Origin of the sequence: Carnimonas nigrificans ATCC BAA-78 (genome assembly GCF_000526695.1) — a bacterium.
Taxonomy (GTDB): Bacteria; Pseudomonadota; Gammaproteobacteria; order Pseudomonadales; family Halomonadaceae; genus Carnimonas; species Carnimonas nigrificans.
The window spans coordinates 460594-518264 of sequence record NZ_JAGO01000010.1; the positions used below are offsets into that span (position 1 = coordinate 460594).

A 57671-nucleotide genomic window follows, 5' to 3' on the forward strand; every position below is an offset into this window, starting at 1 on the left:
GAGGGAAGGAAGCTGTTCCCTTATATTAGGCGTTGATGAACGCCTGATCTCTTCATCCTCGGGGCTTCCCCGCTGCTCTCGGCTCGCCTTCTGCACCATCATGCAGTCGCCAGTGCTTTTATATACCTGAAGAAGCGCCCTTCATCGTTCCATCCGCAGATACTGGTGAAGCCTTGCAGTCAGGCGCCACAGCTCACTCTTTGCGGAATCTCACTTGTCCGGCTACCTTGAAAGTATGCGGTGTCGAAAACCGTCATTACCGGCTAGTGCCATTGAAATTTCTCGCCAGTGACCAAACTGGATAATCAGACGCGGTAAAGCAGCTTCCTTGCTTGTTCACTGGCGCGCAAAGGTCAAACGGCCGTTCACTCTTGGCACTTCATTCTCAGCAGTTCACTCTCAAAGGAGCAGGCTCATGGGCGATAACATCTACAAATCCATAGAACTTACCGGTTCATCCACTATTTCGATGGAGGATGCCATCAGTCAGGCAATTGCCAAGGCAAGCGAAACCGTCCACGACCTACAGTGGTTCGAAGTGACCAGCACCCGCGGTCATATCGAAAACGGCAAGGTGGCGCACTGGCAGGTCTCTCTCAAGGTTGGTTTCAAGCTGGCCTGATAACGTTATAATTTGCCCGGACAAGCGAGCGGGATGCCACCCTTGATAGAGCGTGGCATCCCGCTTCCTTTGTGGGCGCACTACCGTAATCCCCAGCTTCACGCCCTTGTATATGCACTCCAGCCATGAATGCACGGCGCACTGCTTGTGGTAAAACAACGACGCGCACATAGTGCGCCTGTGCCGTATTGGTAGCCTCATGGCAACGGCTACTCACGATAATGCAACCGGCGATAACGACCTTGGCAACGCGAACGATGGTGAGCACATAACATGAAGATTCTGATTCTCGGTGCAGGACAAGTCGGCGGCACTCTGGCAGAGCATCTGGCCAGTGAAGAGAACGACATTACCGTGATCGACACCGATCTACCGCGACTGCGTGAGCTGCACAATCGCTGCGAGATCAGCATCATGAATGGTCATGCGTCTCACCCCGCTGTGCTGGCCGAAGCCGGCTGTGATAGCGCTGACATGCTGGTCGCCGTCACCAGCAATGACGAGCTTAATATGGTGGCCTGTCAGGTGGCCCACTCACTGTTCAACACGCCCACCAAGATCGCCAGGGTGCGTTCCAGCGCCTACCTGACACGCCGCGAGCTGTTCAATCCCAGCGCCATTCCGGTTGATGTGCTGATTAGCCCCGAGCAGGTCGTTACCACCCAGATCAGGCGCCTGATTGAATATCCCGGCGCGCTTCAGGTGCTCGACTTCGCCGAGGGGCGCGTGCAACTGGTGGCGATGAAGGTGTACGACGACAGCCCGCTGGTAAATCGCAAGCTCAAGTCGCTGCATGAAACGCCTGCGCGCCCTGATAGCTGGATTTGCGCAATATATCGCGGCAACAGGCCATTTATTCCCGATGGCAACACCATTATTCACCCCGAAGATGAAATCTTCTTTTTCGCTGCACGGGGCGATATTCGCAACGTGATGACCAGAATGAGGCGCGGCGGGCGCACCGTGCGTCAGGTGGTAATCGCGGGTGGCGGGCGCATTGGTGAGAAGCTGGCGCAGGCGCTCGAACCCAATCATCGCGTCAAGCTGATCGAACAGGACAACGACCGCTGCCAGGCGCTGGCCGAAATGTTCGACGACACCGTGATTCTGAATGGTTCGGCAACCTCCAAACGCCTGCTGATCGACGAAAATATCGACGAGTGCGACATTTACTGTGCGCTCACCAACGATGATGAAGTCAACGTGATGTCATCCATGCTGGCCAAGCGGCTGGGGGCGCGCAAGGTGCTGGCGCTGATTAACAACACCGCCTACGTCGATCTGGTGCAAGGAGCTGAAATAGATATCGCGATTTCACCGGAACAGGCGACCATCAGCAGTCTGCTGGCCTATCTTCGCCACGGTGAAGTGGTCAATGTGCAGGCGTTAAGACGCGGCGCGGCAGAGGCCATCGAGCTGGTCATCCATGGCAATTCACGCCATTCCGCCGTGGTAGGGCGTTCGATTCGGGAGCTGAATCTGCCTGAGAGCGCCACCATCGGCACCGTGATTCGCGGTGACGAAGTGCTGTTCGGCAAGGGGTCGCTACGCATCGAGGAAGGCGACCATTTGATTCTACTGGTCACGGACAAACGCCAGTTGCGAGAAGTAGAGCGGCGTCTCCAGACCGATGGCCGGTTGCGCTGACCGTTGGATTTCAATTTAGATATGTTATAAAATAACAAAATTACCAACGATCAACGCCCTTCTTTCCTGCTTTGGTTAAAGAGGCTGCCACGATTCTGTACTGCCAAGGAGTCCAATATGCGCGCCAATATTCATCCCGACTATCGTCAAGTCGTGTTCCACGATACCAATGCGGACACCTACTTCGTGGTCGGCTCGACTATCGAGACCAAAGAAACCATCGAATGGCAGGACGGCAACACCTATCCCCTGGTAAAACTGGATGTCTCCTCCGCCTCACACCCCTTCTACACCGGCCAGCAGCGCGCGGTCAGCAGCGAAGGGCGCGCGGCCCAGTTCAAGCGCCGCTTCGGCTCGCTGGGCAGTCGTAAAGGTTAACGCGCTTTGCTAAACGCTTTTTTAAGCGCCAGAAAACGTGAAAAGGCGCTATCGGTGGAAGTCGATAGCGCCTTTTTGTAACCAAAGCAGCAGCGGAATAGCACTCAGCGTGGCTACCGCCATGCTCCTCGGCAGCTACGGTTAATCTACCGTTTCAAGCTGCTTGATGGAGAGTTCGCCCTTGCCTTCCAGAGCACTCACCAGCGCCTTGAAATGCGGCGTATTGACGTGGGCGTCAAGCGCTTCGGGCGACGCCCACTGCTCGATCATGTAGAAGATTGTCGCACTGTCAGGGTCGCGATTGAGCTGATAGTGCTCGCAACCTTCATCCTGGCGCGAAGGTGCCATCACTTCTTTAAGCGCACTCAGCACCTCATCCACATGGTCGGGCTGAACATCAATGGTAGCAATCAGGGTGATGGACATGGGTCATGCTCCTTCAATAGGAGAGTTACAGCGTGCCAGTTGGCGACGCATGGCAGCAGTATGCGACTCAAGCCGTTCATGACGGCGACTGGCCGCATAACTTTCGTTGAAAATATCGAAATAGTCATCTAGCACCTCGGCGGCGTGAAAATCGCCCCCCATACGCAGCAGCTCAGCGGCAACTTCGGCGGTACACAGATGCTGCGCCGAGGCGGGGGTACGCAACCGATAGCGCGTGACGCGATCAGTGCGCAGCGACACTATCGGCAGCCGCTCAAGGTAGGGACTGTGCCGAAACATCTTGCGAGCCTGCCGCCAGGTCCCATCGAGAATGATAAAAACGGGAATTTTCTGCTCGCCGGGGTCCTGATAGCTTACTACGCGCGTGGCGTAATCTTCCTGGTCATCAGGGAAGATCAGGAAAGGAGCAAAGCGCGGATCTGCCAGATGCTCCAGCAGACGCGGATCAGGCTCGGTGCGCGCCCAGCCGAAAATCTCGGTATGCGGCAGGCAATCCTTGATTAAACGGCCGGTATTGGTCGGCTTGTAGTGCTCCAGCCGGTGCGTAATCAGCCAGAACCTCACCCGTGAATCGGTTTCGACACGATAGGGGCACAGGCAGTTGAGCTGCGGCAATTGGCACGCCTCGCAGCGCACCACAAAGCTTCCACGCGCAGTAAAAGGCTTGCGCGCCGGCACTGACGCAGCTTGTTGGGCTGCGGATGGTTCAGCAGAAGATAAAACAGAGGTCATGGGGCATTCTTGTCAGCGGAATCAGGCGCTCGCTGGATAGGATGGCGCTTCCACCATGCCGCCAGCAGCGAGCCGGAGATATTATGCCATACCGAGAAGAGCGCCCCCGGCAGTGCCGACATCGGTGAGAAGAAATTCTGCGCCAGCGTAACGGCCAGCGCGGAGTTCTGCATGCCCACTTCGAAGGCCAGCGTGCGGCTTTTGCTGGCATCGAGGCCACACAAACGACCGCCCCAATAGCCGCCTGCCAGACCCACACCGTTATGCAGGATAACAGCCAGTGCGACCAGCGGCCCCAGCCGGGCAAGGTGCGACTGGTTGGCTGCGACCACCACGCCAATAATCACCAGAATCGCCAGTACCGCCAGGCTTGCCAGACAAGGTTCCCAGCGTTTGATGCGCGCCCCCAGAAACTGGTGCACAACAACGCCAAGCACTACCGGTAACAGCACCAGCTTGGCAATACTCACCAGCATGGCCGAGATCGGCACGCTCACACTCTGCCCTACCAGCCCCCACACGATCAGCGGCGTCAGCACCACCGATAGCAGCGTCGAGACGATTGCCAGACTCACCGCCAGCGCTACATTACCGCCGGAAATCCAGCACATCACGTTGGAAGCCGTACCACTCGATACGGCGCCCACCAGCAGCATGCCGATCGTCAGTTCAGGGGAGAGTCCCAGTAACAGCGAAATCCCCCAGGCGGCCAGAGGCATTAGCGTGTAATGCAGCACCAGTCCAAGCACCAGCGCGCGCGGCTCGCGGAAAACCGCCGCAAAGTCGGCACGCGATAGCGTCACGCCCATCAGGAACATGATCAGCATCAGAAGTGGCGATACCCACCCCGACAGCGCCAGCAAGGGCGCAGGAAGCAGCACGGCAGCCACTGCCACCAGCAGTGCCCACACAGGAAAAAGACGATTAAAGGCGTCAAACATGAAACAGATCAGACCCGAGGCAGAGGAGAAATAATCAGGCGTCCAGGTCACAGGGCAGTGATTGCATGGGAAGCGACAGCTACCCGACATGACGCCAGTGCTTAACCCGACAGGGCGCGCCACGGGTAGCAGCGGCAGCAATCGGCCTTGCCCCGCAAGGGGCAACAGAGTGCGCGTTGGGATCGGCCAGCACGCGAGGAAGATCGAGAACGGTAGGCTCGATTAACCCAGCCACCGGCATCACTTCAGGCAACATTCCGACAACCAGCCACAGAGGGTACGCTGGTAGCCAGAACGACGGCTTGTTCAAGGAGCTTTACCGGTTCGGCAAACCATACAACATGTGGGCGCAGTTGGCTGCCCCCGGCGTGCGAATCACCAGGATTTATATCGCCTTCCGCATTAAGCGAAGCACAGCGCTGGAAAGCGATCGCATCACCGGCATCAAGACGCGACCGTGCAAAATCGTGAGGCTGGATGACGCCAGCGTGGCCGAAACGGTATGCTACGCAGCCTAATGGCGGAGCATCGTTTTCCTCACTGGTTTTCCCCACCGAATACGCTGCTTCGCCGCCCCTGCTTCCACCACCGCTGCCATCAAGAGCCTCTGCATGAATAGCCCCTCTGCGTTTTCACCCGATTTCGACGTTACTCCGCAGGAGAACGCGACACTGCGTTTTGGCGGCATTCAGCGCTTGCTGGGGCGCAACGCGCTCACGGCGCTGCAACAGGCGCATATTGCGGTGATTGGTGTGGGCGGTGTCGGGAGCTGGAGCGTGGAAGCACTGGCACGCTCCGGTGTAGGCGAGCTGACCCTGATTGATCTGGATGACGTGTGCGTCTCCAACGTAAACCGTCAGCTGCATGCCCTCGATGGTCAGATTGGTCGCCCCAAGGTGGAGGTGCTGGCGGAGCGCATGCGGCTGATCAATCCCGATCTTAAGGTGCACGCGGTGAGCGCTTTCATCACTCCGCACAACCTTGACCAGCTATTGGGTGCCGAGATTGATCACGTCGTGGACGCCATAGATTCGCTGGCGGCAAAAACCGCGCTGGTGGCGCACTGCAAAGCGCGCGGCCTTGGCCTGACGGTAACGGGCGCAGCCGGCGGCTTGATTGATCCGATCCGCATCGCTCAGCGTGATCTGGCACGCACTGAATACGATCCGCTGCTGTCCAAACTGCGCCGCAATCTACGCAAGCAGCACGGCTTCCCTCGCGACCCCAAACGTCGCTTTGGCGTCACCTGCATCTGCTCCGACGAGCAGCGCCGCTATCCTTCCAGCGATGGTGAAGTGTGCCATGCCAAACCCACCCCCGGCGACTCAACGCGACTCGACTGTGCTTCCGGATTTGGCGCCGCTACCTTTGTGACCGGCAGCTTCGGGTTTGCGGCAGCGGCACACGCCATATCATGCTTCGCCGCTGAATAGAGCGCGATAGCAGCAACGCTACCGGCCTCACTTCCCCCTTATTTTCAGGAGCCAGCATGACGACTCACGCCCCCGTTCGCGGCATTTACCGGCACTACAAGGGCGCTCTCTATGAAGTGCTCGACTGCGCACGTCACAGCGAGAGCGAGGAGCATCTGGTGGTCTACCGCGCGCTTTATGGCGATTACGGCGTGTGGTGCCGGCCGCTTGCGATGTTTATCGAAGAGGTCGAGCGCGATGGTGAGCGCGTGCCACGCTTTGCGCTGGAAAAAGCCTTCGCCGAGTAGTGCTGGAGCGGCGCTGTAGAGTCAAGCACGCAGCAGCAACCAGGCTGCGCCAGAATAGCGCCGCCTGGTCTGTATCTTCCTTGTTTCAAAGCCAACCCGCCGCGTGCTCCACGTAACGGGTGGCTGCTGAGCAGCGCTAGCCGTTTTTACGCAGCAGATAAAACGCGACCAGATAACAGACAATAATCGGCAGCAGCACCGACCACAGCGGTGAAAATCCCAGCAGCACCGAAGCGGGTGCAAGCAGATCCTGTAGATACTTCACGCACAGTCCGACCACAATGCCGATGAAGATGCGTGTGCCTGCTGTTTTGGTGCGCAGCGGGCCAAACACGAAGGATACAGCCACCAGCATCAGTCCAATGAAGGTAAAGGGCTGCAACAGCTTCTGCCAGAAGAACAGCCACGCATCGTTACTGCTGATGCCCTGACTGTCCTGATAGTGGGCAAACTCCCACAGGCTGGTCAGCGGCTGGGTATTAAGATCCATGATTACCAGCGACAAAAAGCGTGGGTCGAAACGGGTCTCCCACTGGGCGGAATCGCTATGTTGCGAGGTGGTGCCGTTTTCTTCAAAACGAGTGGTATTGATATCTTCCAACCGCCAGTGCTGCGACTGCTCATCCCACAGCGCGCGCTGGGCGTAGCTGGCTTCCACGACGCGGTTATCCTGATAGCGATAGCGCGATACACCAATCAGGGTGTTGTTCGAGGTGATGGCACCGAACTTGTAGAAGGTGTTGCCTTCAATCTGCCAACTGCCCCTTCCTACCGTCTCTCCGCTGCTTTGCAAACGCTCGGCGCGATAGCTTTCAGCCGCCTGCTCACTATGCGGCACCAGCCACTGCCCTACCGCCATCATTATCACAATCACCAGCACCAGCGGCTTCAATACGGCGATGCTCAAGCGAGTGATGGAACTGCCGGCCGCGCGCATCGCGGTAAGCTCATTCGCCCCGGCCATGGAGCCTAACCCCAACAAGCCCCCCAGCAGCACCGCCAGCGGGGCGTACTCATAGATACGCCACGGCAAGCGCATTAATTGATAAATCACCAGCTGCACAAAGCCGTAGTTGGCGGAGATATCATCGAGCGCGCCCAGCAGCCCAATCGAGAAATCCAGCGCCAGCAGCGTAAATTCAACAATCAGCATGGCTGCCAGCACGGTGCGCGCGACATAGCGATCAAACAGCGAAAACATTAGCGTGCCCCCCGCTGGCCAAAGGTGCGTTCCAAAAGCCAAAGGCCAATCAGCAGGAACAGCGCATGCACCGGCCACACGCCTATCCAGGCAGGCATCTGCCCCTCCTTGACCGCGTTGGAGACCGCAATCAGCGTACTCAGATAAATAACGTGCAGCACAATCGCTGGAAGCAGTTTGGCAAAGCGCCCATGGCGCGGGTTCACCTTGGAAAGCGACATCGCCAACAGCGCCAGTACCGGAATCATCAGCGGCAAACTCAACCGAAATTGCAGCTCACCAAGCGCCTCGTCGCCGCCCTCTCGCCATAGCTGGCCCGACGACTGCATGGTGACCGAATCAAAATCGGCACGGGTATCGGCAGTACGCAGCAGGAAGGCGTAGCTCGCGAACTTCATCTCATCCGCCACCTTATTGCCCGGCGCAATCGACTGACGGAAGCCGTCACGCAGCATCAGGTAACGATCGCCGGTATTTGGATCGGTGTACTGCACGCCCAGGTTGGCGCGGGTCAATACTGTCGGCCTGCCCGCCCGCTCTTCACTGATAAACACATGGTGCATTTCAGTGTGCTCACGATTGATCGAGCCGATATAGGCGGTACGCCCGGAGCCGATGGGCTGAAAGCGCCCCGGCGTCAGAATACTGAAGTCGAGCTGGGATTTTTGCTGATCGAGCATCTGAGCGGTGGCCTTGCTCGCCGCCGGATTCAGCCACAAGGCGCATAGTCCTACAGCAATGGCCGTGAGAACGCCCGGCCATAGCGCAATGCGCAGCAGACGCGCCGGGCTAAAACCGCACGCCTGTAGCACCGTCATTTCGCTATTCAGGTAAAGCTGACTATAGGCCAGCAGGAAGCCAAGAAAGAACGCCAGCGGCAAAATCAGCTGAATGAAGCCGGGGAAGTGAAACAGCATCAGATTGCCCACCAGCCCCACCGGCAGCTCCCCTGCGGCGGCACTGGCGATATAGCGAATAAAGCGACTGCCGGTAATCACCAGCAACAGCACCGCCGCCACCGCGATCATGGTGATCATGATCTCACGCATCAAATAGCGGAAAATAACCAACGTGGTTCTCCCAAAAACACTCGGCGTTGCCTATGCCAACAAACCGCTTTTATCACTTCGACATCGAGAACCGGGCCTGCCCAGCCCCCTCGCCCTGACTACCTGCTGCGTCCTGACTTCCTGCTGACCGTTAGTGCAAGGCCCCGCGCCGTTGCGCCACGCAATGCCTGGGGTACACTGTGTAGCCATCACGCTGACGCCTGGCATATGGCGAGCCGCGCTTACCGCACAGGCCGCCTGTTATCACCCATCGCCGCGTCACCTCGCCCGCGCAACAGGGAGCCATCATGCACTTTTCTGCCAGCAACGCTGCTGCTACTGATATTTCAACGCAATGCCTCGTTCTACCGGTGTTCAAGATTCACCCGCAAGCGCCACGTCAGACGCCTGCGTTCAAGCAGGTGGATCAGGCGCTGGGCGGGCTGTTACAACGTTTGCTCGATAACGGTGACTTCCCCGCTGACACTGGCTCCACGCTGCTGCTGCCTGAACCACAGGGCATTCAGGCCCAACGGCTGCTGCTGATCGGCCTGGGCGACCCCGAGAACTTCTCCGAGCCAGCGCTGCGCTCGGCGATATTAGCGGCCTTTAGCGCAGCTTCCAAGCTTGCGATCACAGAGGCAGCCGCTGCCTTCACCGATCCGCTGCTGGATGACCGTGAACCTGAGTGGCAGGCACGTCTGTGCGCCGAGAATGCCGTGAAGGCCAGCTATCGCTATACCCACGGCAAAAGTACCGCGAAAGAGAGCGTTACCCTGGCAAGCCTTACCGTGCTGGCGGCAGAAGGTGTGGCGACCGACCGCATCGACGAGAGCCTCGCGCTGGGCGCAGGTGTTGGCGCAGGCATCAACTTCGCTCGTGAACTCGGCAACCTGCCGGGCAACGTACTCACGCCTCGCTATCTCGCCGAGCAAGCAGTCGAATTGGGCAACAATGGTGCGCTCAAGGTGACCGTGCTGGGCGACGACGAGCTGGAAGAACTCGGCGCAGGCGCCATTCTCGCCGTCGGCAAGGGCAGCAGCGAGCCTTCCCGCCTGATCGTGCTGGAATACCAGGGTGCCCCTGATGACCAGCCGCCTCATGTGCTGGTAGGCAAGGGCATCACCTTCGATACTGGCGGCATTTCGATCAAGCCCAGCGCCAATATGGATGAAATGCGTTACGACATGGGCGGTGCCGCAAGCGTTATGGGCACCTTCAAGACCCTGCTGGAAGTCAAGCCAGCGATTAACGTGGTGGGCATTATCGCCTCGGCTGAAAACATGCCCGATGGCAATGCCCTCAAACCCGGCGACGTGATTACAACCCTCAAGGGGCTGACCGTCGAAGTGCTCAACACGGACGCCGAAGGGCGGCTGGTGCTGTGCGATGCGCTCACCTACGCCGAGCGCTTCAAACCTGCCAGTGTGGTCGATATGGCAACCCTGACCGGTGCCATGGTGATCGCGCTGGGCGGTGAGGCAAGCGGTGTTTTCTCCAACGACGACGGCCTTGCCGAAGAGCTTCTGGAAGCCGCCGACGAATCCTGGGATCGCGCCTGGCAGCTACCGATCTGGGACGAATATCAAAAGCTGCTGGAATCCAACTTCGCGGATCTCGCCAACATCGGCGGACGCGGCGCAGGCGCGATTACCGCCGCCTGCTTCCTGTCACGTTTTGCCAGCGACTACCGCTGGGCCCACCTTGATATTGCCGGCACCGCCTGGGATGGCAAGAAGGGCGCAACCGGCCGTCCTGTTGGCTTGCTCACGCAGTATCTGTTCGACCGGGAAGCAGAAGGTCTCGACGCCGATCAACTTGGCCCTCTGGAGGAAGTGTAATGACAGCCTCTCAGCACTCTCAGCAACAGCCGGTGATGCTGATCACCGGTGGCTCACGCGGCATTGGTGCCGCCACCGCACGTTTGGCCGCACAGCGTGGCTACCGCGTCGTCATCAACTATCTCAGCCGGCGCGACGCCGCAGAACAACTGGTCAGCGAGATTGAACAGGAAGGCGGCAGCGCTGTGGCGATTCAAGCTGATGCCAGCGCAGAGGATGGCATTCAGGCGCTGTTCGAGGCCGTTGACCAGCATTTCGGGCGCCTCGATGTGCTCGTCAACAACGCTGGCATCGTCGATCAGGTCAGCCGTGTTGAAGAGCTCAGCTATGAACGTGTCGAGCGCATGATGCGCATCAACGTCGTCGGCCCCTTCATCTGCGCCCGCGAAGCGGTCAAACGCATGTCCACGCGCTTTGGCGGCCACGGCGGTGCCATCGTGAATGTCTCGTCAGCCGCGGCCCATCGTGGCGGCGCTAACCAGTACGTGGATTATGCCGCCTCCAAGGGGGCAATCGACACCTTCAGCGAAGGGCTGGCGAAAGAGGTGGCCGCCGATGGCATTCGTGTCAATACGGTCAGACCCGGCGTTATTCGTACCGACATTCACGCCAGCGGCGGGTTACCCGACAAGCCGGAGAGTTCAGCCGCCAGCATTCCGCTGGGCCGTGCCGGGGAAGCAGAGGAGATCGCTAATGCGATTGTCTGGCTCGCTTCCAGCGAAGCCAGTTTCGCCACTGGCGCGGTACTTGATGTTGACGGTGGCGTGTAGCTCAGCATGACGCAAATCGATTTTTATGTGCTGCCCGATACCACCCTGGAGGCGCGCATCACCTTTGCCTGCCGCCTGGCGGAGACCATCAACCACAAGGGCTACCGGCTGCATCTGCATGCCAACGATGAAGCCGCTGCCAGCGAGATTGATGCTGCACTTTGGACCTTCAGGCCCGATAGCTTCGTTCCTCATGCGCTGTTGGGCAGCGCCGAGGAGGAGCACGCGCCCATCACCATTGGCTACAGCGAACCGCCCTGCCCTGGTGCCGAGGTATTGCTGAATCTGGCCGACGAGGTGCCAGGCTGGTTTTCACGCTTTGAGCGTATCGCGGAGATTATCAACCAGCATCAACAGGTGCTGGTCGCTAAACGCAAAAGCTGGAAGATGTACAAGGAGCGAGGCTATCCGGTGAAGGCGCACCACCTTAAAGGGCAAGCCTGATCCATCGCCGTTAGTGCTGCGCTAGTCTTTACACTGCGCGCAGCACGCGGCTCCTTCTGGGTTATGCCACGCCCTTCCCCACCGATATGCCGTTGCAGGCGTCAAATCAGCGCTTTGTCGCGCAGCTCCATTTTCAGATAGGCGTAATAGATAGGAGCTGCGATCAGGCCGCCCAGTCCAAACAGGGTTTCAAAGACCAGCATCGCCAGCAGCAGCTCCCACGCGCGTGCGCGAATCGAGCCGCCCACAATGCGCGCATTGAAGAAGTATTCGAGCTTGTGCACCACCACCAGATACACCAGCACCGAAATAGCCACCCACAGCGATACGGAAAGCCCGATCACGCAGATAATCGCGTTGGAGATCAGATTACCGACGATGGGCAGCAGCCCGACCACGAAGGTAATCAGCACCAGCGTTTTAGCCAGCGGCAAATGCACGCCCGCCAGCGGCAGCACGATCAGCAGGAAAATGCCGGTCAGCACCGTATTCAGCAGCGAGATACGAATCTGGGCAAATACAATCTGATGAAACGCCTTGGCAAGACGCCGCACACGCCGATAAAGCGCGGCTGCCAGCGGCTTCATCTGCTGTTCGGAAGGTGAAGGCACCAGCGCAATCACCGCCCCCAGCACCATGCCCAGCAGCACCTTCACAAACAGATGTACCGCCCCGGTGCCCCAGGTTTTCAGCTCACTGGTGTGATCGTGCAGCAACTGCTTCAGCAGGCTATAGAAGTCATCTGCCGAGCTGGGCAAGTAGCGCGTTACCACGTCGGGCAACTGACGACGCGCCTGTTCGACCACATCGAGCAGCATATTGGTCAGGCGCGCGGGGTTATTGACTTCATGCAGCACCAGCGAGAAGGCACCCACCACCAGAATTGATAATCCGCCCAGAATAAGAATGGTCAGCAGCGCAACCGTAATAAGGCGGGCAAAGCGGTACGAAATCAGCCGCTCTACCGTGGGCGTAATGGTGTTGATAAGTTCAAAGACCAGCAGCCCTGCCAGCATGGGGGCGAGCAGCTTGAACGGCAGCAGCAGAATCAACGCCACCGCCGCAATGATCAGACTGGCTAACTCAGTGCGCGAAATCGCTATGTTGTTCATAATCACCCGCGTTTAACGACCGCCGCACGGCCGACAGCAATAAAGCTCAGCAAAGCTGGGCAGTGTAGCCCCTCGCCACGATAAATCGAACCGCTTTTTGCTGTCGCGCCAGGCTCCCGCCCTTGCGACCATTTGCCCATCACAGCGCCCCGTTTAGCGCCGCGCGGCCTCAAGGTGGCGAAGACTGTGACGGCAGCCCTGTGAAATGCGTATAATCAGAGCCATTTTCCACTGCTGCCCGCACCATTGCGGTGCCTCGCGCAGTCATCCCATTTGTCACTCATCACATTCGAGCCGCTACATGGAACCGATGGATAAAACCTACTCCCCCAATGAGCTGGAAGAGCGCTGGTATCAGCGTTGGGAACAGCAGGGCCTGTTCGCTCCCGCTGGTCATGGCACCCCTTTTTCACTGATGATTCCGCCTCCCAACGTCACCGGCAGCCTGCACATGGGCCACGGTTTCGGCATGACGCTGATGGACACGCTGGTACGCTTCAAGCGCATGCAGGGGCATAACACCCTATGGCAGCCGGGCACCGACCACGCGGGTATCGCTACCCAAATGCTGGTCGAACGCAAGGTGCAGGCAGAAGAAGGCAAGAGCCGCCACGACCTGGGGCGCGATGCCTTTATCGACAAGGTGTGGGAGTGGAAGGAAGAGTCCGGCGGCAACATCAGTCGCCAGCTTCGCCGTCTGGGTGGTAGCCCCGACTGGTCGCGCGAGCGCTTCACCATGGACGACGGCCTGCAAAATGCGGTGAAGGAAGCCTTCGTGCGTCTTCACGAAGATGGCCTGATCTATCGCGGCAAGCGCCTGGTTAACTGGGACCCGGTGCTGAATACTGCCATTTCCGATCTCGAAGTCGAGAACAAGGAAGTGGCAGGCCACATGTGGCACTTCAAATATCCACTGGCGGGCGGCGAAACCTACGAATACATTGAGCGCGATGCCGACGGCAACGTTACCAAGCGCGAAACCCGTGACTATATCTCGATTGCGACCACCCGCCCCGAAACCATGCTGGGTGATGGCGCCATTGCGGTACACCCCTCCGATCAGCGCTATGCGCCGCTGGTAGGCAAGCTGTGCGAAATTCCAGTCGGACCGAAAGCGTTGCGCCGCCAGATTCCGATTATCACCGACGAGCACCCTGACCCGACCTTCGGTTCTGGTGCGGTGAAAATCACTGGCGCCCACGACTTCAATGACCACGAAGTTGCCAAACGCCACCAGCTGCCCATGTATGAGCTAATGGATCTCAACGGCCATATGCGCAGCGACGGCCTCTCCTACGAAGAGAGCGCGCATATCGCCACGGCCATCGCTCAAGGCAGCGACACACGCAGCGATGTCAGCACCGTCAATCTGGTACCCGATGAGTTTCGCGGCCTTGAGCGTTTCGAGGCGCGCCAGCGGGTAGTGGAAGCCGTAACCAGCGAAGGGCTGGCCGTACTCGACGATGAAGGCAACCCGCTGGTCGAAAACAAGACCATCATGCAGCCGTTCGGTGACCGCTCCGGCACCGTGATCGAGCCGCTGCTGACGGCGCAATGGTTTGTCTCGATCAAGCCGCTTGCCGAGCCTGCCCTCAAGGCGGTGGAAGATGGCGACATTCAGTTTGTGCCGAAAAGCTACGAAAACATGTACTTCGCCTGGATGCGCGACATTCAGGACTGGTGCATCTCGCGTCAGCTCTGGTGGGGCCACCGCATTCCCGCATGGTATGACCAGCAGGGCAACTGCTATGTGGGACGCAGCGAGGAAGAAGTACGCCGCAGCGCAGGGCTGGGCGATGATGTCGAACTGCGTCAGGACGAAGACGTTCTGGATACCTGGTTCAGCTCGGGGCTGTGGACTTTCGCCACGCTGGGCTGGCCCGAGCAAACCGACGCCTTGAAAACCTTCCATCCTACCGATGTGCTGGTCACCGGCTTCGATATCATCTTCTTCTGGGTGGCACGCATGATTATGCTGACCCTGAAATTTACCGGCCAGGTGCCGTTCAAGACCGTCTACATGACCGGTCTGGTGCGCGATGGTCAGGGCCAGAAGATGTCGAAGTCGAAAGGCAACGTGCTCGATCCGATTGATCTGATCGACGGTATCGACCTTGAGCAGCTTGTCGAGAAGCGCACCGGCAATATGATGCAGCCGCAAAAGGCCGAGAAGATTGCCAAGGCGACGCGCAAGGAGTATCCGCAGGGCATCGAGGCTCACGGCACCGACGCACTGCGCTATACCTACCTGTCGCTGGCTTCCACTGGCCGTGATATCAAGTTCGATATCAATCGCCTCGATGGCTACCGCAACTTCTGCAACAAGCTGTGGAATGCTGCGCGCTATGTGCTCTCCAATGCGGAAGGCGAAGATTGCGGCCAGCACGGTGAAGCAGTCGAACTGAGCCGCGCCGATCGCTACATCATTTCGCGCTTGCAGCTCATTGAAGCGCAGTTGACCAAACACCTTGAGGAGTACCGCTTCGACCTGGCCTCGCAGGCGCTCTATGAGTTTGTCTGGAACGACTACTGCGACTGGTATCTGGAGCTATCCAAGCCGGTGCTGTGGGACGACAGCGCCAGCGCTGAACTGAAGCGCGGCACCCGCCGCACGCTGGTTCGAGTGCTGGAAGTCATTCTGCGCCTTGCGCACCCGATGATGCCGTTCATCAGCGAGGAGATCTGGCAGCGCGTCGCGCCGCTGGCCGGTATCGAGGTAACAGCGGACAGCTCGATCATGGTTCAGCCATGGCCCTGTGCCGATCAATCGCGCGTTGATCAAACCGCTATTGATGATATCGAGTGGGTCAAGCAGGTGATTGTAGCCGTGCGCAATATTCGCGCGGAAATGAACATCTCTCCGGGCAAGGCGCTTCCGCTGATTCTGTGCGGTGGCGATGAGAGCGATCATCGCCGTCTGGAAGAGAACCGTCGCGTGCTGAGCAAGCTGGCCAAGCTCGAAAGCGTTGAGTTTACCGAAGCAGATCAGGCACCGCTGTCCGCGCTGGGTCATGTGGGCGCTCTCGAAGTGCGCGTACCGATGGCTGGCTTTATCGACAAGAATGCGGAGCTTGCGCGCATCGACAAGCAGCTTGAGCAAAGCCGCAAGGCGATTGATGGCATCGAGCGCAAGCTCTCCAACCAGGGCTTTGTCGCCAAGGCACCCGCCGAGGTGGTCGAGAAAGAGCGCAGCCGCCTGGAAGAGCAGCGTCAATCAATCACTCTGCTGGAAGCGCAGCGCGATAAGATCGCCGCGCTGTAATAGCTGACAGGCAGCGACAACGCCTGACACGTAAAGGGCCATGGGGGAAATCCTCATGGCCCTTTACGTGTGCGCCAACCCCTCGAAAGTTTTGACTCAGAAAGTTTTCTCGATTCTTGCACGAAAATATCACGCTCACTTTACATTCATCGTGTTTGCAGCAATTCAACCTCGGTAAACTAAGATCACTTATACAACATAGATCTACCAAGGGATAACAATGAACATTGCAGCACTGTCGCGCTGCTACATGGCAGCATTCCTGCTGCTCGGCAGCTGGTTTATACTCCACTCACAATGGGACGCACTGGATACTGGGCTGTTTTTCTATTTCAATCAGTACCTTACTCCGGAGCATCCGCTGTTTGTCAAAGCCCTGGCGCTGACCAATGCCCGATTCTTCGACTCGATCATCTTCTGCACCATGCTGGCCATTCTCGTCATCAATCTGGTGAAGAAGCTCACTGTGCGGGCATTTTGCTACTGGTTCAGTGTGGCGCTGGTCATGTCGGCGTGCTCTGGCGTTGCCACCCATATCATTCACGAGATGCTGGAGTACACGCGCCCTAGTCCTGCCTATTTGCACGATCATGTGCATCTTATTACGGCGCTAACCGACTATAATGTGAAGGATGCGGTCAGCAATAGCTTCCCTGGCGATCACGGCGTACACGCCATGATCTTTGCTGCCTTTATGCTGCGCTTCGCTAGCCGGCCATGGGCAGCGATCGCGATTGTGCTGGCACTGCTGGTGACCTGCCCGCGCATCATGGTCGGTGCTCACGCCTTCAGCGATGTTTATGTCGGCTCACTTACACTCGTGCTGCTGCTGACACCGTGGTTTCTGTTTACCCCGCTCCAGCGCTGGGTAGAAACACGACTCATGGGCCTCTTTCGCCCTCGACCCAACGCCTGACGTTCTCGCTTTTGACGTTCGGCCTCATTATTGACTACACGTAGATCCCGTACATGCCTTTGAAACGAATTCTGACCCTCAACATTCTGGGCCTGCTCATTCTGGCAAGCTGGTGGCAAACCGCACTGCCCATCTGGCCAACCCTGAACGAATGGGTATTCTTCTCGTTCAATCACACCATCACCGAGCAGCATCCCCTGTGGGTCACCGTGCTGGGAGCGCTCAATACGCGCATTTACGATGTCACCACCTTCCTGCTGATGCTGTTGGTACTGGTGTTTGCCATGCGTGAGGACCCACGGCCGGCGCGCACCTGGCACTGGTTCTCGATTGGTTTCGTGATGCTGGCAAGCGCGGGCATTATTGCGCTAATCAATAACGACCTGCCCTACGCCCATGAAAGCCCCTCGCTCTATTTCCACGATATGGGCGAGCACGTCAATTACGTATCGCAACTGGTGTCGTTCAAGGCGAAGGATAGCGCGGGCGACAGCTTCCCCGGTGATCACGGCATGATGCTGCTCGTTTTCACTGCCTTTGTGATGCGCTACGCACCGCGCAAATGGACGCCGGTAGCCGTGATAATGGCATTCTGCTTTAGCATGCCGCGCATCATGGCCGGCGCCCACTGGTTCGAAGATGTCTATATGGCGTCACTGGCGATCGGTCTGATCTACTTGCCCTGGATACTCATGACGCCGCTCAGCGACCTTGCCATCAAAGGAGTTGAGCGCCTGCTACGCATCACGCGCTTGCCCGGCACTCAGCGCCTCTGACAGATCAGCCCCACTCGCGACACTGCCAGTGGGGTTGATTGTTTCTGGGCGGGAAGAACCTCGCGCCACGCCACCTCTCTCGCCCTGCTCCTGCTACTTCCTTCCCTCTTTCCCATAACGCAGTGCGCCTCAGCGCGGCCTATCCACGGCACACTTATGCCACGGCTCCTGATAGCGTCCAGTGAGAGATGCTTCATTGAGAAGCGCGTGAAGCCATCGGCAAAAGCAACACCTGGGCACTGGCTGCCCACCGCGACCACGCCCGCCCTATTTCCTCTTAACGACAAACACCCCCATGAGAGGCAATTCCCATGGGGGTGTAAGACGATGCAGAAACGAGCAACGTTAGCGTTAGCCGTAACGCCCGGTGATGTAGTCTTCGGTCTGCTTGTTACGTGGCTGAGTGAATATCTTCGAGGTGCGGTCGTATTCGATCAGTTCGCCCAGATACATAAAGGCCGTCATGTCGGATACGCGCGCGGCCTGCTGCATATTGTGAGTCACGATAACGATGGTGTAATCCTGCTTGAGTTCATTGACCAGATCTTCAATGTAGCCAGTCGAAATCGGGTCAAGCGCTGACGTCGGTTCGTCGAGCAGAATCACCTCCGGCCTCACCGCGATACTACGTGCGATACAGAGGCGCTGCTGCTGACCGCCGGAGAGTGCCTGACCACTCTGGCGCAGCTTGTCCTTCACTTCATCCCACAGCGCCGCCTTGCGCAGCGCCCACTCCACACGCTCCTCCATTTCACGGCGTGGCAAGCGTTCATACAGCTTCACGCCAAAGGCGATGTTATCGAACACAGACATCGGGAACGGTGTCGGGCGCTGAAACACCATGCCAACACGAGCGCGCAGCAGGTTGATATCAATGCTGCGGTCGTTGATGTCATAGCCGTCCAACATCAGACGACCTTTGGTGTGCATGTTGGGGTAAAGGTCATGAATGCGATTGAAGCAGCGCAGCAGCGTTGATTTACCGCAACCGGAAGGGCCAATGAAGGCCGTGACTTCGTTGGCGGGAATTTCCATGCTGATATTCTTGAGCGCATGAAACTTGCCATAGTAGAAGTTCAAGTCCTCTACCAGCAGCTTGGTGCTGTTCGGCGTGTTCTTGGCTCCCCGCTCGGCAAGGGTGACGCCCGGCGTCACTTGCGGTTTCGTTTCCGGCGTGGAAGCGGAATAAGCGTTAGTCGAGGGCATGATTACCTCTTGTTGGTGTCTCGCGACATGAAGCGCGCGATGATATTGAGCACCAGAATGGTTAACGTGAGAATCAAGGCTCCACCCCATGCCAGTTCGACCTGACGGGGGATAAAGGAGTTGATCGTCATGTTTTGATAGATCGTCATTGGCAGGTTGGGCATTTCGCTGCCAAGATCGAAGAAGTTCCACTGGTTGGAGTTGAGCGAGGTGAAGATCAGCGGTGCAGTCTCACCACTGATACGCGCACAGGCCAGCAGGATACCGGTGATGATACCGGCACGCGCACCGCTGTAGCAGACCCGCACCACCACCCACCAGCGGTGTGCGCCCATGGCCGAGGCGGCTTCGCGCAGGGAGTCGGGCACTAGCTTCAGCATGTCTTCGGTAGCGCGAATGACCACCGGAATCACAATGACCGCCAGCGCCAGAATGCCCGCCCAGCCGGAGAAGTGCCCCATCGGCAGCACCACCAGCGCATAGATGAAGAGACCGATAATCACCGAGGGTGCCGACAGCAGCACGTCGTTGATAAAGCGAATAACGCTGCCGAGCACCGCATTACGGCCATATTCCGCCAGCCAGGTACCCGCCCCCACACCGATAATGGTGCCGATGATGGTGCCGCCCAGGGTCAGCATGATGGAGCCGAGAATAGCGTTACCCAGGCCACCACCTGACATTCGGGTACGCTCGGTAAACGTTGACCATTCGATCGCGGTAACGCCCTGCCACAGCAGCGTAGCCAAAATGGCTAACAGCCAGAAGATGCCGAACAGCGCCGCCGCCGAACACAGCACCATTACCGTACGGTTGAGCAGCTTGCGCTTTCGATAAAGCGAATTGGAGTGTTGCATCTGCACAGGCTCCGGCTACGGCATGCGACGCTGCATACGCTTGAGCATCAAGCGCGCGCAGGCCAGCACAGCGAAGGTAATCAGGAAAAGAATCAGGCCCAGTGCCAGCAGCGCCGAGCGCTGCACACCGGTGGACTCGTTAAACTGGGTAGCGATCAGCGCAGCGATCGAGGTGCCCTGCCCCGTCAGGGTGGCCGAGAAGAACAGGTTGTTACCGATCACAAAGGTAACCGCCATGGTCTCGCCCAGAGCACGCCCCAACCCCAGAATAACGCCCCCCACCATGCCGACCCGAATCGACGGCAGCACGACCGAGCGCACGACTTCCCAGGTGGTGCAGCCCACTCCGTAGGCGGATTCCCGCAATACGGCAGGCACGGTATTCATGACATCGCGCACGGTAGCGGTAATGAAGGGAATAATCATGACAGCCAGGATAATGCCCGCCGTCAGCAGCCCTGTGCCGGTCGGAAAGATGGTGGGCGACAGCCATTGCAGCAGCGGTGCCAGTACCAGCACACCCCACATGCCATAGATGATCGACGGGATACCCGCCAACAGCTCCACCGTCACCCCCAGCGGACGCCGCAGCACCGCAGGACACAGTTCGGTCAGAAAGATCGCGATGCCAAACGATACCGGTACGGCAATCACGACCGCGATCAGCGATGTGATCAGGGTGCCGTAGATAGCGGGCAGCGCACCGAAGACCTGCTGATTGGGCGCCCAGCGATTTTCAGTGAAAAACTGACCACCATAGGTGACCAGCGCAGGCCAGGAGGAAATCAATAGCGACAGCATAATGCCGCCGAGCAGTACCAGCACCAGTATCGCCAGCGCTCCGGTGCCGTTTTTGAATAACCGATCCATCAAGCCGTGGCGCGCCAGCGCGCGACCTTCCTGCTGGCTCATGCTCAGCAACGGTGATGATGTTTCGCTACGACCACTGTCACTCATGACATCGACCTCAGCACTGTTTGACATGTACGCAGCACAATAAACCTTCGTTCGATGGAGGAATCCACACCCTGTCTGACCTCATCCGAGAGCGCCGTTGCCCCTGTTCGGGCGTATGCAGGCAGCGCAAGCGTCAGTACGAACTCGCTGACATGCTGCACGGTAACCTGCTGGCTCACTCAGTTAATCTTCAGACAGCGGAATGTATTGTCACGGATGAATGTGACACGAATGCTACAACACCGGGAAAATCCCGGTGTTGATAACACTTGCTTGAACCGCTGTCAGGAGCGCCGGGCACTAAAGGTGCGCAGCACTCCTGCACCGCGTTTTACTGCTCGGTCCACACTGGCTTGCCATCAGCCTTGATGCGCGACCAGACGTTTTCCTTCACGATTTCAACCACGTCTTTCGGAATCGCAACATAGTCGAGCTTGGTAGCTGCATCGCTGCCATTGGTGTACGCCCAGTTGAAGAAGTCGAGGGCCTGTTTGGAGGCATTGCCATCTTTGGCATCGGCGTGCATCAGAATGTAGGAGACCGCAGTGATCGGCCAGCTATCTGCGCCCGGCTGGTTGGTCAGGATCACGTCAAAGCCAGGTGTACCCTTCCAGTCAGCGTGAGAAGCTGCGGCCGCGAAGGTTTCACCAGAAGGTGCCACAAAGCTGCCGTCCTGGTTTTTGAGTTCCAGTGCTGGCAGATGATTCTGCTTGGCGTAGGCATATTCAACATAGCCGATTGCGCCCGGCACCTTGCTGACCTGTGACGCCACACCGCCATTGGCCTGAGCGCCAACACCTGCCGGCCACGACACTGACTTGCCTTCACCGACCTGCTGTTTGAAGTCGTCGCTGACCTGTGCCAGATAGTGAGTGAAGTTGAAGTTGGTGCCCGAACCATCGGAGCGATACACCGGCGTAATACGCTGCGACGGCAGATCCACGCCTTCATTCAATGCAGCAATGCGCTTGTCATCCCACGAGGTGATCTTGCCCTGATAGATGGCAGCCAGTGTGGGGCCATCAAGGCGCAGCGTTTTACCTTCCGGCAACTTGAGGTTGGCTACCGGCACCACACCGCCCATGATCATCGGGAACTGCACCAGATCATGCTCTTTCTGTTCATCCGCTGACAGCGGCGCATCAGAAGCTCCGAAAGTCACCGTACCCGCTTGAATCTGCTGAATACCACCGCCGGAACCGATCGCCTGATAGTTCAGACCAGCACCGGTTTTATCCTGATACTCATCTGACCATTCGGAATACACCGGATAAGGGAAGGTAGCGCCAGCGCCAGTAATGGTAGCGGCAGCATGAGCAGGTGCCTGAACACCAAGACCCACAACCAGTGAAGCGGCAAGAAGGAGCGAACTGCGCTTGAGCATGCGTGCTCTCCATAAATCAGGTGCGATAGTAAAAAGTTGGTTCTGCGCTCGTATCGAGGCATGCGAAGAACTGACACTACGCTAGCAACCTAGCATGTCAGTTTTATTGCAAAGCGTCATATTTCACTCGCCACCAGCGCCATGGCATAGCCCATATATTCAATAACCGAATATACAAACCTGAAAACTGTATTTAACGGTAATTAAGGAACCACCTACTCTGGAACACTCGTACCGCCGCCCGCTTCGCAACCGCAGGGTGTCAGGGATGGCCGCAGCTGTTCGATCACTCATGTTGTGAGGGGCCGAAACCTGCCTTTTTTTACCGCCTGATTTATTGTCAAAGGAATCCTCATGGCCAGCGCACGTCGTCATCCGCTAGAGCACCTTTTTAATCTTGCCGCGCCCTGGCTGTTGCCTATCGTGCTGTTGATCATTTGGGAGCTGGCCGCCGATTACGGCTGGATATCGGCGCGTATTCTGCCCTCACCGTCAGCGGTCGTTGAAGCTGGGTGGCGCACCGTACAGGATGGCTCGCTGTTCGAGGCTCTGTGGTCGAGCACTCGCCGCGCTCTGATCGGCTTTGTGATTGGCGGTACCGCGGGGCTGGCGCTGGGCTTTATGACCGGACTCTCGTCGCTGGCATCACGCCTGCTCGACAGCAGCCTGCAAATGATCCGCAACGTGCCGCATCTGGCGCTGATTCCGCTGGTTATCCTGTGGTTCGGAATCGGCGAAACCGCCAAGATTTTTCTGGTGGCGCTGGGCACGCTGTTTCCCATCTATCTCAATACCTATCACGGCATTCGCAATGTTGATCCTCACCTGATCGAAATGGCGAAAAGCTACGGGCTGCACGGTACCAGGCTGTTCTGGAACGTGATCTTGCCCGGTGCGCTGCCTTCCATTCTGGTGGGCGTGCGCTTCGCGCTGGGTCTGATGTGGCTGACGCTGATTGTGGCCGAAACCATCAGCTCCACCGATGGCCTTGGCTATATGGCGATGAACGCGCGGGAATTTCTGCAAACCGACATCGTTCTTCTCACGATTGTGCTCTATGCGCTGCTGGGCAAGATCGCCGACCTGATGGCCAAGGGCCTCGAATACTGGTGGCTGCGCTGGCACCCCGCGTTTCAGCGCAGTAGGCGCTAAGCCCAACTAATTCAGGCCAGCCTTCCATCTTTCCACTTTCAACTTTCCACTTCAGCGAGCGGATCATCTTCATGTCACAGCCCTATCATGCTTCCCAGCACACCACGGCCCTCACCCTAAGAGGCGTTGCGCGCCACTTCGACAATACCCAGGTGCTCAAGCAGCTCGATCTTGATATCACGGAAGGCGAAATCGTCGCCATTATCGGTCGCAGCGGCTGCGGTAAATCAACGTTACTGCGCCTGCTGGCCGGGCTGGATCACGCCGACGACGGCACTCTTGAGTGGCACGGCGCACCGTTGGCCCGCCACACCCGCGATATCAGGCTGATGTTTCAGGAGCCGCGCCTGCTGCCATGGAAGAGTGTGCTGGATAACGCCGCGCTGGGCAGCAATCACATGGTCGCGCACCAGGCGCTGGAAGAGGTCGGATTAAGCGAGCACCAGCAGCGTTGGCCGGCCCAGCTATCAGGGGGACAGCGCTCCCGAGTGGCACTGGCGCGCGCCTTGGCGCATCAGCCGCAATTGCTGTTGTTGGATGAGCCGTTGGGCGCCCTCGATGCCCTGACCCGTTCCAGCATGCACCAACTGATTGAGCGGCTGTGGCGCGAACACGGTTTTACGCTGGTACTGGTAACCCACGATGTCGCGGAAGCAGTCACCCTTGCCGATCGCGTGATTCTGCTCGATGAAGGTCGCGTGGCGCTCGACCTGCGTATTGATGTACCGCGCCCCCGCCGAGCAACCGATCCCCAGGTGATTCGCCATGAGGAAACCCTGCTGGCGCACCTGACCGGTCAACATCACTCGGCTGATAGTGACCGCTCAACCCACGGTGGCAGCGATGATGCTCCACACGACCACTATCTTCGTCAGGCACAGGTTGTACAGGTATCTCCCGACGCCATCGCTATCTGATGGGTACTTCTCCCAACCGATAATCAACGGAGTCACTCCATGTCCAATGAACCTGCCCTGAATCCACGTAACCAGTTTCGCGGCACCATCAAGCACATTCACGAAGGTGACGTGCTCAGTGAAATTGATGTCGAAACGCCCCACGGCATCGTAACGTCGGTGATTACCACCCGTTCGGTACGAGAGCTGAAACTTGCAATCGGCTCGCCGGTGCTGGCCTTCGTCAAGGCCACCGAAGTCGCACTGGCGCGTCTTTGATCGCAGCTATTGCCACCAACGGTCCCCTGCGCTTTTCAGAGGCAGGGGGCTTGCTTTAGGCTGGGAGGGAAATGTTGAAACTGTCCAAGGAGCCATCATGACGCGCACGGTTAACTTTGCTGGACATCAACTTCCCGCCATTGGTCAGGGCACCTGGCATATGGGCGATGGGCATTACACTGCCGAACAAGAGGTCGATGGATTGCGGCGTGGGCTGGATTTGGGCCTAACGCTGATTGATACCGCCGAAATGTATGGCAATGGCCGTTCGGAAAGTATTGTGGGACGCGCCGTCAAAGGCCGCCGCGATGACGCCTTTATCGTCAGCAAGGCGGTGCCTTCCAACGCCAGCAAAAAGCGCTTGAAGGAAGCCTGTGAGCGCAGCCTCTCCTATCTGGGCATTGATAGCCTCGATCTGTACTTGCTTCACTGGCCCGGCAGCACCCCGCTCAGCGAGACACTGGAAGGTTTCGAGCAGCTTATTGATGAAGGCAAGATCAAGCGCTGGGGCGTGTCGAACTTCGATACCCAGGACACCAATGCATTAGCGCGCACCAGCGGCAGCAGTGACTGCGCCACCAACCAGGTGCTCTATAATCTCGGCTCACGCGGTATCGAATTCGATTTGCGCCCATGCCTGCGCGAGCTGGATATTCCGCTGATGGCCTACTGCCCCGTCGCCCAGGGCGGCAGCGCCAGCCGTCATCTGGTCAACCATCCGGTTGTACAGGAAATTGCCGCCCAGCATAACGCCTCCCCCACCCAGCTATTGCTGGTATGGGCCATTCGCCCGTTCAACGGCGAGCAGGACCTGATCGCTATTCCCAAGGCGGTGACTCCCGCGCATATCGAGGAAAACGCCAAGGCTCTGGAGATAACGCTCAGCACTGAGCAGTTAGCGAAGCTCGATGAAGCCTTTCCCCCGCCCGCTCGCCCCGAGCCGCTGGATATCGTATAAATTCCAGCGCTTCACCCCGCTAGTGTGGGGAACATTGCGTTAAGCAGATAAAAAGCATCGCACGGTTGAATCGTGCGATGCTTTTTCCTAATGACCTGCCAGAAGCGCCAGAAGTGAATTCTACGCTGCTCCAGCGCGCTCATTTTCCGAAAACGGTGCAAGTGCTACGCGCAGCCTGCTTCCTGAAAGCCCTGGCGCACGCGGGTAGCCTGATGATTCTGGAGAAGTACAAGGTCAGGGCCATGGTTCCTTCATGGATCAACTACTATTCGGGCAGAGATATTGATATAAGAATGAAAAAAACATTAATAGCAGTTTCTATACTGCTGGCATCAAGTAACGCAAACGCCTTCGAAATTCCACAAGGGCCTGATTTTACACCATTGAGGGAGTCAATACAGAAACTCAAGGTCATGACCGAGGATGGTCAATATCAAATCAACGGCACTTCAGAGTTACGAGAATACCTTGGGCAGGGCAGCGCCCACCCTGAGTTGCAGGATACTGAAAAGACATTTCTGGAGAATACTGCCCAGTTTTGCAAGGATGTATTATATAGAGCTTTAACAATAGCAGGACAAAATGATTACAACAAAAAATACAGCGACTGCATGATTTCCTTTATTGAACAAAGGTCACAACTTATTTACGAATATAATGTAATGCAAAAAAGGTGACTTTCTTGACGCATCATTTTTATCAAATGAAATCTATAAAATGAACCCCATCAAATAAAATCAACCGAACGAAGAGATTAAAGCCCTGGGGCAATCGACACTCCCAGAGCTTCATATGAGACGTGGCTGCGTTAATCTTCCGACAAGGGCAGACAATTGCCCTCTGCCCCTGACGGACTATCTCCTAGTGATGGCTTGCGGCGATTTCATCAAGCCGGTCACCGCTGACGGCATCGACATCGAGCCGCCAGGCCAGCTCCAGAGCTTTGCTGCTATCCAGCGACTGTAGCCACACCTTCAACCCCTCGGCGTGAGCGCTGCTGATCCATTGATCGAGGCGTGCCTGCAACATGCGGTTGCGCAGCATCGCTTGCAGGAAGTCAGGATCGGCCGCTACCCAGTCGATGCCCATCTCCCCCAGCAGCGGCCAGTGCGCGTGATCAATCGGCAAGCCTTCGACCAACAAACGATAACCGCGTCCCTCGAAGCTGCTGACCGCGCGCCGTACGTGTTCGTCTTCAATCAGCGCGCTGGCCTGCATACGCAGGATGATCTGCGTTGGCAAAATGCCCAGCTGCGCCAGCAGGTTTTCGAACACCTGGCCGTGGGATGCTTCCACCGCTCTGACATGGCGCCAGTGAATATCCAGGATTAACGGCACGTCAGAGGTCGCTGGGTCACTGCCATGCTGGGCAAGGTGGTTCAGCGTATGCAGCACGCGCAGAAAGCGATCGAGGAACACCACATCTTCTGGCTCCCACGCCGAGTAATAGAGCGAACGCGCATTGATCTCGGCACCGTGCTCATCCTCGATGCGCAGCCACGACTCAAAGGCGACCGGCGCACTGATTTCACTGTTATAGAGTGCGTGCTGGCCGGGAATCACCCGCATGCCGTCGATCTCCCCCGTGATTTCAGCGCGTTCCGACACATAGTGAATACGCGCCTCGGAAGCGAGTCGGGAAGCACGATTGAAGTCATCAAGGTGCGAATTGAAATAGTTAACAACAGCAGTCAGCGGCATGGCAGATTCATCAGCAAGCAAGAATAAAAGACGGGCAGCATTATGCTGCTGCCCGTTAGTGTGAGCGACACGAGCGGCGAAGTGAAATAGCCTGCCCCCTGCCGATATTCCAATTGGCTATAAAGCCTTGGTGCGATCAAACAATTACCGCGCCGCGTCAACCTGCCGCTTGATCTCCTGACTGATAAAACCATCCGCAGGCTGCCCATGGGCGCGCTGGAATTGACGTACAGCATCACGAGTACCCGGCCCCACAATGCCATCAGCGCCGCCAGCATCGTACCCCATCGCGGTAAGCTGCTGCTGCAACTGCTTGATTTCAGTGCGACTCAGCGGCTTCTGGCTGCGCGGCCAACTGGCCTGCACGCCCGCCTGCCCCGCGACTCGCTGAGCCAGCAGACTAACTCCCAGCGCATAGCTGGTGGAGTTGTTGTAGCGCAGGATCGTGCGGAAGTTATGTCCTACCAGGAAGGCTGGCCCTTTGGCCCCCGCTGGCAGCAGCAGCGCGGCACCTTCCAGCGACGGTAGCGCACCACCCGAGGTAGCACGCACGCCTAGCTGTTGCCAGGCACTGACCGCGCGCTGTTGCTTACCGTCAGCCAGGCTGTAGTTGAAGCCTTGCGGCAGCGACACTTCAACACCCCACGGCTCGCCTGCATGCCAGCCGTTAGCCTTCAGGTAATTGGCTGTCGATGCGATAACGTCGGGAATACTGCCCCAGATATCACGGCGACCATCACCATCGCCATCCACCGCATAACTGTTGAAACTTGAGGGCATGAACTGGGTGTTCCCCATTGCCCCTGCCCAGGAGCCGCGCATCTGATCGTGGTCAATGTCGCCATTCTGGATGATTTTCAGCGCTTCCAGCAGCTCGGACTTGGCCCACGCCTCACGGCGGCCGTTGTAGCCAATGGTCGCCAGCGCATCAATGGTGGGGTAATTGCCGAAGTTGGCACCGTAGTTACTTTCCATGCCCCAGATGGCGACGATGATTTCCGGAGGGACACCGTAACGCTGCTGCGCCCGGTTGAAGTCGGCCCGATGCTGCGCCAGCATCTGCTTGCCTTTGCTTACCCGCGTATCGGACACCGCCGTATCAAGGTATTCCCAGACCGGCCGCACAAATTCAGGCTGTGAGCGCGATAGATTCAGAATGCTGGTTTGCAGGCGCGCATTGCGAAACGCACGTTCAAAGGTAGCGGCGCTGATGCCATGCGAGAGCGCATAGGGGCGGAAGTTGTTCACCCATTGCTGAAAACCGCTCGCGGAATTGCTCTGCTGTGCCGCCCCCGCCTGCTGAGTGGCAGTGGCACTTCCCGCAGAGTTGGCTCCGGAAGACTCCACTGTTCTGGCATCGACGCTGCTGCCCAGCATGAGCAAACCAGCGGCAATGCCCAGGGTGGTGCCCTGCACAAGCGTGGCCCTGGTGCGATTGGCAATTCTGCATGACATCATAAGCGTGCATCCCTGCTGCAACACAAAAGTTTGAGTTTTCCATCTACTACACGTACTACACGCCCAGCGATCTGCGCGGGCACTCCACGCCGTGATCGCTGCGCTCCATTGCGCCGCTCACGCTATAAAAGCGGGCTTTGCTGAATCGGCTTGCCGTTGGCCGTGCTCGCCTGCGACACATTACAGCCAGCCGGTACACCGCGCGTCAACCACACATTCCCGCCGACCACAGCGCCCTTGCCGATGGTGACACGCCCTAGAATAGTCGCTCCGGCGTAAATCACCACATCGTCTTCGACGATAGGATGACGCGGCTGTCCCTTTTCCAGATGCCCATCTTCTGCTTCGGGAAAACGCTTCGCCCCTAGTGTTACGGCCTGATAGATGCGCACGTTATCGCCAATTATCGCCGTTTCACCGATCACCACACCGGTGCCGTGATCAATAAAGAAGCTACGCCCGATGGTCGCGCCCGGATGAATATCAATACCGGTCGCCGAATGCGCCTGCTCGGAAATAATCCGCGCCAGCATCATCAAGCCTTCACTGTAAAAATAGTGCGCCAGCCGATGGTGAATAATCGCTTCGACACCGGGATAGCAAAGCAGCACTTCATCAACGCTGCGGGCGGCAGGATCACCGCGATAGGCCGCCACGATGTCATCATCCAGACGCGCACGAATATCGGGCAGCGCCATGGCAAAGCCCTTTATGATGCGCTCGGCACAATCACGCTGACGCTTCGGGCAGCTCTCACCAATACCGCGCCGCGCCGCATAATCAAGCTCTAGCCGCGCCTGCTCGAACAGCGAGTTGAATGCAACATCAAGGGTATAGCCAACATAGAAATCCTCGCTCTCTTCGCGCAGATCGGCTGGCCCCAGACGCATCGGAAACAGCGCCTGAATCACCTTCGCGATGGATTCACGCACCACGGTCGGCGACGGCAGTTCACGGCCATTAAGTTCATTGGCGCGCTGCTGATCAGAGCGCCATTTGGAGCGACGCTTGCGCAGCTCCGCCACGGCATCGCCAAGCTGCCAATTGATTCTTACGCTATCGCTCGGCGGTTCGAAATTATAAGAAGACATACGGATTCGACTCTTGAAAGGATTGTTGCCAAGCATAGTGAATCGCGCCTCACTGCAAAAGGGCTTGCTGCAAGTTGGTTGTGCCAGAGGCAAGGAACGAAGAGACACAAGAGCGCTGAGGGAGGGAAGTGAATAGGCAGATAACAACAAAAAGGCAGCCGTCAGGCCGCCAAAAGTCTTGTATCAGGTCTTGCATCAACGATTTGTCAGCGAGCCATGCCCCACCCGCTTGCGGCTATTTGCGCCGGGAGCGAGCGCGGCCCTGTACGGCCTTGAAGCGGGGATTGCTTTTACAAACGACATAGAGCCGCCCGCGACGTTTAACCACCTGACAGTCGGGATGGCGTTTCTTGGCTGATTTCAATGAGGAGAGAACTTGCATGATGACATTCGGCCTACTCTATAAATGTAACGTTATACTATTTCATTTATAGAGAAATGCAAAGCCTTCTTGATGCCTCGGTGCGCAATGTCTCAAAAGAAGCCAGCGAGACAGCCCCTTGCAGCAGACACTTCTTACGGCAATGTTCCTGCTGCATCTTTTACAGCGGATGCCTGCTGCTTCCCTTCCGCCTTGCAAGCGCGCGACAATAGCGGCTTTCATCGAGCGTGGCCGCGTAGTTCGATTCACGGGCCAAACGCGCTCGTTTTCTTGTTTACCTTTCATTACGGCAATCCCATCATGGCTACCACGCTTTATCTGGCAGGAGATCTGGTTTTTCGCCCCGGCGCTATCGCGCTTTTCGATCGTTTGAAAGCGATTTGCGCAGAATACGGTATGGAAGGGCTGGCCCCCTTTGATGGGCAGGAAGATGTGAAAACGCTGCCAGCGGGGCGCGACAAGCTGATGACCATCGCCCGCGCCGACCGCGCGCTCATGGATCACTGTGATGCCGGTATTTTCTGCCTCGACCCGTTTCGCCGCGCCCCCGACATGGATGCCGGTACTGCCGTTGAAATCGGCTATATGCACGCGCTGGGTAAGCCGCTGGAGGGCTATACCGTTGATGGCCGCGACTATCCCGAGAAAGTTGCTGACTACTGGCAGCGCGCATGGCAACAACCGCTCAGCGCCATCAGCGGCGACGACGAGCTAAGCTCGGGCGGCTGGCGCGATGCCGACGGCATGCTGGCGCACTCTGAAGGCATGGTGCAAAACCTGATGGTAGAAGGCTTTATCGAACTGTCAGGCGGCAAGGTAGCCGTGGATAGCAGCCTTGAAATCGCCTTCAGGCACGCAGTGAAGCATCTGGCTGCGCGGCTGTAGTGCGAGCCTGCTTCATAACGCATAAACCCACCGCTTGGGTGGGTTTATGATGGGAGCGCCCAGCTAAAACCGTAGGGCATCACGCGTTAACGCGCTGCTCCAGCATGGCGTGAGTAGCGACTATACCGATGCATGCCTGGGCAGCCTCTTCGCCTTTTTTGATGAAATGCTCGCGGAAGAACTGGGTGTGTTCAGCGGTTTCATGGAAATGATGCGGCGTCAGTACCACGGAGAGCACCGGCACGCCGCTCTCCATGCCGGTTTGCATTAACGCTTTGATAACCGCATCGGCAACAAAATCGTGGCGGTAAATACCACCGTCGACCACGAAACCTGCCGCTACCACGGCAGCATATTTACCGCTGGCCGCCAGCTTTTTGGCAAGCAGCGGAATTTCAAAGGCGCCCGCTACGTCAAAGCGGTCAACGTGAGTGGCATCGCAGCCCTGACGCTGATACTCCTGCATAAAGCCAACCCGTGCGTTATCAACGATATCGGCGTGCCAGCCCGCCTGGATAAACGCAACTCGCGCGCCAGCGCCGGGGGCAGTTTCATGGGTATAACCGGGAGTAGCAGGTGTTTCGATAGACTGATTCATGGTGTCCTCGATAATAGATTAGCAACCAGAATCAGGGCAAAAATGGATGGCGAGGCCGCAAACCGTGCGGACATTGGATCGACATCTATTCTCTTTCATCCGGACTATTACCGTCGGCTTCGGCCTCTCACCGAATCTGCTGACCCTGCCGTGGCAGGCGCTCGCGGGCTCAAGCAGCGCCGTGTGGCGAACCGCTTATACCGCCGGTGGGGAATTACACCCCGCCCTGAGAACAATGTCGCTTGGAAGGCGACGGCACTACTATCGCGCTGGAAGCGTTATAACGCAACCATCGGTTAAGAACATCTCGGCATATCGTATTCGATGAAAATGTGAATACCCCGCCAGTGCCCTAGACCCCATCTGCCTCGCGCCGGTTGCGACATGTTGCTCAAAACGCCCCTGCCCCTCATGAAACGACGCGGCTTTCTGGCAACACTCTGCTACTGAAAGGCACCCAATAGAACAGTTGGCAATGCGCTTTCACAGGTGTAAAGTAACCCAATATCAGATGCGAATAATTCTTATAGTCGTGTAATGACGAGCATCATTTAGCCTACGCGCCTGTAAGAATCGACTTTTTCAGGCATGTGTCGAAGATATTCGGGTAAATGTCATGTTGAAACTGGTGAAAGTAGATCGAAAGCGGCTCCCCGAGAGCAGAGGCGACTTGATCTTCCTGTCGGAGTGCTTTTATATCGCGCGCATGAAGCGATACGGCAAGGAGTGGGCGCTACGCATGTATCAGGACCACTACGGCCTGGCTGCGAATGCCGCTGACACTCAGCTAGCCCTCGACGATCACTTCCTGACCAACCGCGCCCCCTCCTATCGCACCTGGGGGCGGTTCAATGTAAGCCCTTATCGCTTGCAGGAACCTTGATCGCCAGTTAGCCGGTATAGAACCGGGATAGAAAACGCAGCGCCCTGACGGATACCTCGTCAGGGCGCTTTTATTGCGCCAATCCAACATTCCACGCCAAAACACCACGCCCCCGCTATGCAGAGAGCGCAAAAAATAACCCCGCTCTATTCAAAGAACGGGGCACTGGTGCTCGTCTTGCTCACGAGAGAAAGGCTCGCAGGGGTATCACTCTTCTTTGCGGTATAGACGGCGGTGGCCTTCCATGCCGCAGAAGTGGAAGCCGCTGGTGCGGTGCTGTTCGACTTCAAGATCACCGGAGGCATCAGAGCGCGGCGCGTCGAAAAAGCGTTCGTAGGTGGGCACGTCGAGAAGTTCACGCCCTTCTATCTGCTCGCGATGATAGTCGTGGTGCAGATAATCACGATAGCCCGGCAGTACCTTGCCGCTGAAATATTCAGCCACACAGCCGGAGCCGTAGCTATAGAAGCCAATGCGCTTGCCGGCGATATCGTCACTATTGCGCTCAAGCACCGCACACAGGCCGATAAAGAGCGTTGCCGTGTAGCTGTTGCCCAGCTCGCGGCCATAATCCAGCGAGCCGCCCAACTGCTGCTCGATCTGTTCCTTGCCGATACGCCCCTTGCCAGCCAATGCAGCAAGGCTCTGGTGCGCCTTTTCAACCAGCTTGGGCACCGGCGTGTGATAACAGAAGAAGTCGATATCATCGAAGCCAACGCCAGAACGCTCGCTATACTGCCCCCATACTTCTTCGAGCATTTGTAGATAAAGGCGTGAAGAGTACTTGCCTTCAACAAAGGCGGTGTCCGAATAGTTGGGGCGCCAGAAGTCGAGGACATTATCCGTGGCAACACCATACTCCGGCTCGAATTCGAGCACGCGCGGCTGCATCGACAGCACCATGGCTACCGCTGCACAGCCCTGCGACGGCTCGCCGGGCTTGCCAAGCCCATAGCGGGCGATATCGGAGGCGATTACCAGCACTTTCTTGTCGGGGTGCGCCTGTAAAAACGGCAGCGCAAGCTGGAGCGAAAAGGTGCCCGCATAGCAAGCCTGCTTCAGCTCCATCACGCGGCAGCGGCGTGGCAGCCCCAGCAGCCCATGTACGAAGGTGCTCGCAGCCTTGGACTGGTCAATACCGGATTCCGTGCCAAGCAGCACCATTTCGATCTGGTCACGATCAATGCCTTGCAGCGCCTGTTCAGCCGCAGAAGCAGCCAGCGTGACCGTATCTTCATCGGGCGGCGCTACCGACATGACGTTGATGCCCAGCCCCACTGCATACTTGCGCGGATCTATGCCGCGCGCTTCAGCCAGCGCCGACAGCTCAAGAGCATAGCGCGACGTCGCAAAGGCGATGCCTTCAATGCCTGGATTCATTGCTCATTATCCTTACTGTTGTGCGCGCTCTTGTTAACGGCTGACCGTTCCAGAGAGACGTGGCTCTGCATCAGCTCACCGGGCACCGACTGCGCCGCCAGCAGGGACAGCTCGCCGCACAGAACACAGGCAGCCGCGCCCACTGCCAGACGCCGCGCATTGCTGCCAGGTGTGGCGTCGCGATCGGTACAGCCCAGCGCTTCAAGATTACGCTGCACAAAATCAAGCCCTTTACCATTTCCAACCGACCCTACCACCAGGTTGGGGAGCGTAACCGAAAAATAGAGATCATCACCGCGCATTTCGGTATGCACCATGCCCTGCGAGCCTTCCACAATATTGGCCGCATCCTGCCCCGTCGCAAGGTAGTAGCCCAGCAGCATATTGGCGAAGTGCGCGTTGGCGGTGCGCACGCCGCCCGAGATAATACTGCCGATCAGATTCTTTTTGATGCTGAGCTGAACGATCTTCTCAGGCTCTGCCTTGAGCACCCGGCGTACCGTGCTGCGCGGCAGCAGCACATCGGCAACGACATACTTGCCGCGCCCCAGAATACCGTTGACAGCCGAGTTCTTCTTGTCGGTACAGAAATTGCCGGAAATGGTGACATAACCAAGGTCAGAATGGCGCTCAAGCAGCCACTTCATCAGACCTTCAGCCGCCAGCGTAGCCATGTTGTGACCGGAAGCATCACCAGTCTGGAATTCAAAGCGCAGGTAGACCAGCGTACCCACTACCTGCGTATGAAAGTCGAGCAGCCTGGCGAAGCGACTCGTTTTGCCCACTTCTTCTTCAAGCTGCTGACGATAACCGGGCAGCGCCTGCACAAAGCGCTGCGCCGTGACGATGTTATCCGCTTCAAACAGCACCGAGCGCGTCATGCGATCATCCATGACCACCGCATTAATGCCGCCCGCTTTATTACACGCCAGCGCCCCGCGATGGGTGGAATGCCACAGCGGCGTTTCGTAAGTTGCCATCGGTAAAGGCAGCTGAGCGTTGACCTCTGTGCCATTGATTTTTACCGGCCCCACTGCACGCATGGGAATCGCGGCATAGTCGTCACTTTCCTGCCAACGCATAAGTGTTACTCACCTGCTGAGTTTAGCGTCGAGCGCGGTAGGCTGCGCCCCACAAATCATCGTTTAAAGTTGACCATTTTAGGCGTCCCAAGGGTATCAATGCCAGTAAAGGAAGAGAAAGAGCACCACGATGTCAGCCTTGATCGCCTTCGCGACGTACATGTTGTGCCGTCAGGTAGCCCCGTCTACCAACGCTTTCCTGCTCGCCATCGTCAGCACATTCCTGTCGCCATGTTTGTAGCGCCAATTATAAGAGCGGCGGTACTGGACCACCTTTCTGCATCGGTTAAGCGTCATTTTTACCTAATAAAACCATAATCTTATGAGTAAAATAATTTTACTCCGTCATGAAGAAAAGGTTGCCGAGACTAAAGTCTGTCTAGGCGAATGTCAGGAACGCTATACAGTGTGATGCATGACTGACATGAGGAGGGTCATTAATAATGAAAAACTCTTATTCACAAATATTAGACGATCCTCGCTTTCAGGAGCTGGTATCCAAGCGAAATCGTTTGTCCTGGACACTTTCCGCTTTAATACTCATTGTATATCTCGCTTTTATTTTTCTCATCGCATTTGCTCCGCAGGTACTTGGTACGCGCATTAGTGCTGATTCCGTTATTACATGGGGCATCCCTATTGGTGTGGGGCTGATTCTGTTTGCCTTTATACTCACTGGCATTTATGTACGGCGTGCCAATGGGGAGTTCGACAGGCTAACCAAGGCTATTCTGGATGAGGTACAACAATGAAATCAAAACTCCTGACCCTCCTCGTACTTTTGGCGCCTTCTTCTACGCTATGGGCAGAAGCACTGACCGGTGAAGTAGAAAGGCAACCCTTGAATATATCCGCCATTACCATGTTCCTGATTTTTGTTTTGGCGACGTTAGGCATTACTTATTGGGCATCAAAACAAAGCAAGTCAACATCGGACTACTATTCTGCGGGCGGTCGTATTACCGGCTTCCAGAATGGCGTCGCCATTGCCGGTGATTTCATGTCCGCGGCCTCTTTCCTCGGCATTGCCGCCCTCGTCTTCACTACCGGCTATGATGGATTGATCTATTCCATCGGATTCCTGGTCGGCTGGCCTATCATTCTGTTTCTGATTGCTGAGCGTCTGCGTAATCTGGGGCGTTATACTTTTGCAGATGTAGCCTCCTATCGCCTCAAGCAAATACCGATTCGCACTTTATCTGCCTGTGGCTCCCTGGTGGTTGTCGCGTTCTATCTGATCGCCCAGATGGTTGGTGCAGGCAAGCTGATCGAGCTGCTGTTTGGTCTCAACTATCATGTCGCTGTTGTACTGGTTGGTGTATTGATGGTGCTTTACGTACTGTTTGGCGGCATGCTCGCGACCACCTGGGTGCAGATCACCAAAGCGATTCTGCTACTTTTCGGCGCCTCATTCATGGCATTAATGGTACTCAAGTACGTTAACTTCGATATAGGGCAATTATTCAAGCAAGCGGTCGATGTACACGCCAAAGGCGATGCCATCATGAGCCCCGGCGGTTTGGTGTCTGACCCAATCTCGGCTATCTCTCTGGGCCTGGCGCTCATGTTCGGCACTGCTGGCCTGCCCCATATTCTGATGCGTTTCTTCACCGTAGGCGATGCGAAGGAAGCCCGCAAAAGCGTGTTCTACGCCACAGGGCTGATCGGCTACTTCTATATCCTGACGTTTATTATCGGTTTTGGCGCCATTCTTATGGTCGGTACGAACCCTGCGTTCAAGGATGCTAGCGGCGCGCTGATTGGCGGTGCCAACATGGCCGCTGTCCACCTTTCAGATGCTATTGGTGGCAGTCTGTTCCTCGGCTTTATGTCGGCAGTATCCTTTGCCACTATTCTGGCCGTGGTCTCAGGTCTGGCGTTGGCAGGCGCATCCGCCGTCTCTCATGACCTCTATGCCAACGTAATCAAGAAAGGCAAAGTCACCGAAAAAAGCGAGCTACGTGTCTCCAAGGTCACTGTGGTCGTTCTGGGTATCCTGGCGATTCTACTGGGCATTGCCTTCGAGAATCAGAACGTGGCCTTCATGGTGGCTCTGGCCTTCACCGTAGCAGCAAGCTGTAACTTCCCGATTCTTATCCTTAGCATGTACTGGAAAAACCTGACCACTCGCGGCGCGACTGTTGGCGGTTGGCTGGGGCTTGTCAGTGCCGTGGTCATGATGATCCTTGGCCCGACCATTTGGGTATCGGTACTCGGCCATGAGCACGCGATCTTCCCATATGAATATCCAGCGTTGTTCTCCATTGTGATCGCTTTTGCCAGCATTATCGTGGTCTCGAAACTGGATAATTCGCCAGCGGCTGAAGAGGAACGAGCCCGCTTCCTGCCACAGTTTGTGCGCTCTCAGACAGGACTTGGCGCAAGTGGCGCAGTATCTCACTAAAGGGATTGGCAGGAAGGTTAATACCGAAAGTCCCTCTATAAGCTAGTAAAAATCCTCCGGCAACAACGCCGGAGGATTTTTTTGGTTGTTTATTTCGACCAGCACCTCCCATACGGCACAAGAGAGCATTGGTATTCTCATTACTTTTTACAGTGCCAAGGGAGGATAATGCAGAGCAGCTAAATAGATCGAAATACCGAGCTTCCGCATACTTCCAGCATTCCTCACCATTTCACAGCCCCGCATAGGTTATGGATGTTCACAAAGCGCTGAGTACATCATTAATACTTATCACTGAAGGCGACACCATCGCCGTTATCGTGATTGATTAAAGGCAGACGTATTATTTCACTGCCTCCCTTCTCCTGGGGCTAAAGTTATTATTCCGCAGGTCATCCTCAATCGACTCAAGGCTTTTGCCCTTCGTCTCAGGCACCATAAAGAACACAAACAGGAAGCCAATAATATTGAGCACTGCGTAGAACCACATGGCACCGCCGATGGTGAGCCAATGCACCAGCGTTAAGGCTGTACCAGTAAGTATCAGATTAGAGCCCCACAATACTGCGGCATGCAGGCTGGCGGCCTTCTCTCTAATGGCTACAGGATAGAGTTCGGACCCTATCAACCAGCCGATCACCTGGATACCTCCCGCATTGAAGACCATGAAAGCAAAGAGGCAGGCCACTATAATCCAGGAATTATTCGGATTATCGCCGCCAAATAGCCATATTCCGCCCAAGATAATCAGGGATACGGCTGCCCATGGCATCATGATAAGCGTTAGTTTTCTGCGCCCTACGCGATCAACAAGCAGCTTTCCTATAATCGTCATGACCAGGAAAATAACGGCAACGCCCAATGCCGAATAGAGCGCCGCGGTGTGGCTGAATCCCGCATCGGAGAGAAAGGTGGGCGTATAGTAAATCATCATTTCAAGCCCGGATAACTGAGTAAATGCGGCAACTCCTAACCCCGCAATCAACGCGGGCCTGACATAAGGCTTACGCAGTTCCCCCCACCCAGCGCGCTGTGATTTGGACGCTTCTCTGCGTACCTTTTCGATTGACCAAAGTTCGCGCACAACCTCACTGTCTGACTCGCGCATCATGCCCAGCACCTTGCGCGCTTCATTGATACGCTTTTGCCCTACCAGCCAGCGCGGACTTTCCGGCAGCTTCAGCATGCCCAGTGTCAGAATAACGGCAGGAACGGCGGCTACGGAGATCATGGTACGCCAACTCCAGTAATGCTGGAGAAAGGCCCCTACCAACCCTGCGGCAAGTATTCCTGTACAGATGGAGATATTGAAATAGGTCACAAGACGGCCACGTTTATGTGCAGGAGCAAGCTCCGCTATATAAACCGGCACAATCTGTGATGATCCTCCTACCGCACATCCTAATAATAATCGTGACATGCCCAGCCAGAAGGCAGTTTCAGACAGGCTACAGCAGATTACTCCAACGATATACAGAACCGCTATAGACATGATGGTATAGCGTCTGCCTATGATTTCAGCTAACTTTCCTCCTCCCAATGCGCCAAGCACCGCACCAAACAAAATGGCACTGGTCACCAATTCCTGAGCATTATGAGAGAGATCAAACTCTTGCGTTATCTGAAGTAAAGCACCCGAAATAATGCCAGTATCATATCCATATAGAAATCCTGCTATGACCGTTATTATCACGGTACTTAACAAATAAATATTAGGATGAAGAGCATTTGCGGTAGGTGTTTTATCAGGGGTGGGCCTGTATTTATTCATAAGAGGTATCTATCCTCTGGCCGCATTACCAGCGGTATAGGCAGCGCAGACCAAAAAGGGGAATTTTCTGACCAGTTCAGGTATAGGGGGATGGCCCCCTATACCTGTCTCGCTTATAACCGATCAAAACTGGTAGGAAGAATCAGCATATCGCGAATGGTGACATTCTTGTCTCGCGTGAGAATGTACTCAATCGCATCCGAAATTTCCGAGGCATCTAGCAGGCTACCGGCTTCCTTGGCTTTCCGAAGATTCTCCTCCGGCCAATCGGCAAGCAGCGCGGAAATAACAGGCCCTGGGGAAACCTGAGCCACACGAATGCCATCAGGTATAAGCTGACGCCGCATGGTCTGAACAAAACAATTAACGGCCCATTTGGAAGATGAATAAACAGGCTCCCAGTCAACGGGGAAATGGGCGGCCATTGAACAAGTAACGACAATATCTCCCCCGCCATGTTGCTTCATATGAGGTGCTACGGCGTGGATATTTTTCATCACCACATTGATATTCAGGTTGAGCATCCGGTCGATTGACTGGGGTGTCGTCTCCGACAGATCTCCCCCGATATAAACACCTGCGTTGCAGTGGAAAATATCAATCTTTTCCACTTTCTCAAGAATAGTGGGAACCAGCTTCTCGCACTGCTCAGGGTCCAATAAATCTACTGCAACGGGGATAGCCTTGCCTGGAAGCTCACTTACCAACCGCTCCAATGCCTCTTCGTTACTATCGACCATCACGACAGTAACCCCATTATTTAAAAGCATTTTGGTCGTGGCTAACCCAATACCGGAAGCAGCGCCGGTGACAGCAGCAGTTTTGCCATTAAGATTCTGTGCCATGATACACTCCTTGATTAATCAACTATATTTGCCATATACAGGCAACCGGTTATCTCGCCTGACAACCGAACTGATAACTTTCCAAAACCTGGTAGACCTTATCCAACAAATAATGTACAGGGTCGGTGGCTTCTCCCATGCGAGAAAACTCTTTACCCAAATACTGGGTAAGCAGCGGCACGGGAATTTTCACACCAGATAAATTATTGATTAAGCATTCAACGGATTGTTGAATAGCAGCATTATTCCAATAATAGCGAATGCGGTCTGAGTAACTGTAGGCTCGCAGATAGGCCAGCCGCTCTTCATCCCCTTGGTAATAAGAGCGCCAGTTATCCGGCTGTTCGAGCATTTGCCCTTCAATAACCTCTCTGAGATTGGAGCGCTTATTAGCAGGAATTAATTCCTGCTCGATGGCAGCCAGTGCAAAAAGCCCTTCTCTGAGCGCAAAGGTTAATGCAGGCCCTACTTTCAATATGGAGAAATGATCGTTCACCAGCGCCCGATATGCAGATGCCGGCTGATAATCGCTGGAATGCGCCTCAAACACGAACCCAGGATAATCGTTTAGGGATGCCAGCAATGCTTGCGCTTGAGAGGGGTCATACTCCATCACCTCACTGTCAGAGAAATCGACGCCTGGCTGAACCACCACGGCAATAACCCGCTCCATGGCGTGTTCCAGTCCATCCTTTGAAAAGGCGGCCCGATGGGTATCAATCGTTTCCTTTAACCTTGCCGGACGGGTGATTTCAATGCCATCCAGCCCTTCCGTTTCTCCGCCGGGAACCGGCACTTCTGTGCCAATAATGTAAACCGGCTTATTCTTCCTATCCTGAGTGGCGAGTTCCGCAGCACGGCATAGGCGGGATGCACGCTGTGCAACAACGTCGGCAGGAAGCGGAATGCTATCCCCACCCAGCGGCATGGAAGCGTCCAGGTGAAGCTTGGTGAAGCCTGCCTGCGCGTATACCGTCACCATCTCTTCAGCCAGGCCCATTGCTTCCTCGGCAGGCTTGTCCCGCCACGGATTGGGGCCGAGGTGGTCGCCGCCAAGCCAGATACGCTCAACGGGAAACCCAACTTTATGGGCAATGGCATGAACAAATTCCCGAAAATCAGCGGGAAGCATGCCGGTATAACCACCGTTCTGATTAACCTGATTGGAAGTTGCCTCTATCAGGACAATACGTTCACTCTTCAGATCAAAACGCAGGGCGGCTTCAATTACCCAAGGATGAGCGGAGCAGATCGAGCAAATACCATGCTCCCCGTTTACCAAAAAGTCAGAAAGTGCGTGTGCCATAATTCCTCCCTATAAGCGATGTTGATAACAACTGTTAAACGGCACCCTGCTGTTCAACAAATGCCTCTAGTTCCTGAAAACGAGAAGTACCCTCCATGGGGCCGGATTGTTGAACCGCGAATGCCCCCGCTGCATTGGCATATACCAGTGATTTTTCTACGGGGAGTCCTGCCGCACGCAAACCGAGGTAAGTCGCCCCAAAACAATCCCCCGCACCGGTTGGGTCTATCTCGGCTACCGAAAATCCAGGGGTAAATAACGCAGTTCCATCACGCTGATAGAACTGGCTTCCTCGTGCGCCCAATTTAATAATGATCTCTTCGACACCACCCTCGAATAACTCTTTTACGGCCTGCTCTTCATTATTATGTCCGACCAGTAATTCCAGCTCTCCTTCACTGGGAATGACAATATCGGATAGCTCAAGGATATAAACGAGGGCTTCCCGCATTTCCGGAATCGCCAGCATCTCTTTACGAATATTGGGATCAAATGAGATCTTCCCGCCTTGCGCTTTTACTATATTGATAGCCTTTTGCGTGGCTTCGATCAGCTTGAATGAAAACAGGGAACTTCCCATGACGTGAAATACCGAACATCCCTTCAAGGAAGCCTCAGTAACCTGTTCAGGTGTGATCTTGCTAGAAGCGGAATTGGTCAGGTTATAAATAAAGTTGCGGCTTCCGTCATCCTGATAGGAGACAAAGGCACTCCCTGTGGTTTCATTCGGCAGCACACGAATATGGCGCGTATCAACACCGTCATCGTTCAAGCGGTTGAGGTTCAGACGGCCAAAGTCATCCTCACCAATACATCCGATAATGCCCCCCGAACCGCCCAGTTTGGCGACCTGATCAATAAAGATAGCCGGTGCCCCGCTCGGAAAGGGGCCACGAATAACGCCTGGCGTGTCGAATCGCTGATTCTTTTGATCGGCTAGAAATTCAACCAGAATTTCACCCAATGTCATGATGGTAGGCATATAGAAACTCCCGATTAAGAAACCAAATGTATAGCGCCGGGTATATCTGCGACGATTTGAAAATGTCCCTGTGTCAGTGACTCGATAATAGTCGGGGGGCAATCGTTTAATAGAATCAGCTCATCAAAACACGCTAATGTCGCCATGGTGTTAAGTGTTAATGACTGACAGGCCACCAACCCACAGGTTTGTTTTGCCAGACCTCGTAATAAAGAAGCTGTCTGTTCCTGCTCTCTCTTTACCGTGGCGCCATCCAGCAAGATAAAGGCGCGCGAGGTGTCCTGCAGTGATCCTTCGGCACCCACCTGTGATGAGGGCGAAACAAGCCGAGTGGCTGGGTTGTAGTCGCCTCCCAACAGGGAAAGAGTGATATTTTCATAAAGCTCAGTAAGGCGTATAAGCGCTGGCGCGTTACTTACCAGGCGCACATGTTTGGTGCCTTCCAGAAACATGGCCATGTGATAGGCAAGACGCTCACCCCAGATAAAAATTCGATCATCATCCGGCACTAATGAAGCGCCGTGATATGCGAGCATTATTTCTCTTGGATAGCCGCCTCGGCCCTTATGAGATGCCATGGGTGAATGGGCATCATCTACCGAAATAGCCCCTCCAAACGAGCGGATCAGCTCCCCCTGCTCTTCCAGATAATTCAGGTCACTGCGAACAGTCACAACGGTGACATCCAGCCACTCGGCCAAGGCATCCACCTTGACCTCTCCTTCCTGGCGAACCCGCTCGGCAATTCTGAGCCGCCTTTTCAATGCATTGGTTTGCGTCTGAGGCATATCTCTCACTACCTTAAAAATAAATCTGATCGCTAACGCCCATGGACCGATATAAAACGGCACGCTTCGCTCATAAAATTCGCTTCAACTTCACTTGAAACTCGCTTGAAATTATTTCTATTTATCGCCAATCAGCTTGCGCTGAATCTGGTCAAGGGAGAGTCCTTTGGTTTCCGGCATCACGAAAAGAGCGAACAGCAGTGCCAGCACCATCATGGCAGCGAAGAACAAAAAGACGGGGCCACCGCCAAAACTTCCCAGTGCCCAGGGCATGGCAAGGGTAATGATGGCAGCGCAGATCCAATGGGTTGCCGTACCGATGGCCTGCCCTTTGGCGCGATATTGATCGGGGAATATTTCCGACATGAACACCCAGATAACGGCCCCTTGCCCGATACCATGCGCGGCAATAAACAGGAACATGTAGAAAGACATCCAGGCGATATTCATTTCGCCGGTTAAAAACGCATATCCCAGCAAAAGGAGCGACACTATATATCCTAGGGTGCCCACTATAATCAGCGTGCGACGGCCAACCAGATCTATGAGCGCCATGCCAATGCCGGTAAATATAAACATGGCCAATCCCACACTGACGGACGCCAGCAACGCTGAATGAGCGCCGAATCCTGCCGATTCCAAAATACGGGGCGCGTAGAACACAACAAAATTCACGCCGGAAAACTGATTAAAAAAGGCGATCACAACGACCAACAGAATGGGAAAACGGTAGGTAGAAAAGAAACCGGCCTTTGCCTTGCTGTGTGAAGCGTGAACATTGTGTTCAATCGCAGCCATCTGCTGACGGGTATCACTACCAGGGTTAATAAGCGCTAACGTTTTTTCTGCCAGCGAACGGTCGCCCTTGATCGTCAGTAGCCATCTTGGACTTTCGGGCACCAGGAGTAACAGGCCCAGGAAAATGGCCGCTGGCACCGCATTGATCGACAGCATGATTCGCCACGCATTGGGGGAATGAACCAGGCTACCGACCAGATAGTTGGAAACAAAGGCCAGGAGAATGCCAAAGCCAATATTGAGCTGGAAAATGGTGCCCAGCATCCCCCGCTTTCCAGAAGGTGCAATTTCACTAATGTAGGTAGGAGCCGCAATGGAGGAAGCACCAATTGCCAAACCACCCAGCACGCGCATAAACGCAAAGGCGTAAGGAGAGCTCACCAAAGCACTGCCAATGGAGGAGAGCAAAAATACCCAGCCAATGAGAATCAGCGCCCGCTTCCGCCCCAGGTGATCTGTAGGCCAGTGCCCAAACATGGCGCCTACCACCGTTCCCCATAGAGCTGACGACATGATAAACACGCCCTGCTGGAAATCGGTTAAGGCCCACTGCTGTTGAATCAGCTTATCGACACCTGATATCACCGCGGTATCGAAGCCGAACAACAATCCTGCCATGGCAGCAGTAAACGACCACAAGAACATCCGCCCCATTGACTCACCCTGCCAAAAATTTACTCAACGAAAGTTTTGGCAGGATATCCAAGGCAGTTTAGGGTTTCACTTCTACATTTCGTTAATAAACCAAAGTATCAGATACCGGATTTTGGGAGGAGCGAGAGGTAAAAATCCGCCATAAAGTTTTCAAACGAAAGTTTTATACCAGCGGGGCCATGCCTTATAGCACACCTCCTGCACCGAAGTGAGTTGCTGCTCGAACCGTTCGAGCAATCGCGACGACTCCCCTATCCTTGGGCAGCCTCATCTTGCTGTTGGGCATAAACGACCAGACGCAAGTGCCGGTCTTCATCAACGATCAGTGAAGTATGTTCAAACGCGACAGGCTCGCTGTCGATCAGCAATCGGCGTACACCGTTACAGGGGGCATGAACATCGTGCTGCCGCCACCACCGGTTGAATTCGGGTGACACCTTCTCCAGCTCATCGACCAGGGCGTGAATGCCAGCATCTTGTCTGGCGCGCGTGAAGTCACGTCGGAAGCTGGATAGCATCAAGGGCGCCTGTTCCTCCCAGGCTGCCAGGCGCTCATGAAGGATGGGGCTGGTGAATAACAGCCATAGAAGGTTGCGCCTCGCCGGCACATGCTGACTGAAATGGAAAATATCATCAGCGGCTTGATTAAAGCCCAGCACGTCCCAGCGCAGGTTGAGCACAAAGGCAGGGTGTGGAAGATCGTGCATCAGACGACGCACCAGCGGAGGGAGCACACACCATGTAGTGCCCGGCTCAGAGGGTGGGCGCTCGTGGGCGAGCATGAAGAGATGGCGGCGCTCGATGGCATCCAGTTTGAGTACTCGCGCCAGATTATCCAGAAAAGTAGTCGATACCCCTATATCGCGCCCTTGCTCCAGCCATGTGTACCAGGTCAAGCCTACTCCCGCCAGAGCTGCCACTTCCTCGCGTCTCAACCCCGGCGTGCGGCGGCGAGTACCGCTTGGCAGCCCCACATCGGCGGGTGAAAGCCGTTCACGATGTGTTCGCAGAAACGCCGCCAGGTCGGGGCGAGTACGTTCCAGTGTTCTCATTTAACCATTCATTGCTTTTAGTAATAGCATAAATGGTTAAATTGTAATCGTTTAATAATGGTTTGAGAATTGCCCAACATCTTCTTGCAGGCAATTACCATGAACTCAAATCACCGCTGTACGATGGGAGAAGTACCTACGCCATCGAATCCCTCTGCGACTTGTAAAATACCCAGACTGGGGCTGTGCGCTCTGCTGTTGGCGGGGTTCATCACCATGTTCGACCTGTTTGTCGTCAATGTGGCTATCCCTAGTATTCAAACCGGGTTAGGCGCCAGTTTTGCCCAGATTGGTTTTATTCTGACGGGGTATCAGCTCTCTTTCGGCGCCCTTCTTATTACGGGTGGACGGCTGGGTGATCTGTTCGGGCGTCGCCGGTTATTTATCATGGGAATGGCTGGTTTTACATTCATCTCGGCATTATGCGGATTAGCGCCAGACACGGAGTCTCTAATAGGAGCACGCGTGTTTCAGGGGGCTACAGCAGCCCTGTTATTTCCACAAATTTACGCATCCATCCGCGTTAACAATGAGGGGGATAGCCGACGTCGTATTTTTGGATTGCTGGGTATGACCCTTGGGCTGGCAGCCATCGCAGGACAGGTGCTTGGCGGATGGCTGGTACATGCAGATGTATTTGGTTTGAGCTGGCGTAGCATCTTTCTTATTAATATTCCTATTGGCATCGTCGCTATTCTCGCGGCGCGTTATATCCCTGAATCTATATCACCCCAGCGTTCTCAACTGGACTGGTCAGGCGTTGCTCTGATCAGTATTGGATTGGCTTTGTTACTTATTCCATTAATGGAAGGAGCTGAACAAGGTTGGCCGGCATGGAGCCAATGGTCTCTGGGCGGAGCCGTGGCGGTGTTGCTGTGGTTCTATCGCCAGCAGGAACGCCAGCGACATTCCGGCAGAGAGCCGTTAGTGGATATGCAGCTGATGGCTCAAAAGCGCTTTGCGTTAGGCGCGCTGTTGGTGTTACTGATCTACTCGACGTCCAGCTCGTTCTTTCTCTGCTTTGCCTTGCTGGTACAGACCGGACTCGGGCTGGATGCCTTTGCGGCCGGCAGTATCTTTGCCCCATGTAGCGCAGGATTTGTATTGGCATCACTGGTCGCACCGCGCTTAATGGCTCGGTGGGGAATATATGCCATTGTCACTGGCGCTCTGATATACGCACTCGCTATCGCGATGCTGATTATGCAGGTGTGGATGGTAGATATAGCACTTAAACCTGCCATGTTGATTCCGGTACTTATCGTGGTGGGCGCGGGGCAAGGCGCTATCATGACGCCGCTATTGAATCTGGTACTGGGATTTGTTGATGCGGATAAATCCGGCATGGCCTCCGGTGTTATATCAACCGTGCAGCAAATTGGAGCTGCACTTGGGGTCGCAATCGTTGGCATTCTCTTTAACGCTACTCTCTCGGGAACTGCTGCCACCTCGCAGATCGCTCAATATTCGTCGGCTTTTGTAGCAGGCATGCTCTACAATCTGGGAGCTGCCGTGCTGGCCTGTGTGCTACTGTTTTTCCTGGCAAAAGTGAATGAAGAGTGAATTATCCACCGCTACCTGACCACGATATAAAGGCCATATCTATCTGCTAAATAATAATCCCCCGGGAATTATTTCACCAGGGGATTAAAATCTACTCAAATACGTCGATCCAAAAGAGTCGCGCTCAGAAGGCTCTACTGCTGCGCCAGTTCGTCGTCATCACTGCTTTTCAGACGCTCTTTATCGGTTTGCTTGAGCCATTGGCTGGTCGCCATACCGGCAGTCATTGAGCCGTTGATATTGAGCATGGTGCGGCCCATGTCGATCAGCGGTTCGATGGAGATCAGCAGTGCCACCAGCGTAACCGGCATGCCCATGGTGGGCAGCACGATCAGTGCAGCGAAGGTTGCGCCGCCACCGACGCCAGCTACGCCTGCCGAGCTGATCATCACAATGACCGCCAGCGACAGTACAAAGCCGGGATCAAGCGGGTTAATGCCCATGGTCGGTGCGATCATGGTGGCCAGCATGGCGGGGTAAAGCCCGGCACAGCCGTTTTGCCCGATAGTGGCACCAAAGGACGATGCGAAGGAAGCAATCGACTCGGGAATGCCCAGACGCTGCGTTTGCGCTTCAATGCTGAGCGGAATGGACGCTGCACTGGAACGACTGGCAAAGCCGAAGGCGAGCACCGGCCATACCTTGCGGAAAAAGGCCATGGGGCTAACGCCGACCAGCAGCAGTACCAGCGCGTGAACGACAAACATGATTGCCAGGCCGATATAGGATGCCACCACGAAGGTGCCAAGATTGATGATTTCACGCACGTTGGAGCCAGCAACCACAATGGTCATCAGCGCCAGCACCCCATAGGGGGTAAGCTGCATCACCACGCGCACCAGCTTCATGATCCACGCCTGGGCAGTATCAATGGTGACGACGACGCGCTGACCTTTTTCTGCATCATCGTGTACCAGCTTGATGGCGGCGATTCCCAGCAGCACCGCAAAAATCACCACGCTGATAATCGAGGTCGGGCTGGCGCCGGTCAGGGCCGCAAAGGGGTTGGATGGCAGGAACGACAGCACCCACTGCGGCACCGTCAGGTCACTCACCTTGCCTACATAGCTGCTTTGCAGCGCATCGAGACGAGCATTTTCAGCCGCGCCCTGGGTCAGCCCCTCTGCACTCAGCCCAAACAGGTGGGTAATAAAAATACCTACCAGCGCCGCAATAAAGGTGGTCACCAGCAGGGTGCCGATAGTCAGAATGCTGATCTTGCCCAGTTGCGAGGCATTATGCAGGCGCACCATGGCACTCAGGATCGAGACCAGCACCAGCGGCATCACGATCATTTGCAGCAGCTTGATGTAACCGCTGCCCACAATGCTGAACCACTCAACCGAATCCGCCAGCACTGCGTTGCCCGAACCGTACACTAGCTGTAGCCCCAGCCCGAACAGCACCCCCACCACCAGCGCGGTAAGGGTTTTTCTGGCAAGACTCCAGCCACTCGGCAGCAAACGCGCGAGCGCCAGCAGCAAAATGGCAAAAATCACCACATTGGATATCAAAGGAATATTCATCAATTTCAACTTCTGTATAGCTAAACAATATGGCGCGCAGCCTACCAGTACCACGCCTTCACTCCATCATCAAAAAATGCATGACGTCATTCAATTTTGATCTAAAAACCTGATCGCCTTGCTTCCTCCCGTTATCACTAATCTCAAAAGTGCAGATACATAAGGCCCAGCGCATATTGCGGTATTGAGTACATCGCCGCCTCAAGCTCGCGGAAAGTACTACGATCAGGAGCTGCACACGCAGGTAGTACCGCCATCGCTATTTACCAGGAACGGCAATGGTGGGAAAAGATGTGCTTCCCTCTTCCTACCTGCAACAGCAGGCTGGCGCGAAGTGAACGTTATCCTCGTCATGAAAAGCCAAACGCATACATAAGACAGAGCCGCGCCGCCGTTACAGATAACCGAAGTGACTTAATTGAGTGCGCAGGGTGTTGCGGCTGATGCCAAGCAGTTTGGCGGCCTGAACCTGATTATTGCCGGTGCGCTGCATGGCGAGGCTGACCAGTTGATGAAGCACCCGAGAAAATACCCCTTCTGCATCAGCATCATGTTCGCTGCCTGAAGCAGCAGATACTTCATTAAGAAGTTGTTCGATAGCACTGTCGAGTTGAGCGGTGGGCGTAGTATTTCCTTGATGACGAGCGCCCGCCAGCATCAGATCTTCCGCTTCAATCACGCCATTGCGGGCCAGCAGCACACCGTGATGAATCGCATTTTCCAGCTCGCGAATATTGCCGGGCCAGTCATACAGGTGAAGACGCTGACGCGCCGCCTTGCTCAGCCGAGTTGGCGGCAGGTGACTACGCTGCACATAGAGATGAAGGAAATGCTCTACCAGCGGGTCGATATCACCGGGGCGCTGGCTAAGCGGCAGCACATCGAGGCGGGCCACGTTAAGACGAAAATAGAGATCTTCACGAAAGCGCCCTGCTGCCACCGCACGCTCAAGATCGACGTTGGTGGCCGCTACGATCCGTACATCCAGCTGGCGCGGCGCACGCGCTCCCAAACGCACCACTGAACGTTCCTGCAATACGCGCAGCAGCTTGATCTGCATCGGCAGCGCAAGATCACCAATTTCATCGAGAAATAGCGTGCCTTTATGTGCCGTTTCGAAATAGCCCGCACGCGCTTCGGTTGCGCCGGTAAAGGCCCCGCGCTCATGCCCGAACAGCTCGGCATCGGCCAGTGCTTCTGGCAGCGCGGCACAGTTGATTGCCACAAAAGGGCCTTCAGCACGTCGCGAGCAGGCGTGGACATGCCGCGCCACCAGCTCTTTGCCGGTGCCGGTTTGCCCAACAATCAGCACGCTGGCTTCGCTCTGCGCAAAACGCTGAATACGCTCTTCCAGTGCTCGTGAGCGCGGATCATTGAAGACCAGCGCCGTCGCACGAATACTGGGCGGCGTCAGGCTATCCGAACGGCGTTTAAGCTCCAGCACAGCGCTACGTCCACGCGCAGGGGTGGGCGGTGCGGCAGTGTCCAGAGCAAGCGCTGCTCCATCCATGCCAAAGTAGTGGTCGTCGCGGGTGTAGGCCATGCCCTTCTCACTGTTGGTTTCTCAACACCCGTCTATTAAAACCGCCCCTCGATCATTTATTAAGAAATAAAAACCGATGGCGTTATTCCACTAAAACATATACCGCCAATGTGCCTGAACTGCCCACTCACTCCGCCAGCTCAAAGTGATACTCCCCGCTCGGCGTAACCAGCTGCTGCTGAGCTGCGATCAACGGCAGATCGCGCATACCGGCACGAGTATGCTGCAAAAGCTCGGTCAGAGCGCCAGTGGCATGCTCCAAGGCCCGACCGATGTCGCGATAGCGCAGGTAATCCCCCAGCAGCACTGCCGAGAAGGTATCGCCCATTCCGTTGGGTAGCGGCTCCAGCACAATGCGCGGCGCTTCTACATAGCCCGCTTGCTTACGCGATACCGCCAGCGTGCGCAGCCGGTTATCGGCAACATCCGGCGTTACCAGGCTGGTAATAACCACATGCTCAAGCTGCTGTTCGCGCTGCAACAGCTCACGGGCAGCGGCAATGGCATCACTGGTATCAGAAAGCGAGCGCCCAATCAGGTATTCGAATTCAAACTGATTGGGCGTAATAAGATCGGCGCAGGGCACCGCGCGACGCTGCATGAATTCGGGAATTCCCGGGCGTACAAACATGCCGCGCCCCACATCCCCCATCACAGGGTCACACAGATAGAGCGCCCCCGGTTGGTGGCGGCGAATTTCCCCCACCACATCGAGAATGGCTTCACCGGTTCCCGCATCCCCCTGATAGCCTGAAAGTACCGCACTGCATTGCGCCAGCACACCGCGTGCGCGCAATCCTTCCAGAACATCTTCGATATGCGATGCGGCAAACACTTGGCCACGAAACTCGCCATAGCCAGTGTGATTGGAGAACTGCACCGTATTGACCGCCACCACCTCGATACCCAACCGTTGCAGGGTGAATACCGCCGCCGAATTACCCACATGACCGTAGGCCACATGGGACTGAATAGATAGCACTATGGGCGTTAAAGGTGCGCTTGCATCACTCACGATAGCTCTCCCAGACCAAAACGAAAAACGGTCGCAACCATAAGGCTGCGACCGTTGAGTATAGCTCTCAAGCAGTGCTGGCAACACTGCTCGAACGAGTGATCAGATCAGCGAGAGCGTTTCTTGCTCGAAGGGAAGAAACGGTGGTGGCGCAGGTCATGTTCGATCTCTTCCAGCGAACGGCCCGCAGTTTCCGGCACCATAAAGATAACGAACAGCACCGCCAGCACTGAAATGGCCGCGTAGACCCACATGGCGTAGCTCAAACCGATATGGGCAATCATTGAGAGCGTGGTCAGACTGACAATCAGGTTGAACGCCCAGTGGCTGAAGGCACCGATACTGGCTCCTTTACTGCGCACGTACAGCGGGAAGACTTCCGAGATAATCAGCCAAATGCAGACCCCGAAGCCACCGCAATTAAGCGCCAGGTAGGCAATCAGGCAGACCACGATCAACGATTGTTGAGTAGTCGTGAAATCGCCGGTACTGCCGTGGAACAGAAAGCCCAGAATCACCAGCGCAATCACCGAGCCGGGAATCATGGTCAGCAGATAGCGGCGACGGCCCACCTTGTCGATAATCAGCGACCCGACCAGCGTGGTAATGGTAATAAGAACAGCGCCACCAGCCGGTGCCAGCACTGAGGCAGTATCGCTAAAACCCGCATCGTGGAGGATGGTAGGCGCATAATAGATGATCGCGTTGTTACCGGTAATCTGCGAAAACATCGCGATACCGAAGCCGACAATAATGGCTGGCCGCAGCCATTTGGTGGTCAGCAGATCCTTCCAGCTTCCCTGCGGCTGGTTGGCTACCTCTTCGATTTCCTTCAGCTCAACGCGAGCAGACTCTTCTTCGCCACGTACACGGGTCAGAATGCCGAGCGCTTCTTCATTGCGCTTCTTGCTGACCAGCCAGCGCGGACTCTCTGGCAGCACGATCATGCCAATCATCAGAATCACCGCGGGGATCACGCCAAGGAAGAACATCCAGCGCCATTCATGGCCCAGGATATAGCCCCATAGGTAAGCGAAGCAGATGCCCAATACCACCATGAACTGGAACATCACCACCATGGTGCCGCGATGCTTGGGCGGCGTAACTTCAGCGATATAGACCGGAATAATCTGACTGGCGCTACCGGTAGCAAGCCCCAGCAGAAAACGTGCCAGGATCAGCACGGCAATGGAAGGCGTCGCGGCTGACATCAGCGAGCCAATCACGAAGACCAGCCCTACCAGCATGGTGGCACGACGGCGGCCCAGGCGGTCAGAGATTGGCCCTGTACCAATACAGCCTACCAGCGCACCCGCCACAATCGCCGAGGTGACAAGCTCCTTGCTTTGATCGGTTACCTGGAAATCATCTCCCAGCCCCAGCAGCGCTACTCCGATGATACCGGTGTCATAGCCAAACAGCAGGCCCCCCAGGGCGGCGATCACCGAAATAACGGCCACCAGCGCTCCGCCCGTTAGCCCTTTGCGGGAAGAGGCAGAGGAAACAGAATTTGTATTCATATCTAAGAACGACCTTTACCAATCACCTGCCTACGTCAGGTCAGGTGCGAGATGTAACTATGCATATTGCAATTGAACGAAGGCAGCATGCTACAGGCCGTGGCAACGAGATATACAACCAAAGTTTAAGTACGTAAGTTTACTAAAAGAAATCAGCGTTTCCTGTGACGCTTTTTTATTGCTGTCACTTATAACCTGATGCTTATCAAGGAATAATAAAGCCGCCAGAAAGAGCGGAGAAAAGGCGTAATAAACGTTCCCTCTTTCGGCGGTGTTCCCATAAAAACCATCCAGATCGACGCTCTTCGTCACCGTAACGACGTGAGTAATAACTCGCTCTTTGGCGTGACAGCCCATAAAAAAACGGCCCCTGAGCATGATGCTCAGGAGCCGTTACTGTGCATCAGCCGCCCGTCAGAAGCGGGCGGCCTTGGCGGTTACAGCTTTTTGCGAATCAGATCAGCCAGTTTCTCGGTATCTTTCGCGAAGTTGCGGATACCTTCGGCAAGTTTGTCGTTCGCCATCGGATCAGCGCTGTGCTGCCAGCGGAATTCGGCTTCAGTAATGCGCTCACCACGTTCTACCTTCTGAACGTCGGTAGCGATGCCGGATTCTACTTCACCTTCGGTGTTGCTCATCTCTTCAAGCAGAGCAGGAGAGATGGTCAGGCGGTTCAGGCCGGCCAGCGCCAGAATCTCGTCGGTATTACGGAAGCTTGCGCCCATCACGATGGTTTCATAGCCGCGCTCGGAGGCGTATTTGGCAACACCACGCACGAACTTCACGCCCGGATCTTCATCGGCACTGTATGACTCGGTACCGGTTTCCTTCTTGTACCAGTCGAGTACACGGCCAACGAACGGCGAGATCAGGAAGACGCCAGCTTCGAAGCAGGCACGCGCCTGAGCGTCGCTGAACAGCAGGGTAAGGTTACACTGAATGCCTTCTTTTTCGAGGATTTCAGCGGCCTGAATGCCTTCCCAGGTAGAGGCCAGCTTGATCAGCACCTTGTCAGAAGAAACACCTGCTTTCTTGTAAAGGTCGATCAGCTTGCGCGCCTTGGCGATGCTGGCGTCCTTGTCATAGGAAAGCTTGGCTGCCACTTCGGTAGATACGCGACCGGGCACGATCTTGGAAATTTCGGTACCCATCGCCACCGAGAGACGATCAATAATGTGATCAACCTGGCCTTCGCCGGTTTCTTCAGCAGCCGCTTCCTTCACAACAGTGTCGATCAGCTCTTTATAGCCGGGAAGATCGAACGCTTTGAGAATCAGTGACGGATTGGTGGTGGCATCAACCGGCTGATATTTCTTAATCGCTTCAAGATCGCCTGTATCGGCAACCACTTTAGAGAACTTTTTGAGTCCTTCCAGCTGCGTCGTCATATCTGTCTCCTGTTTGAGGTACGGGTACCTGTTCGGCCCGAGAGGCATCGTGTTCTCGGCTGCCCAATGCGAATTGCGTTTCAAGCTGAGTGTCGGCGTACCGGAAGCCACAGGCCCTATGCCGATACGTCACGGAAAGCACCGCAAAAGAGGATTCTCATCCTACCGCATCAGCGGCAATGTTGCGCGCTCCATGCAACGCTTTGCCACTATTTGTGTATTTTTACCACGTTCTTTTACCACTTCCGCAATAAAACCGCTCTGCCAGCCCACGAAATACCCCTTGGCGCGCTATTCTCTGCCGCGCTGACTTGCCACAAATGAATGGCAATATCCTGTATCACTGCGGGCAACATGCCCAATAATCAACACCTGACATCTCATCAAGCGGCATTACGTGCATCGTTAACGCCAGCCCATCGCACCTGAACAGTCACACTTCCAAGGAAGCCTGACTTATTTCACCTCGGGGTAATGCTGGTGCAGCACCTCCAGATAGCGCTGATACAGCTCGCGATAGCGGCCGCTCTGTTCGGCTTGCGGCACGCAGCGTGTCGATTCATCCAGGCGAACCGCCTGACTGCACAGGGTTTCCAGCGTTACCGAGTTTTCTGCCCACTGCCCATGACACCACAGCGCTTGCAGCGCGGCCCCCAGCGCGGCGGCCTCTGGGCTTTGCGGGCACACCAGTTCGCAGTTCATGATGTCGCTGACCATTTGGCGCCACAGCGCACTTTTCGCGCCGCCCCCCACCAGCCGGATATGCTGCGGTGCAGGCTGATCGGCAGGCAGCAGCGCATCAAGGCCGTAGCGCAGCCCGAAGGTAGTACCTTCCATGACCGCGCGCGCCAGATTGTTCGACGACATATTGAAGCTCGACATGCCGACAAAGCTGGCGGTAGCCGTAGGCAGTGCGGGAACTCGCTCACCGTTGAAGAACGGCAGGCAGGTAATGCCCCCTGCTCCCGGCTCGGCACTGGCAGCGGCCTGATTGAATTCGTCCAGCGTCATGCCGAGCGTAGTGCGCATCTGCGTGGTGGCGGAGGTCAGGTTCATGGTGCATACCAGCGGCAGCCAACCGCCGCTGGATGAGCAGAAGTTGGCCGCCAGGCCATTCTGGGTAACCATAGGCTGATCGCTATAGCCAAACAGCGTGCCCGATGTCCCCATGCTCACGGTCATGAGGCCGGGGGTAATCGCCCCCGTACCGATAGCGGCCATCATATTGTCGCCGCCGCCGCTTGAAACCAGCACCTCGCGAGATAGCCCCAGCCGCTCGGCAACCTCGGGCAGCAATTGTCCGGCTGGCTGATGTGATTCAATTACGCGGGGCAGCACCTCATCGCTATCAAGCTCCGGCGCAACAAGAGCGAAGGCTTCACGGGACCACTGCCGCTGACGTGTATCGAAGTAACCGGTGCCCGAGGCATCCCCTGCTTCAGTGACGCGCTCGCCGGTCAGATAGAAGTTCAGATAATCATGCGGCAGCAGAATGGTCTTGATGCGGTCGTAGGCATCACGGTGGTGACGCCGCAGCCAGGCGATCTTGGAAGCCGTATAGCCGGTTTGCAGCACGACGCCCAGTGTGTCCAGTGCTCCCTGGGGGCCGCCGAGCTGTTCGAGCAATTCGGCATTTTCAGCGGCGGATTCAGTATCACACCACAGCTTGGCCGGATAGACCGGCTTGCCATCGGCATCAAGCGCCACCATGCCGTGCTGCTGCCCCGACACCCCGATGCCCTTGATCTGCTGGCCCGATACGCCGGCATCGCTGAGCGCCTTCGCCAAAGCCTCCTCGAACGCGCTCACCCACTGCGAAGGCTGCTGCTCCCTGCGCCCGTTGTCCGCCTGATCCAGCGAGTGAGCCACCGAGGCAGTGCCGATAATGCGCAGTGAATCGGCACTCATGATGACCACTTTGGTACTCTGAGTACCGCAATCCACACCGACGTACATGTTACGTTCCTTATCGTTATGCTGTGATGACACCGTGCACTGCATGTCGCCACGCTTATACAAACCGCCGTTAAACGACCAGCCACCCGATGCGCTGTGTCAGTATTCTGTCGTTTCTACTGCTTCCAGCAAGAAGAAACAAATGCGCTGGAAGGTGCTCATCAAGGGCACTGTCATCAGCGCCCGCTGATCAATGTGTGACTACGCAAAAGTGCGCTTGTATCAAATTCCGGAAGCAACAGCGCGACACAAGCCCGTCGCCCCCTTCATGCTACTGGTCACGATAAACGTAGGCTTCCAGCGTGGCCCGCGCGCCCTTACTGTGCAGCGATTCAAGCATTTCAAGATAGAGCGCATGGAAGCGTTCGTATTCGGCCAGATCGCCAAACCAGTGCACGTTTTTAAGGAAGGCGTCGGGCTTGGAATCATTCAGACCGGCCATGGCCGATACCATATCGCTCTGGCGATCGACGATCTCGTAATGTTCGCCCTGATCGTCCACGCCTTCCGCATAGCGCGCCCAGCCCGCCACGATAATGGCACACATGTGCAGCTCGCCATCGGAGGCCAGCTGATCGCGAATCACCGGCACCAGCCACTTGGGCAGTTTCTCCGATGACTCAGCACACAGTCGTGCCAGTGTGTCGCGAATCTGTGGATTGGCAAAGCGCTCAATCAACTGGTGACGGTACTCGTCCAGATCGACACCGGGCACCGGCGCCAGTGTCGGCGACGCTTCACGCTCCATATAACGTGTAAGGAAATCGACGAACAGCGGGTCTTCGCACACATCATGGACATAGCGGAAGCCCGCCAGATAGCCGAGCAGGCCAATCGCCAGATGGCCGCAATTCAACAGGCGCAGCTTCATCAGTTCATAGGGGAGCACGTCATCCACGTACTGCACGCCGACCTTCTCAAGCTCCGGCCTTCCCTGAGTGAAGCTGTCTTCTACCACCCACTGCTTGAACGGCTCGCACACCACCGGCCAGGCGTCTTCAATGCCGAACTTTTCGCGCACCAGGCGGCGATCATCATCGGTGGTGGCAGGCGTGATGCGATCCACCATGGCGTTGGGAAACTTCACATGTAGTGCCATCCACTCGGCCAGCGCCTTGGATTTGCGCTCGGCAAAGGCCAAAAAGGTATCTCGCGCGATATCGCCGTTATTGTGGATATTGTCACACGACATCACGGTGAAGGGGTCCAGCCCCGCCTGACGCCTGATATCCAGCGCCGAACAGATCAGTCCGAAGGTGGTGCGCTGGGGGTATCCTTCAAGATCGCTGATCACGTTGGGGTTATCGAAATCGAACTGCGCCGTCGCAGGATCGAAGTTGTAGCCCCCTTCCGTAATGGTCAGCGACACAATTCGGGTACTGGGGTGCGCCATGCGCTTGATCACCGCGAAAGGGTCATCGGGGGCGTAAAGGTACTCGCCCAGACTACCGATCACGCGCGCATCAATATCGCCATCGGGCTTTTTAACCAGCAGCGTATAAAGCCCCTGCTGATGATCGAGTACCTCTTGCATGCGGCGATCGTTCTCCATC

General features: G+C 56.0%; 54 protein-coding genes and 1 riboswitch (1 of these 55 running past the window's edge). Of the genes, 22 read left to right on the top strand and 32 right to left on the bottom strand.

Annotation, left to right across the window (positions count from 1 at the left end; translation table 11 throughout):
* The first annotated feature begins 415 nt into the window (after positions 1-415).
* From L881_RS0103325 to L881_RS0103335, 3 genes are all read left to right on the top strand, one after another.
* Complete coding sequence (locus L881_RS0103325; RefSeq protein ID WP_025732300.1) at positions 416-622, top strand: dodecin; 207 nt, start codon at positions 416-418, stop codon at positions 620-622.
* 273 nt (positions 623-895) lie between these two features.
* Positions 896-2269, top strand: a complete 1374-nt coding sequence (trkA, locus tag L881_RS0103330) for a Trk system potassium transporter TrkA (protein WP_025732301.1) — start codon at positions 896-898, stop codon at positions 2267-2269.
* A 117-nt stretch (positions 2270-2386) separates the two neighbouring features.
* Entirely contained in the window at positions 2387-2647 is a 261-nt protein-coding gene (locus L881_RS0103335) for a type B 50S ribosomal protein L31 (protein WP_025732302.1), read from the top strand.
* A gap of 141 nt (positions 2648-2788) precedes the next feature.
* Here L881_RS0103335 and L881_RS0103340 read toward each other — a convergent pair whose 3' ends face one another.
* The 4 genes from L881_RS0103340 to L881_RS13710 form a co-directional block, all read right to left on the bottom strand.
* Complete coding sequence (locus tag L881_RS0103340) at positions 2789-3073, bottom strand: putative quinol monooxygenase (protein ID WP_025732303.1); 285 nt, start codon at positions 3071-3073, stop codon at positions 2789-2791.
* Positions 3074-3076: 3 nt separating this feature from the next.
* Entirely contained in the window at positions 3077-3826 is a 750-nt protein-coding gene (locus L881_RS0103345; RefSeq protein ID WP_025732304.1) for a tRNA-uridine aminocarboxypropyltransferase, read from the bottom strand.
* Complete coding sequence (locus L881_RS0103350; protein WP_025732305.1) at positions 3823-4767, bottom strand: bile acid:sodium symporter family protein; 945 nt, start codon at positions 4765-4767, stop codon at positions 3823-3825. The genes L881_RS0103345 and L881_RS0103350 overlap by 4 nt, the downstream gene beginning before the upstream one ends.
* Before the next feature lie 79 nt (positions 4768-4846).
* Positions 4847-5023, bottom strand: coding sequence for a hypothetical protein (locus tag L881_RS13710; protein ID WP_156926482.1), 177 nt, complete (start codon positions 5021-5023; stop codon positions 4847-4849).
* Between the two features lie 46 nt (positions 5024-5069).
* Here L881_RS13710 and L881_RS13715 point away from each other — a divergent pair, with 46 nt between their 5' ends.
* From L881_RS13715 to L881_RS0103370, 3 genes are all read left to right on the top strand, one after another.
* The gene (locus L881_RS13715) at positions 5070-5285 is read left to right on the top strand and encodes a hypothetical protein (RefSeq protein WP_156926483.1); all 216 of its coding nucleotides are present in this window, start codon (positions 5070-5072) and stop codon (positions 5283-5285) included.
* Positions 5286-5378: 93 nt separating this feature from the next.
* Positions 5379-6200 (top strand): tRNA cyclic N6-threonylcarbamoyladenosine(37) synthase TcdA, encoded by an 822-nt coding sequence (gene tcdA, locus L881_RS12745; protein WP_034578289.1) that lies wholly within the window; start codon positions 5379-5381, stop codon positions 6198-6200.
* 56 nt (positions 6201-6256) lie between these two features.
* On the top strand, positions 6257-6487 hold the full coding sequence (locus tag L881_RS0103370) for a DUF1653 domain-containing protein (RefSeq protein ID WP_025732306.1): 231 nt from the start codon (positions 6257-6259) through the stop codon (positions 6485-6487).
* Between the two features lie 136 nt (positions 6488-6623).
* On the opposite strand, the gene lptG is transcribed toward L881_RS0103370, so the two are convergent.
* Positions 6624-7688 (bottom strand): LPS export ABC transporter permease LptG, encoded by a 1065-nt coding sequence (lptG, locus tag L881_RS0103375; RefSeq protein ID WP_025732307.1) that lies wholly within the window; start codon positions 7686-7688, stop codon positions 6624-6626.
* A complete protein-coding gene (gene lptF / locus L881_RS0103380) occupies positions 7688-8758 on the bottom strand; it encodes an LPS export ABC transporter permease LptF (RefSeq protein WP_025732308.1) in 1071 nt (356 codons plus the stop codon). The genes lptG and lptF overlap by 1 nt, the downstream gene beginning before the upstream one ends.
* 287 nt (positions 8759-9045) lie before the next feature.
* On the opposite strand from lptF, the gene L881_RS0103385 reads away from it, so the two are divergent.
* The 3 genes from L881_RS0103385 to L881_RS0103395 are packed head-to-tail and all read left to right on the top strand — an operon-like array spanning position 9046 to position 11792.
* Positions 9046-10578 (top strand): leucyl aminopeptidase, encoded by a 1533-nt coding sequence (locus tag L881_RS0103385; protein ID WP_025732309.1) that lies wholly within the window; start codon positions 9046-9048, stop codon positions 10576-10578.
* A complete protein-coding gene (locus tag L881_RS0103390; protein WP_025732310.1) occupies positions 10578-11348 on the top strand; it encodes a glucose 1-dehydrogenase in 771 nt (256 codons plus the stop codon). The genes L881_RS0103385 and L881_RS0103390 overlap by 1 nt, the downstream gene beginning before the upstream one ends.
* Before the next feature lie 6 nt (positions 11349-11354).
* The gene (locus tag L881_RS0103395) at positions 11355-11792 is read left to right on the top strand and encodes a DNA polymerase III subunit chi (RefSeq protein ID WP_025732311.1); all 438 of its coding nucleotides are present in this window, start codon (positions 11355-11357) and stop codon (positions 11790-11792) included.
* Positions 11793-11893: 101 nt separating this feature from the next.
* Here the strand turns inward: L881_RS0103395 and L881_RS0103400 are convergent, their stop codons facing one another.
* Positions 11894-12904: an AI-2E family transporter gene (locus tag L881_RS0103400; protein ID WP_025732312.1), complete on the bottom strand. Its 1011-nt coding sequence runs from the start codon at positions 12902-12904 to the stop codon at positions 11894-11896.
* A 310-nt stretch (positions 12905-13214) separates the two neighbouring features.
* Here L881_RS0103400 and L881_RS0103405 point away from each other — a divergent pair, with 310 nt between their 5' ends.
* The 3 genes from L881_RS0103405 (at position 13215) to L881_RS0103415 (ending at position 17858) form a co-directional block, all read left to right on the top strand.
* A complete protein-coding gene (locus L881_RS0103405; RefSeq protein ID WP_025732313.1) occupies positions 13215-16166 on the top strand; it encodes a valine--tRNA ligase in 2952 nt (983 codons plus the stop codon).
* A gap of 220 nt (positions 16167-16386) precedes the next feature.
* A complete protein-coding gene (locus L881_RS0103410; protein ID WP_025732314.1) occupies positions 16387-17082 on the top strand; it encodes a phosphatase PAP2 family protein in 696 nt (231 codons plus the stop codon).
* Positions 17083-17135: 53 nt separating this feature from the next.
* The gene (locus L881_RS0103415) at positions 17136-17858 is read left to right on the top strand and encodes a phosphatase PAP2 family protein (RefSeq protein ID WP_025732315.1); all 723 of its coding nucleotides are present in this window, start codon (positions 17136-17138) and stop codon (positions 17856-17858) included.
* Between the two features lie 351 nt (positions 17859-18209).
* On the opposite strand, the gene pstB is transcribed toward L881_RS0103415, so the two are convergent.
* The 4 genes from pstB to pstS form a co-directional block, all read right to left on the bottom strand.
* On the bottom strand, positions 18210-19064 hold the full coding sequence (gene pstB / locus L881_RS0103420; RefSeq protein WP_025732316.1) for a phosphate ABC transporter ATP-binding protein PstB: 855 nt from the start codon (positions 19062-19064) through the stop codon (positions 18210-18212).
* A gap of 2 nt (positions 19065-19066) precedes the next feature.
* Positions 19067-19921: a phosphate ABC transporter permease PstA gene (gene pstA, locus L881_RS0103425; RefSeq protein ID WP_025732317.1), complete on the bottom strand. Its 855-nt coding sequence runs from the start codon at positions 19919-19921 to the stop codon at positions 19067-19069.
* Positions 19922-19936: 15 nt separating this feature from the next.
* Entirely contained in the window at positions 19937-20905 is a 969-nt protein-coding gene (pstC, locus tag L881_RS0103430) for a phosphate ABC transporter permease subunit PstC (RefSeq protein WP_245587915.1), read from the bottom strand.
* A 304-nt stretch (positions 20906-21209) separates the two neighbouring features.
* Positions 21210-22262 carry a phosphate ABC transporter substrate-binding protein PstS gene (pstS, locus tag L881_RS0103435; protein ID WP_025732319.1) on the bottom strand — a complete coding sequence of 351 codons (1053 nt, stop codon included), beginning with the start codon at positions 22260-22262 and terminating at the stop codon, positions 21210-21212.
* Between the two features lie 354 nt (positions 22263-22616).
* On the opposite strand from pstS, the gene ssuC reads away from it, so the two are divergent.
* The 5 genes from ssuC (at position 22617) to L881_RS0103460 (ending at position 26224) form a co-directional block, all read left to right on the top strand.
* Positions 22617-23414 carry an aliphatic sulfonate ABC transporter permease SsuC gene (gene ssuC / locus L881_RS0103440; protein WP_025732320.1) on the top strand — a complete coding sequence of 266 codons (798 nt, stop codon included), beginning with the start codon at positions 22617-22619 and terminating at the stop codon, positions 23412-23414.
* 71 nt (positions 23415-23485) lie between these two features.
* Positions 23486-24331 carry an ABC transporter ATP-binding protein gene (locus L881_RS12750; RefSeq protein WP_025732321.1) on the top strand — a complete coding sequence of 282 codons (846 nt, stop codon included), beginning with the start codon at positions 23486-23488 and terminating at the stop codon, positions 24329-24331.
* A gap of 39 nt (positions 24332-24370) precedes the next feature.
* Positions 24371-24589, top strand: a complete 219-nt coding sequence (locus L881_RS0103450; RefSeq protein WP_025732322.1) for a TOBE domain-containing protein — start codon at positions 24371-24373, stop codon at positions 24587-24589.
* A gap of 97 nt (positions 24590-24686) precedes the next feature.
* A complete protein-coding gene (locus L881_RS0103455; protein ID WP_025732323.1) occupies positions 24687-25547 on the top strand; it encodes an aldo/keto reductase in 861 nt (286 codons plus the stop codon).
* A 77-nt stretch (positions 25548-25624) separates the two neighbouring features.
* Positions 25625-26224, top strand: coding sequence for a hypothetical protein (locus L881_RS0103460; RefSeq protein WP_025732324.1), 600 nt, complete (start codon positions 25625-25627; stop codon positions 26222-26224).
* Positions 26225-26408: 184 nt separating this feature from the next.
* Here the strand turns inward: L881_RS0103460 and L881_RS0103465 are convergent, their stop codons facing one another.
* From L881_RS0103465 to ykgO, 4 genes are all read right to left on the bottom strand, one after another.
* Positions 26409-27248: an EAL domain-containing protein gene (locus tag L881_RS0103465; RefSeq protein WP_025732325.1), complete on the bottom strand. Its 840-nt coding sequence runs from the start codon at positions 27246-27248 to the stop codon at positions 26409-26411.
* A 144-nt stretch (positions 27249-27392) separates the two neighbouring features.
* Positions 27393-28706, bottom strand: coding sequence for a lytic murein transglycosylase (locus L881_RS0103470; RefSeq protein ID WP_025732326.1), 1314 nt, complete (start codon positions 28704-28706; stop codon positions 27393-27395).
* Positions 28707-28828: 122 nt separating this feature from the next.
* Positions 28829-29797: a serine O-acetyltransferase EpsC gene (epsC, locus tag L881_RS0103475; protein ID WP_025732327.1), complete on the bottom strand. Its 969-nt coding sequence runs from the start codon at positions 29795-29797 to the stop codon at positions 28829-28831.
* A gap of 235 nt (positions 29798-30032) precedes the next feature.
* Positions 30033-30179 carry a type B 50S ribosomal protein L36 gene (ykgO, locus tag L881_RS13530; RefSeq protein ID WP_084055381.1) on the bottom strand — a complete coding sequence of 49 codons (147 nt, stop codon included), beginning with the start codon at positions 30177-30179 and terminating at the stop codon, positions 30033-30035.
* 300 nt (positions 30180-30479) lie between these two features.
* Here ykgO and L881_RS0103480 point away from each other — a divergent pair, with 300 nt between their 5' ends.
* Positions 30480-31064 carry a nucleoside 2-deoxyribosyltransferase gene (locus L881_RS0103480; protein ID WP_025732328.1) on the top strand — a complete coding sequence of 195 codons (585 nt, stop codon included), beginning with the start codon at positions 30480-30482 and terminating at the stop codon, positions 31062-31064.
* A 79-nt stretch (positions 31065-31143) separates the two neighbouring features.
* Here L881_RS0103480 and L881_RS0103485 read toward each other — a convergent pair whose 3' ends face one another.
* Complete coding sequence (locus L881_RS0103485; RefSeq protein ID WP_025732329.1) at positions 31144-31662, bottom strand: 6,7-dimethyl-8-ribityllumazine synthase; 519 nt, start codon at positions 31660-31662, stop codon at positions 31144-31146.
* 83 nt (positions 31663-31745) lie between these two features.
* Positions 31746-31900: riboswitch (FMN riboswitch) on the bottom strand.
* 378 nt (positions 31901-32278) lie between these two features.
* On the opposite strand from L881_RS0103485, the gene L881_RS0103490 reads away from it, so the two are divergent.
* A complete protein-coding gene (locus L881_RS0103490) occupies positions 32279-32545 on the top strand; it encodes a hypothetical protein (RefSeq protein WP_025732330.1) in 267 nt (88 codons plus the stop codon).
* 207 nt (positions 32546-32752) lie between these two features.
* Here L881_RS0103490 and L881_RS0103495 read toward each other — a convergent pair whose 3' ends face one another.
* Positions 32753-33925 (bottom strand): hydroxymethylglutaryl-CoA synthase, encoded by a 1173-nt coding sequence (locus L881_RS0103495; RefSeq protein WP_025732332.1) that lies wholly within the window; start codon positions 33923-33925, stop codon positions 32753-32755.
* Positions 33922-35007 carry a hydroxymethylglutaryl-CoA reductase gene (locus tag L881_RS0103500; protein WP_025732334.1) on the bottom strand — a complete coding sequence of 362 codons (1086 nt, stop codon included), beginning with the start codon at positions 35005-35007 and terminating at the stop codon, positions 33922-33924. Before L881_RS0103500 ends, L881_RS0103495 begins: the two co-directional genes overlap by 4 nt.
* A gap of 443 nt (positions 35008-35450) precedes the next feature.
* Here L881_RS0103500 and L881_RS0103505 point away from each other — a divergent pair, with 443 nt between their 5' ends.
* Together L881_RS0103505 and L881_RS0103510 are read left to right on the top strand one after the other, a co-directional pair.
* On the top strand, positions 35451-35759 hold the full coding sequence (locus L881_RS0103505) for a DUF485 domain-containing protein (RefSeq protein WP_025732335.1): 309 nt from the start codon (positions 35451-35453) through the stop codon (positions 35757-35759).
* Complete coding sequence (locus tag L881_RS0103510) at positions 35756-37411, top strand: cation acetate symporter (RefSeq protein WP_025732336.1); 1656 nt, start codon at positions 35756-35758, stop codon at positions 37409-37411. Before L881_RS0103505 ends, L881_RS0103510 begins: the two co-directional genes overlap by 4 nt.
* Before the next feature lie 343 nt (positions 37412-37754).
* Here L881_RS0103510 and L881_RS0103515 read toward each other — a convergent pair whose 3' ends face one another.
* The 7 genes from L881_RS0103515 to L881_RS0103545 all read right to left on the bottom strand — a co-directional run bounded on the left by L881_RS0103515 (position 37755) and on the right by L881_RS0103545 (position 45607).
* Positions 37755-39182 carry a sugar porter family MFS transporter gene (locus L881_RS0103515; RefSeq protein WP_025732337.1) on the bottom strand — a complete coding sequence of 476 codons (1428 nt, stop codon included), beginning with the start codon at positions 39180-39182 and terminating at the stop codon, positions 37755-37757.
* Between the two features lie 113 nt (positions 39183-39295).
* Positions 39296-40027: an SDR family oxidoreductase gene (locus tag L881_RS0103520; RefSeq protein WP_025732338.1), complete on the bottom strand. Its 732-nt coding sequence runs from the start codon at positions 40025-40027 to the stop codon at positions 39296-39298.
* Between the two features lie 49 nt (positions 40028-40076).
* Positions 40077-41333, bottom strand: coding sequence for a D-tagatose-bisphosphate aldolase, class II, non-catalytic subunit (locus L881_RS0103525; RefSeq protein WP_025732340.1), 1257 nt, complete (start codon positions 41331-41333; stop codon positions 40077-40079).
* A 34-nt stretch (positions 41334-41367) separates the two neighbouring features.
* On the bottom strand, positions 41368-42315 hold the full coding sequence (locus L881_RS0103530; protein ID WP_025732341.1) for a sugar kinase: 948 nt from the start codon (positions 42313-42315) through the stop codon (positions 41368-41370).
* Between the two features lie 14 nt (positions 42316-42329).
* Entirely contained in the window at positions 42330-43166 is an 837-nt protein-coding gene (locus L881_RS13350) for a DeoR family transcriptional regulator (RefSeq protein ID WP_211238879.1), read from the bottom strand.
* Between the two features lie 54 nt (positions 43167-43220).
* A complete protein-coding gene (locus L881_RS0103540; protein ID WP_025732343.1) occupies positions 43221-44555 on the bottom strand; it encodes a sugar porter family MFS transporter in 1335 nt (444 codons plus the stop codon).
* 251 nt (positions 44556-44806) lie between these two features.
* On the bottom strand, positions 44807-45607 hold the full coding sequence (locus L881_RS0103545; RefSeq protein WP_025732344.1) for a helix-turn-helix transcriptional regulator: 801 nt from the start codon (positions 45605-45607) through the stop codon (positions 44807-44809).
* A 99-nt stretch (positions 45608-45706) separates the two neighbouring features.
* On the opposite strand from L881_RS0103545, the gene L881_RS0103550 reads away from it, so the two are divergent.
* Complete coding sequence (locus tag L881_RS0103550) at positions 45707-47170, top strand: MFS transporter (RefSeq protein WP_025732345.1); 1464 nt, start codon at positions 45707-45709, stop codon at positions 47168-47170.
* 134 nt (positions 47171-47304) lie between these two features.
* On the opposite strand, the gene L881_RS0103555 is transcribed toward L881_RS0103550, so the two are convergent.
* The 7 genes from L881_RS0103555 to L881_RS0103590 all read right to left on the bottom strand — a co-directional run.
* On the bottom strand, positions 47305-48696 hold the full coding sequence (locus L881_RS0103555) for an L-cystine transporter (protein WP_025732346.1): 1392 nt from the start codon (positions 48694-48696) through the stop codon (positions 47305-47307).
* A 394-nt stretch (positions 48697-49090) separates the two neighbouring features.
* On the bottom strand, positions 49091-50239 hold the full coding sequence (locus L881_RS12760) for a sigma-54 interaction domain-containing protein (protein ID WP_211238880.1): 1149 nt from the start codon (positions 50237-50239) through the stop codon (positions 49091-49093).
* Positions 50240-50366: 127 nt separating this feature from the next.
* On the bottom strand, positions 50367-51254 hold the full coding sequence (gene pdxY, locus L881_RS0103565; protein ID WP_025732347.1) for a pyridoxal kinase PdxY: 888 nt from the start codon (positions 51252-51254) through the stop codon (positions 50367-50369).
* Between the two features lie 107 nt (positions 51255-51361).
* Positions 51362-52774 (bottom strand): sugar porter family MFS transporter, encoded by a 1413-nt coding sequence (locus L881_RS0103570; RefSeq protein ID WP_025732348.1) that lies wholly within the window; start codon positions 52772-52774, stop codon positions 51362-51364.
* 437 nt (positions 52775-53211) lie between these two features.
* Entirely contained in the window at positions 53212-54162 is a 951-nt protein-coding gene (gene tal, locus L881_RS0103580; RefSeq protein WP_025732350.1) for a transaldolase, read from the bottom strand.
* Between the two features lie 456 nt (positions 54163-54618).
* Complete coding sequence (gene xylB, locus L881_RS0103585) at positions 54619-56118, bottom strand: xylulokinase (RefSeq protein WP_025732351.1); 1500 nt, start codon at positions 56116-56118, stop codon at positions 54619-54621.
* A 271-nt stretch (positions 56119-56389) separates the two neighbouring features.
* A protein-coding gene (locus L881_RS0103590; protein ID WP_025732352.1) for a mannitol dehydrogenase family protein crosses the window boundary here: on the bottom strand, positions 56390-57671 show its 3' portion. The gene runs 206 nt beyond the window's last position; the window shows 1282 of its 1488 coding nt (coding positions 207-1488); its start codon lies beyond the right edge, outside the window; it ends in the stop codon at positions 56390-56392.

Bases quoted from the DNA above. Each gene is read 5' to 3' on its own strand.
- trkA (WP_025732301.1), top strand. From the start codon at position 896: ATGAAGATTCTGATTCTCGGTGCAGGACAAGTCGGCGGCACTCTGGCA.
- ssuC (WP_025732320.1), top strand. From the start codon at position 22,617: ATGGCCAGCGCACGTCGTCATCCGCTAGAGCACCTTTTTAATCTTGCC.
- L881_RS12760 (WP_211238880.1), bottom strand. From the start codon at position 50,239: ATGGCCTACACCCGCGACGACCACTACTTTGGCATGGATGGAGCAGCG.
- L881_RS0103470 (WP_025732326.1), bottom strand. From the start codon at position 28,706: ATGATGTCATGCAGAATTGCCAATCGCACCAGGGCCACGCTTGTGCAG.
- L881_RS13710 (WP_156926482.1), bottom strand. From the start codon at position 5,023: ATGTTGCCTGAAGTGATGCCGGTGGCTGGGTTAATCGAGCCTACCGTT.
- L881_RS0103465 (WP_025732325.1), bottom strand. From the start codon at position 27,248: ATGCCGCTGACTGCTGTTGTTAACTATTTCAATTCGCACCTTGATGAC.
- L881_RS0103400 (WP_025732312.1), bottom strand. From the start codon at position 12,904: ATGAACAACATAGCGATTTCGCGCACTGAGTTAGCCAGTCTGATCATT.
- L881_RS0103570 (WP_025732348.1), bottom strand. From the start codon at position 52,774: ATGAATACAAATTCTGTTTCCTCTGCCTCTTCCCGCAAAGGGCTAACG.
- L881_RS0103410 (WP_025732314.1), top strand. From the start codon at position 16,387: ATGAACATTGCAGCACTGTCGCGCTGCTACATGGCAGCATTCCTGCTG.
- L881_RS0103385 (WP_025732309.1), top strand. From the start codon at position 9,046: ATGCACTTTTCTGCCAGCAACGCTGCTGCTACTGATATTTCAACGCAA.
- L881_RS0103485 (WP_025732329.1), bottom strand. From the start codon at position 31,662: ATGAATCAGTCTATCGAAACACCTGCTACTCCCGGTTATACCCATGAA.
- pstS (WP_025732319.1), bottom strand. From the start codon at position 22,262: ATGCTCAAGCGCAGTTCGCTCCTTCTTGCCGCTTCACTGGTTGTGGGT.
- L881_RS0103325 (WP_025732300.1), top strand. From the start codon at position 416: ATGGGCGATAACATCTACAAATCCATAGAACTTACCGGTTCATCCACT.
- tcdA (WP_034578289.1), top strand. From the start codon at position 5,379: ATGAATAGCCCCTCTGCGTTTTCACCCGATTTCGACGTTACTCCGCAG.
- L881_RS0103550 (WP_025732345.1), top strand. From the start codon at position 45,707: ATGAACTCAAATCACCGCTGTACGATGGGAGAAGTACCTACGCCATCG.
- L881_RS12750 (WP_025732321.1), top strand. From the start codon at position 23,486: ATGTCACAGCCCTATCATGCTTCCCAGCACACCACGGCCCTCACCCTA.
- L881_RS0103335 (WP_025732302.1), top strand. From the start codon at position 2,387: ATGCGCGCCAATATTCATCCCGACTATCGTCAAGTCGTGTTCCACGAT.
- L881_RS0103490 (WP_025732330.1), top strand. From the start codon at position 32,279: ATGTTGAAACTGGTGAAAGTAGATCGAAAGCGGCTCCCCGAGAGCAGA.
- L881_RS0103345 (WP_025732304.1), bottom strand. From the start codon at position 3,826: ATGACCTCTGTTTTATCTTCTGCTGAACCATCCGCAGCCCAACAAGCT.
- ykgO (WP_084055381.1), bottom strand. From the start codon at position 30,179: ATGCAAGTTCTCTCCTCATTGAAATCAGCCAAGAAACGCCATCCCGAC.
- L881_RS0103450 (WP_025732322.1), top strand. From the start codon at position 24,371: ATGTCCAATGAACCTGCCCTGAATCCACGTAACCAGTTTCGCGGCACC.
- L881_RS0103390 (WP_025732310.1), top strand. From the start codon at position 10,578: ATGACAGCCTCTCAGCACTCTCAGCAACAGCCGGTGATGCTGATCACC.
- L881_RS0103395 (WP_025732311.1), top strand. From the start codon at position 11,355: ATGACGCAAATCGATTTTTATGTGCTGCCCGATACCACCCTGGAGGCG.
- L881_RS0103405 (WP_025732313.1), top strand. From the start codon at position 13,215: ATGGATAAAACCTACTCCCCCAATGAGCTGGAAGAGCGCTGGTATCAG.
- L881_RS0103525 (WP_025732340.1), bottom strand. From the start codon at position 41,333: ATGGCACACGCACTTTCTGACTTTTTGGTAAACGGGGAGCATGGTATT.
- epsC (WP_025732327.1), bottom strand. From the start codon at position 29,797: ATGTCTTCTTATAATTTCGAACCGCCGAGCGATAGCGTAAGAATCAAT.
- L881_RS0103415 (WP_025732315.1), top strand. From the start codon at position 17,136: ATGCCTTTGAAACGAATTCTGACCCTCAACATTCTGGGCCTGCTCATT.
- tal (WP_025732350.1), bottom strand. From the start codon at position 54,162: ATGACGACGCAGCTGGAAGGACTCAAAAAGTTCTCTAAAGTGGTTGCC.
- xylB (WP_025732351.1), bottom strand. From the start codon at position 56,118: ATGTACGTCGGTGTGGATTGCGGTACTCAGAGTACCAAAGTGGTCATC.
- L881_RS0103510 (WP_025732336.1), top strand. From the start codon at position 35,756: ATGAAATCAAAACTCCTGACCCTCCTCGTACTTTTGGCGCCTTCTTCT.
- L881_RS0103540 (WP_025732343.1), bottom strand. From the start codon at position 44,555: ATGGGGCGGATGTTCTTGTGGTCGTTTACTGCTGCCATGGCAGGATTG.
- L881_RS0103460 (WP_025732324.1), top strand. From the start codon at position 25,625: ATGCTTTTTCCTAATGACCTGCCAGAAGCGCCAGAAGTGAATTCTACG.
- pstB (WP_025732316.1), bottom strand. From the start codon at position 19,064: ATGCCCTCGACTAACGCTTATTCCGCTTCCACGCCGGAAACGAAACCG.
- L881_RS0103505 (WP_025732335.1), top strand. From the start codon at position 35,451: ATGAAAAACTCTTATTCACAAATATTAGACGATCCTCGCTTTCAGGAG.
- L881_RS0103495 (WP_025732332.1), bottom strand. From the start codon at position 33,925: ATGAATCCAGGCATTGAAGGCATCGCCTTTGCGACGTCGCGCTATGCT.
- pstA (WP_025732317.1), bottom strand. From the start codon at position 19,921: ATGCAACACTCCAATTCGCTTTATCGAAAGCGCAAGCTGCTCAACCGT.
- L881_RS0103455 (WP_025732323.1), top strand. From the start codon at position 24,687: ATGACGCGCACGGTTAACTTTGCTGGACATCAACTTCCCGCCATTGGT.
- L881_RS0103350 (WP_025732305.1), bottom strand. From the start codon at position 4,767: ATGTTTGACGCCTTTAATCGTCTTTTTCCTGTGTGGGCACTGCTGGTG.
- L881_RS0103480 (WP_025732328.1), top strand. From the start codon at position 30,480: ATGGCTACCACGCTTTATCTGGCAGGAGATCTGGTTTTTCGCCCCGGC.
- L881_RS0103515 (WP_025732337.1), bottom strand. From the start codon at position 39,182: ATGAATAAATACAGGCCCACCCCTGATAAAACACCTACCGCAAATGCT.
- lptG (WP_025732307.1), bottom strand. From the start codon at position 7,688: ATGTTTTCGCTGTTTGATCGCTATGTCGCGCGCACCGTGCTGGCAGCC.
- pstC (WP_245587915.1), bottom strand. From the start codon at position 20,905: ATGTCAAACAGTGCTGAGGTCGATGTCATGAGTGACAGTGGTCGTAGC.
- L881_RS0103340 (WP_025732303.1), bottom strand. From the start codon at position 3,073: ATGTCCATCACCCTGATTGCTACCATTGATGTTCAGCCCGACCATGTG.
- L881_RS0103530 (WP_025732341.1), bottom strand. From the start codon at position 42,315: ATGCCTACCATCATGACATTGGGTGAAATTCTGGTTGAATTTCTAGCC.
- L881_RS0103555 (WP_025732346.1), bottom strand. From the start codon at position 48,696: ATGAATATTCCTTTGATATCCAATGTGGTGATTTTTGCCATTTTGCTG.
- L881_RS0103370 (WP_025732306.1), top strand. From the start codon at position 6,257: ATGACGACTCACGCCCCCGTTCGCGGCATTTACCGGCACTACAAGGGC.
- L881_RS0103500 (WP_025732334.1), bottom strand. From the start codon at position 35,007: ATGCGTTGGCAGGAAAGTGACGACTATGCCGCGATTCCCATGCGTGCA.
- L881_RS0103520 (WP_025732338.1), bottom strand. From the start codon at position 40,027: ATGGCACAGAATCTTAATGGCAAAACTGCTGCTGTCACCGGCGCTGCT.
- L881_RS0103545 (WP_025732344.1), bottom strand. From the start codon at position 45,607: ATGAGAACACTGGAACGTACTCGCCCCGACCTGGCGGCGTTTCTGCGA.